Raw genomic sequence first — 55,446 nt, 5'->3', positions numbered from 1 at the left:
TAACCTGCTCCATGAGAAGATTGAACTTCAGTTGTTACAAGCGGCTAGCTTGTTATCAGATGTCATGAAACAAAGACGGCCTGAGGATGCCAAGACAGTAGCACTCAAAGAGGAATTGGCTGAGCTTCAAATGCAGCTTGAAATTGGGATCAAGAAGAGAAAAAAGGCAGCCGAATCCATGGTGGACAACGATGATGACGCTGATTTTCGTGAGATATTTCTATCACATAAAGCGAATTGCCAAGCGTTAGAAGAGCACATAGCTCAGCTTGAAAGCGAAATCATGGATAGAGAGCTATCACAAAAAACGCTGGGTCGGTTGATTCAACCTAAGGACTTGAAAAGCACAGAGCAACGACAACAATTCAATGCTCAACTGAAGGCTGTTTTACAAGAAATCAGGCTTCACTATGACGGTTTTGATCTGGCTGCTGTGTTTAAGGACATTGATGGCTCAATCGTACTTGAGCAGGCTTTTAAGCCCAAGCTGGCAGGCAGTAGCGTTAGAGATCTCAGCGGGGAGGAGTTGTTAAGGACAACCTCGGAAGAGCCCTACATTGATGCTGCGTGGGTGAAGGGCGAGATCGAGGAATATGATCTCCACCGGAAAGATGTGTCCAGCGGTCTGGATGATGAGTTCGAGGATTTGAGTTTACAAGAGTCAAAGTGAAGGCATTACAAGGGGAGTTTGGCGTGGTAGGTATCTTTGTTGGGCACCATTCACAGGGGATCATCGACCCAAGAGCATTGCTGTCACAGATACCTGGCTTCAATGGGCGTTACAGTCAGTACGTCAGGCGGGCAATCGCCAACCTCCGGCAGGTGCAGGGGCTCGACCTGCCGGAGATTCCCGAACCCGGTAATGGATTGGGGACGTGGACTCCCTTACAAGCCTTGGCTGTGTTGACCTATGGCCCCAGCTTTCACCTGAACGCAGTGTTGATAGCGGAAATCGAGCGGTTGACCGGACAATCATTACCACGAGAGGAAGGTCAGAGCCGCTATGAGGCAGCATTTTACACAGAGTACCTAGTGTCGCTGTGTGCTTATTTTGAAGAACAGCAGCCGGGTTTGCGCATCGAAGTGATCCCGCAATTCTCTTGCGGCCCCTACCGAATAGATTTCCGAGTCGATTTGCAGTGGTTCGACCTAGACGGAAAGTATTTTGACAAACCGATCCGGCAGGAGGTGTACTTGCTGGAGTTTGATGAAGCCTATCATCTGGAGCCAGCGAACCGCCAAGCAGACCACCAGCGTGATGCCTACATCGAGCAGCAGACGGGCCTCAGACCGCTCAGGATACGGCACGAGGAACAAGAGCTGTGGGCCACCATCTGTCGTGCTCAGGGATGCATCCTAAGCGTGGAGGAGTACCTGCAAGGGCTGTTGATGGCTATGGCAGAGCCGGGCGATGGCCGACATCTTGATATCACGCGAGATTCTGCCCAGAGTGCTTATACCTGCGATCCAGCCGGGTATCTACGATATCCAGCTCAGCCGGGACGAGACCTTAAAGCGATAGCAGAGCGGCTTGGCTGGCGGTTGAGTCAGAGGCATAGCGGTAATCTGGCCTATCACCGTCTAACCCCGCCGCGAGTGACGGCCAATCGACACATTTTGGGGTGATGTGTCTGGTCAATTTGAGTCTCACCGACACATCCAACAACGTGTTCATGGGCTTTTCGGCGGCATGTGTCTGGTGTGTCGCCTGTTCCAGCCCGATATAGATACCCGTTTTGTTACTCAGAGACTTATCTATTTACTGCACCGAGGGGGGAGCCTACGAGCCACCCGAAGGAGACAAATCAAGAAGATGGCAACGATCCCGCCCGGTTGATTGCCCGGCAAAAATAATCCCAAACCCCACCAGCACAAGGAAAACGAGCAGGCAACATTCAGACCCTACGCCGGTATAAGCGAGATGGAGATCTACACCATAGGAGAACCCCATGGAATACATCACATCTGGCCCCTTGTCGGGAGCCATCCAGCAAGGAGAAGGCGTATGAATGAGCAGCAAGGAAACCCGTTACTGAAAGCGTTGGAGGCGGCACTGCTGGCAGCCTTAGGCGTCCTCATCAAGGAGGCCGTCAACTCGATGCAGACACCGCCGACCCCGCCGAAGGAGCCGGACGCTCAATAGACCATGCCCGTGTGACAGACCGGAAGCCCCTCGGCAACCCCTGTCACACGGGTTGGTTTTCGAGTTTTGACACGTTTTTCTTGCAGGGTCTTGAGCCTATTGGGAGGCCATCATGGCAATCATCGGGTATGCCCGTGTCTCGACCACGGGGCAATCGCTGGAGCAGCAACTGGCAGCTCTGGCGGGGTGCGAAAAAGTCTTTAACGAGAAGGTCAGCGGTAGCAAGACGGATAGGCCGCAACTACAGGCAATGCTCGAATTCGTCCGCTCTGGAGACGTGCTAAAAGTGACAAAATTGGATCGTCTGGCCCGGAACACCCGGCACTTGCTGGAGATCACAGACCAGCTACACGCCAAAGGGGTAACATTGCAGATCCAGAATCTGGGCATCGACACGGCCACTCCGACAGGCAAGCTGATGCTGACGATGATCGGAGCTATCGCCACGTTCGAGCGGGAAATCATGCTGGAGCGTCAGGCGGAAGGGATCGCCTTGGCAAAGGCAAAAGGGGTCTACAAGGGCCGGAAGCCGACAGCTATGGAGAAGCGTGATGAAGTGCTGTATTTGGTTTCACAAGGACAACCAAAAGCTGCGATAGCTAGACGTTTAGGGATTAGCGGTTCAAGTGTGCATCGTATCGTTAAGGGCTCCATGTAGCCCTTATAGTTTGCTTTCCATAGCTTTTACATGGATATACACTTGCCCAACCATTAACTTTTTGGAACGGATACAGAATGCTGCTTGATGACTATAGTCGCTATGTGATTGATTGTGAGCTAGAAATGGGGCGGATTCCCAAAGATGCTCCAGATATGCCCCTGAGAAAATGCTTGCCATTTTTCATCAAGCTGATTGATAGCGGTAAAGCTGTATACCCGTTTAACAATGAAAAATCAGTCTTACGCATCATTAGTTATGATGTATCTGATCCGAATGCTCTTACGCTGCTTTTCCAGTTGTCTGATAGCGGTGTTTCCGACCCTGCGTTTGCAAAACTTGCTACTGGTGAATCACGAGTAGTGAAAAAAGGTGATGGTGAGGGAGTGGCAGCAACGGCACATCTCGTAATTGCTCTTGATCCAATAAATGCTTCATTTTCAGACATTTACGCCGCTGTTTTTGAGGAGGTTCCCGGAGTCACGAAGACGCTGATCGGTGCCTGTATGACATCTTTCATGGCGGATGCTGTATCACTTGAGTTTGAACGAGTTAACGGTAGTAAACGCTCTACGGTTAAATGTCGACCTAGCATTTCATTGCAGCCATTAGCAGGCCAAAGTATTTCTGATTGCTTAAAAGATGGCTGGCTGTTGGGGTTCACTGTAGTGCAAAAGTCAAAGAATGCTGTTTTGGATGATGATGGAGACTTGAGGGTCGAAGAAACTCGGCTGATGATCAAAACGCCAAAAACTCGTGCAGAAAAAGCAATGGCATTAGTGAGAAAAACAGTAGGTCATTTTCAAAATACCGAGTACACAGGGCTACGTTTGATGTACGAGGATGGTGATAAACGGAGAAAAGGAATTCAATTGGATGCGAGACGAGATGATTACCTTGCATCTAGCTTTGTGAGGACAGAGCATGTTGTTCTGTCAGAACAAATTCTGCATTGCCAAGACTCAATTCATCCAGATCTTAATCATAAGATGTTGAAAATACTTAAGAAAAGGTGATTTATGTTTGTCGTGGATAAGCTCTTAAAGCCGCTGCACTATGTGTTGATATCGAGCACCGAGAAAAGGTGGTTCGATTTTGGCTTACCGCTGATTTTTGCCGCGATGAGCATTCTGGTGATTTACGTTTTTCTGCCACAACCGATTTCATTTATCGGAAAAGACAGCATCATTTCTCTATCAAATGGGATTTTGCAGATATTATCTGGTTTTTACATTGCTTCAATGGCTGCTGTGGCAACCTTTAACCGTGAGGGCATGGATGATCTCATGGAAGGGTCTGATAGACCCAAATTGCGTGGTTTAGCTCTGAGCAGACGCAGTTTCCTGAGTTACCTATTTGGTTATCTTGCATTCATGAGCATTGCAATGTACTTCGCTGGTGGCTTGGTACAGTTAGCGTCAGGAACAATACATAGCTTCTGCATAGAGTATCCTTTTTGGAAAATGGTTCTAGCGACACTCTATCTCTTAACTCTTTGGAATATATTGTTCACGACGGTTTTAGGAATGCACTTCCTGATTGATAGGATTCATCGTTCGAAACCCGAGATGATTATTGGAGATGGTCAGAAAGACGATGAGAAACAGTAGCTTTTGAGTCTTTAGCCCGAGCCTAGCTTGGGCTTTTTTGTATCATTAATTCGGCATTTTCAACAATAATATCTCGCAGTTCTTGATCCCGTACATCACCACTTGCATTGTGTTCTCCACTTACTCTCCTCGAAGCGACCGATTCTGGCATCGGCAGGGCGGCCAGGCAACCGTCACACGGTCTGCAGATCGGCGCACCAGCGTCTTAGTCTGCCCGAGAACCAGTTAAGCAGTGCGTCTCCTTCATCCCGCCGGTGGCGGATCTGGCTGATGGCAAAGCGTGGCAGCGGGAAGAGGGTCGCTATCTCGGTCAGCTCCAGATGCTCCATCAGGGGGGCGAGCACCCGGGCTGGCGAGGTGAGCAGCAGCCCCGAGCGAGAGAGGATAAAGGGAGCCGAGAGAAAACTCTGCACGATGAGCTGGGTGTGACGTTTGAACCCCTCCCTGAGCAGGATCTCGTCGAGGACGCCCCCCTCCGAGCCACGCGGGGCAACCAGCAGGTGATCGGCGTTGGCAAAGGCCTCGTAGTCGATCCGCTGGCCCGCGCAGGGGTGCTGCCTGCTGGCGACACAGATCAGCCGGTCCTCGAGCAGGCGAATCTGCTCGAAGCGGCTGGGCACCTCATCTTGCTTGGTAATGACCATGCTCACCGTGCCCTCGTCGAGCAGGCGCTCATAATCGGCACCGAGGGGCATGATATGAAGGGTGAGGTGAGGGGCCTCCTGATGGAGCTGCTCGATGAGGCCGGGCAGGATCACGTACTCCATATAGGTGTGAGCGGCGATGCGCAGGGTACCGGTAAATTCGGTGGGCTCGGGCGGCGCCGGTGGGAGCAGGGTCTGCTCGACTGACTGCAATATCTCGCGCAGGGGTTGTCGCAGCAGCAGAGCCTTGGCGGTCGGCTCCATTCCCTGGGGGGTCCGCACCAGCAGGGGATCGTCATACATGGTGCGCAGCCGGGCCAGTGCACGACTCACGGCGGGTTGGCTCATGGCCAGTCGCTCGGCTGCCTTGGTGGTGTTGCACTCATCGAGCAGCACCTTAAGGATCACCAACAGGTTGAGGTCAAGTCCTCGTAAATTCGTTTTGTGCATAATGTAATGCTAATAAATCATTTCCTTAAGTGGGGACTCCACTTTAGTCTCTTTCACCGTCGAATGTCAGCATGGTTCCTTTGCGGCCTCTGCCGTGGAGGAGGTGTGATGGTCATCGCTCCCCAAGCGTGGTGCCGGGGAGTGGTGAGTCGACAGCCTGAACTCTTTCTCCGGGAAACCGGAGTGTTGCTTGCTTTACCCCGCCCAGTGGCGGGGTTTTTTCTGCGCTTCTCCCGGGCCCGCTGCTCGTCCCCTTTTCGATCTCTTTCACGATACCGATGCGCTATTCGTGTGCAATTGGCCGTTTTCTGGTATCAAGGAGTGGCATCACAGGTCGTGATGTTGTTCAAATGAGCTTCGATTTTAAGGAAAGGTTGAATTTTTGTGTGTTTTTCCGTTTTTTCTTTACGTATAATCGCGCCCGCAAACGGATTACAACAAGAACCCTCTGCAGTTAAGGAAAGAACATAATGGCTATCGAACGTACCTTCTCCATCGTCAAGCCGGATGCCGTCAGCAAGAACCTGATCGGTGCCATCTACAACCGTTTTGAAACCGCCGGCCTGCGTATTGTTGCCGCCAAGATGCTGCACATGACCCGTGAACAGGCCATGGGCTTCTATGCCGAGCACGAAGGTAAGCCCTTCTTCGAGGGTCTGGTCAACTTCATGACCTCCGGTCCCGTCATGGTACAGGTGCTGGAAGGCGAAGAGGCCATCCGCCGTCACCGCGAGATCATGGGTGCCACCAACCCGAAAGAGGCCCTGGCCGGCACCCTGCGCGCCTGCTTCGCCGAGAGCATCGATCGCAACGCCGTACACGGCTCCGACGCCCCGGCCTCTGCCGCTCGCGAGATCGCCTATTTCTTCGGTGACAACGAAATCTGCCCGCGCGGTTAATCCGGCGTGGTAACGAGGGGGGGAGCCTGGGCTCCCCCCCTTGCTTTTTCTCTATTCCCGGTTGTTCTGTGGGTGGAAAGGCACCACCATTATTTGTACAATGCCGCGCCCTTTTTACGGGGTCTGTCAATTTGTCTGAGGTTCTGATGAGCGAAATGAAAACCAACCTGCTGGATCTGGATCGCGATGCACTGCGCGCCTTCTTCGTCGAATTGGGCGAAAAGCCGTTTCGTGCCGATCAGGTGATGAAGTGGATCTATCACTTCGGTTGCGACGATTTCGATCAGATGACCAACGTCAACAAGGTGTTGCGCGAGCGCCTCAAGGCCATCGCCGAGATCCGCGCCCCCGAGATCAGCCGCGAGCAACGCTCCTCCGATGGCACCATCAAGTGGGCCCTGCAGGTGGGAGATCAAGAGGTCGAGACCGTCTACATTCCGGAAGAAGATCGCGCCACCCTGTGCGTCTCTTCCCAGGTGGGCTGTGCCCTCGAGTGCAAGTTCTGCTCCACCGCCCAGCAAGGGTTCAACCGCAACCTGCGGGTCTCCGAGATCATCGGTCAGGTGTGGCGTGCGGCCAAGGTCGTGGGGGGCAAGCGCCCCATCACCAACGTGGTGATGATGGGGATGGGTGAGCCCCTGCTCAACCTGGCCAACGTGGTACCGGCCATGAAGCTGATGCTCGATGACTACGGCTTTGGTCTCTCCAAGCGTCGGGTCACCCTCTCCACCTCCGGGGTGGTGCCGGCACTGGATCTGCTCGGCGAGCAGATCGACGTGGCGCTGGCCATCTCCCTGCACGCGCCCAACGACAAGCTGCGCTCCGAGATCATGCCGATCAACGATAAATACAACATTGAGGCCTTCCTCGCCGGCGTGCGCCGTTATCTGGAGAAATCCAATGCCAACCAGGGTCGCGTCACCGTGGAGTATGTGTTGCTCGATCATATCAATGATGACATGCAGCATGCCCATGAGCTGGCCCAGGCGCTCAAGGATACCCCGAGCAAGATCAACCTGATCCCCTTCAACCCTTTCCCGGGTAACCCCTATGGCAAGCCGAGCAACAGCCGGATCGATCGCTTCTCCAAGGTGCTGATGGAGTACGGTTTTACCGTGATCGTGCGAAAGACCCGGGGTGACGATATCGATGCTGCCTGCGGCCAACTGGTCGGCGATGTCATCGACCGTACCAAGCGCACCATGAAAAAGCGGATGCAAGAAGAGGGTATTTCCGTCAAAATGGTCTAATCTTCAAGCTCTTGCGTTGGGATGGACCATGGATAGTCGAATCCTGTTGATGGGGGCAGTGCTGGTGGCACTGCCCGCTTGTGTGACCGAAACCTCTTATGTCGGGCAAACCGGTACCCAGCATGAGGTGATGGGCCCCGATTACAAGGCGGCCGCCAAGACCCGTCTCGATCTCGGTCTGCAATACCTGCGCAAGGGCAATCCGGAACAAGCCAAGTTCAACCTCGACCGCGCCCTGCAATACGACGAAAACAACCCGGAAGTCTATCTGGGTTACGCCTACTTCTATCAGTCCGTGAAGGATTACACCGCCGCCGAGCGCAGCTATCGCAAGGTGCTCGAACTCGATCCCCATGCCGCCGATGCCATGAACAACTACGGTGCCTTCCTCTGTGCCCGTCAGCGCTACGATGAGGCGGATCAGATGTTCAATCGCACCGTGGTTGAGCCCGGCTACGCCAAGATCGCCGACACCTATGAAAATGCGGCGATCTGCGCGACACAAAGCGGCAAAAATGAGAAAGCGAGTGAGTACTATCGTCTGGCCTTGGGGTATAATCCGCGCAAACCGAGCCTGCTGTTGGATCTGGCCGATATCTCACTCACTCACAACAAGCCCGATGATGCCCAGGCCTATCTGACCCGATACGGGGAGGTGGCGGTGGAGAGTCCGGCCAGCTTGTGGTTGCGTCTTCGCCTCGCCCAATCTCTCGACAGGCCAGCCCAATTGCACCAGTATGGTTCGCAACTGGTTGAACAGTTTCCCAATTCGCAACAAGCCAAGCGTTACTTAGCCAATGACTACTGAACAGCAATTTGATTCCCAAGACTCCTCCCCGGTAGTTGGCCCAGGCCAGTTGCTGCGCACAGCCCGTGAAGCCATGGGTTGGAGCCGTGAGCAGGTCGCATCCCGCCTTCATCTTCGCCTTACCCTGATTGCGGCCATCGAGTCTGATACTTACGACAAACACACGTCACCCACCTTTATCCGCGGCTATCTGCGTACCTACGCCAAGCTGGTCGGTATCGAGGAGGGCAAGATCCTGGAAGCCTATGCCCATCTCGGCCTGGAGCCGGTGCAGGGCGTCAACATGCAGAGCTTCTCCAAGCGTACCCGCCGCGAGGCCAGCGACAGCCGGCTCAAGATCGTCACCTGGTTGGTGGTGCTGGCACTGGCGGGTCTGCTGGTGGCCTGGTGGTGGCAGGAGTCCAATCGCCGCGCAGCCGGTCAGGAGCAGCTCGCCGCCAGCGAGACGGCCGCCCCGGCCGAGGCCACACCCGCCGACCTGGTTCCGGCCGAAACGCCGTTGTTGCCTGCCGCCGAGCAGCCCCCGCTGAGCGATGTCAGCGAGGCCGAGGTCGCCGTCGGTGCGCCAGAGGATGGCGCAGCGAACAGTGATGCTCCGGTGGCCAGTGCGGCGACCGCTACCCAGTCCCCCGAGCCGGCCCCGGCCGACGAGCAGGGGAGTGCCGTGCCCCAGCTCAAGATGAGTTTCACTGCCGACTGCTGGCTGGATGTGAAAGATGCCAGTGGCAAGAGCCTGTTTAGCGGTCTCAAGCGCGCCAATGACGAGCTGCTGCTGGAAGGGAAGGAGCCCCTGCGCCTGCATATTGGCGCCCCCATGGCCATCCGTATTCAATACAAGGGGCAGGAGATCGACATGAGCCGTTACAACAACGGCCGTACCGCCCGTATGACCCTGCCGCAGGAGTAAGATGCCCATGTCTTCCCACGCATCTCCCATCGTTCGCCGCAAGTCCCGGCAGATCATGGTCGGCAATGTGCCGGTGGGGGGCGATGCCCCCATCACGGTGCAGACCATGACCAACACCAAGACCACGGATGTGGCCGCCACGGTCGAGCAGATCCGCCGTATCGAGCGGGTCGGTGCCGACATCGTGCGGGTCTCGGTGCCCACCATGGAGGCGGCCGAAGCGTTTCGCCTCATCAAGGAGCAGACCCGCATCCCCGTGGTCGCCGACATCCATTTCGACTACCGCATCGCCCTCAAGGTGGCCGAGTACGGTGCCGACTGCCTGCGCATCAACCCGGGCAATATCGGCAACGAGCAGCGTATCCGCGCCGTGGTCGACTGTGCGCGGGATCTCAACATCCCGATCCGTATCGGGGTCAACGGCGGATCGCTCGAGCGCGATCTGCAGGAGAAGTACGGTGAGCCGACCCCCGAGGCGCTGGTGGAGTCTGCCCTGCGCCACGTGGACTACCTCGACAAGCTGGACTTCCAGAACTTCAAGGTGAGCGTCAAGGCGTCCGATGTCTTCCTGGCGGTCGGCGCCTATCGCCTGCTGGCCCGGCAGATAGAGCAGCCCCTGCATCTGGGGATCACCGAGGCGGGCGGCTTCCGCGCCGGTGCGGTGAAGTCCTCCATCGGCCTTGGCATGTTGCTGGCCGACGGCATCGGTGACACCCTGCGCATCTCGCTCGCCGCCGATCCGGTGGAGGAGGTGAAGGTGGGCTTCGATATTCTCAAGTCCCTGCGCATCCGCTCCCGTGGCATCAACTTCATCGCCTGTCCCTCCTGCTCCCGTCAGGAGTTCGACGTCATCGGTACGGTCAACGAGCTCGAGCAGCGCCTCGAGGACATCATCACGCCCATGGATGTCTCCATCATAGGTTGTGTGGTGAACGGTCCCGGCGAGGCGCTGGTGTCGGATCTGGGGCTCGCCGGTGCGGCCAACAAGAGCGCCTTCTACGAGGGCGGACAGCGGGTCGACCGGCTCGATAACAAGGCGCTGGTGCCGGTGCTGGAGCAGCGTATCCGTGCCCGTGCCGCCATGCTGGATCCGAGCAACCAGATCCAGGTGGACGAGCGTTAATCCATGGCGGGCCACCTCGGGTGGCCCGTGCCGTTTCGAATGGTCGCTTTCTCGTCCCTCCAACCCGGTTTTACCTCGTGGGGGAAAGTCCCTATAATGCGGCCAATTTTCACGTCTTTTTCTTGAGTATCAACGTGGCAAAACAGATCCAAGCGATTCGCGGTATGAATGATTGCCTGCCGGAGCAGAGCCCGGCCTGGCAGAAAGTAGAAGAGATCCTGCGCCAGGTGATGGCCGGCTATGGCTACAGCGAGATGCGTATGCCCATCGTCGAGCAGACCCCCCTGTTCAAGCGTGCCATCGGTGAGGTGACCGACGTGGTCGAGAAGGAGATGTACACCTTCAGCGACCGTAACGACGAGAGCCTGACCCTGCGTCCGGAAGGGACCGCAGGGTGCGTGCGCGCCTGTATCGAGCACGGCCTCATCTATAACCAGGAGCGCCGGGTTTGGTACACGGGCCCCATGTTCCGCTACGAGCGTCCCCAGAAGGGTCGCTATCGCCAGTTCCACCAGTTTGGTGTCGAGGTGTTTGGCCTCAACGGCCCGGACATCGACGCCGAGCTTATCCTGCTCACCCATCGCCTGTGGCGCCTGTTTGGCATTGCCGATCATGTGACCCTGCAGCTCAACACCCTGGGCCAGAGCAGCGAGCGCGCTGCCTACCGGGATGCCCTGGTTGCCTTCCTCGAGCAGCATCAGGATCTGCTCGACGAGGACAGCCGTCGCCGCATGTACAGCAACCCTCTGCGGGTGCTCGACTCCAAGGACGAGCGGGTGCAGGCCCTGCTGGCCGACGCGCCGCGCCTGATGGATTACCTCGGTGAGGAGAGCCGTGCTCACTTCGAGGGGCTCAAGCGCCTGCTCGAGGCTGCCGGCATCGCCTATGAGGTGAACGAGCGCCTGGTGCGCGGCCTCGACTACTACAACTTGACCGTGTTCGAGTGGGTCACCAGCAGCCTGGGGGCCCAGGGCACCGTCTGTGGCGGTGGTCGCTATGATGGCCTGGTCGAGCAGCTCGGTGGCCAGGCTACTCCGGCGGTCGGTTTTGCCATGGGGATGGAGCGTCTGGTGTTGCTGCTCGAGACCCTCGAGCTCAACAAGGATGTGCGCCCCGCCGTCGACGTCTATCTCGCCATGGTGGGCGAGGGGAGCGAGACAGCCGGTTTCATGTTGGCCGAGCGCCTGCGCGATGCCCTGCCGACCCTGCGTCTGATGAACCACTGTGGTGGCGGCAACTTCAAGAAACAACTCAAGCGTGCCGACAAGAGCGGCGCGTCCATTGCCCTGATCCTCGGCGAGAGCGAGGTTCAAAATGGCGAAGTGACCATCAAGTATCTGCGTGGCCAGGCCGAGCAGGTGACCGTCAAGGTTGACGAGGCCATCGCTCTGCTGGCCGACAAAGGAGAGTAACGTGGAAGTCTATACCACCGAAGAACAACAGGTTGAGGCCATCAAGGGGTGGTGGAAGGAGAACGGCACCTCGATCGTCGCGGGTACCGTGCTGGGTCTGGCTGGCCTCTTTGGCTGGCGTTTCTACAACGATCACCAGCTCTCCAACATGCAGCAGGCCTCCGCCGAATACGGCAAGGTGACCATGGCCCTGGCCCAGGGTGACGAGAAGGCCTACGGGGAGGTCGAAGCCTTCATCAAGGCCAACCAGGGCGATGCCTATGGGGATCTCGCCGCGCTGGAGCTGGCCTCCGCCGCCGTCAAGGCGGGCAAGCTGGACCTGGCTGTCACCCAGCTGACCCCGATCGCCGACAAGAGCGATGCCGCCGTGCAGGCCATCGCCGCCGTGCGTCTGGCTCGTATCCTGGCCGAACAGGGCAAGGCCGATGAGGCCCTGGCTCGTCTGGCCAAGGTGCAGGATGAAGGATTCAAGGCCCAGGTGGCCGAGGTGCGCGGTGACATTCTGCTGGCCCAGGGCAAGCGGGAAGAGGCGCGCGATGCCTATCAAGCCGCTGCCGATGCGGGTGGCCTTCAGAGCAGCCCCGAGCTGCGCCTGAAGATGGATGATCTGGCCCTGCCGGCCCCAGCTCTGGATGAGAAGCAGGATGCGTAATCTGTTCAAGAAAGTGGTATTGGGAGCCGCCGTCTCCCTGGCCTTGCAGGGGTGCTCCCTGTTTAGCAGTGACGAAGACGTGAACCCCATGGCGCCGCTGCCGACCATAGAGTCTGCCTTCCAGGCCAAGACCGACTGGAGCAGCTCCATCGGTGGTGGTATCGGTGACTTCTACTCCCAACTGCGTCCCGCCATCAACGGGGACCGTATCTACGCCGCCTCCCGCGACGGAGACGTGACCGCCCTCGAGCGCGGTAATGGCAAAGAGGTGTGGAGCGTCGATCTGGGGGATCTCGAGATCAACGCCGACAAGCGCAGCGCCCGCCTCTCCGGCGGTCTGACCCTGGCCTATGGCAAGATCTTCCTCGGCTCCGAAAACGGGGTAGTCTATGCCCTGTCCGAGGAGAAGGGCGAGGTACTGTGGCAGGTCAATGTGCCCGGCGAAGTGGTGGCGAGCCCCGCCGTGGCCGACGGTCACGTGGTGGTGCTGACCACCTCGGGCCAGCTGATCGCCCTGGACTCCGAAGATGGCAAGCAGCTCTGGTCCCTCTCCGAAGAGCAGCCGCCCCTGACCCTGCGTAGCGCCGCGACCCCGGTGATCACCAACGGTGCCGTGCTCTACGGCCGCGCCGACGGGCGTGTCGGTATTGCCCTGCTGAGCAACGGCCAGCCGGTGCGTCAGTCCAAGGTGGCTGACCCGCGCGGTGCCACCGAGCTCGATCGCATGGTCGATGTGGACGCCACGCCCCTGGTGGCCGGTGATGAGCTCTACGCCATCGCCTACAACGGCCAGCTGGTCGCGCGCAAGCTGCTCTCCGGCGACGAGGTGTGGAAGCGCAAGTACTCTGCCTACCGCGACATGGCGGTAAGCGGCGCCGACATCTTTATCACCGATAGCCGCAGCCATCTGTTTGCGGTGGACAAGCGTAACGGTCTGGAGCTCTGGTCCAATACCAAGCTCGAGAACCGCACCGTGACCGCCCCCGTGGTACTGGGTGACTATGTGGTGGTCGGGGACGTGGAGGGTTACCTCTACTGGATCGATCGTTTCGATGGCACCATCAAGGCAATGCAAGAGCTCGACAGCAGCGGCCTCTATGCGGCGCCCCTGGTGGACGGGGATACACTCTATATCCAGAGCCGTAGCGGCAAGCTGTACGCCATCAAGCGTCCTTGACCGACCCCGAAGGTATGTTGACGGCTCCTGGTCTTCGGACCCGGAGCCTTTGTCGTCTTATCGAAGCCGCGTATGGCCCCTGGATAAGACCCGAATAATGAGGCTTTTATGACTCCTGTTGTTGCCCTGGTGGGGCGCCCCAATGTGGGGAAATCCACCCTGTTCAACCGCCTGACCCGCACTCGTGACGCCCTGGTGGCCGACTTTCCCGGTCTGACCCGGGATCGCAAATATGGCCAGGCCAAGCTGGGCGAGCTGGAATTCATCGTGGTCGATACCGGCGGTATCGACGGCTCCGAAGAGGGCATTGAACTCAAGATGGCCGAGCAGTCCCTGCAGGCTATCGAGGAGGCCGATGTGGTGCTCTTCATGGTGGATGCCCGTGCCGGTCTGACCGCTGCCGACATCGCCATCGGCGAGCACCTGCGCAAGTGCCACAAGAAGGTGTTTCTGGTGGCCAACAAGACCGACGGTATCGACGGGGACTCTGCCAGTGCCGAGTTCTATGCCCTGGCACTGGGTGACGTTTACCAGATCGCGGCGGCGCACGGCCGCGGCGTGCTGAGCCTGCTCGAGCTGGCCCTGGCCCCCCACCTGGAGGCCCTGGTGGCCGAGGGCGAGGGTGACGAGGAGCCCGAGGAGGAGTTCGACGAAGAGGCCCTGGTGCGCATGCTGGCGGAAGGGGAGTTCAACCCCTCCGACGAGGAGGAGAAGCAGGATCGCTACGCGGATCTGCCGGTCAAGTTTGCCATCGTCGGTCGTCCCAACGTGGGCAAGTCCACCCTCACCAACCGCATGCTGGGTGAAGATAGGGTCATCGTCTATGACATGCCGGGGACCACCCGCGACTCCATCTACATCCCCCTCGAGCGCGACGGCAAGAAGTATGTGGTGATCGACACCGCCGGGGTACGTCGCCGCGGCAAGGTGCACGAGACGGTGGAGAAGTTCTCCGTCATCAAGACCCTCAAGGCCATCGAGGATGCCAACGTCTGCCTGCTGGTGATCGACGCTCGCGAGACCATCACGGATCAGGATCTCAGCATCCTCGGTTTCGTGCTCAACTCCGGTCGCTCCGTGGTGCTGGTGGTGAACAAGTGGGACGGCCTGGATCAGAAGGTCAAAGACGACGTGAAGAGCGAGCTGGACCGCCGTCTGGGCTTTATCGACTTCGCCCGCGTCCACTTCATCTCCGCCCTGCACGGCAGCGGTGTGGGCCACCTGTTCGAGTCCATCGACGAGGCTTATGTGTCGGCGACCCGCCGTACCAGCACCGCCATGCTGACCCGTATCATGCAGATGGCCCAGCAGGACCACCAGCCGCCTATGGTGCGTGGCCGCCGGGTCAAGCTGAAGTATGCCCACGCCGGTGGCTATAACCCGCCGCGTATCATCATCCACGGTAACCAGGTGGACGATCTGCCGGACTCCTACAAGCGCTACCTGATGAACTACTTCCGCAAGTCCCTGAAGATCATGGGGACGCCGATCCGGATCGAGTTCCAGGAGGGGGCCAACCCGTTCGAGAACAAGAAGAACGTGCTGACCCTGAGCCAGGAGCGTCAGCGCAAGCGCCTGATGAAGCTCAAGGGCAGCAAGAAGTAATTCAGACGGCCGCCCCTCGGGGTGGCCGTTTACATTGAGGAGAAGTGACGATGAGCACGGTACAATGCCCCGGTTGCGGGGAGGGGATCGACACCCGGGGCCGGGAGGTGACCTGTGGTCACTGCCAGCGTCTGGTGCGGATCCTGCCTCTGTGCCCCGATTGTGGTGAGCCCCTGGAGCGGCTCAAGGCGTGTGGAGCGGTGGACTACTTCTGCAACCGCTGCAACAGCCTCATCTCCAAGTCGCGGGTCAGGTTTGACGCCACCCTGGCGTAAGTGGCCAGCCCCTGGCTCCTGATAGCAAAAGCCCCGGTCATCTGGCCGGGGCTTTTGCTTTGTGAGAGGGCTTACTCCTGGTAGAGCCCCAGGTTGGCCTTGGCATAGGCCTCAAAATCGGTGCAGCCACCGATGTGCACCTCGTCGAGGAAGATCTGGGGCACAGTGTTGACCGGCTTGCCGGCGCTCTTGGCCAGGTCTTCCTTGGTGATCCCCTCGGCGTGGATGTCCACGTAGCGGAAGTTGAAGTCGTCGCGTTGGGCCTTGAGGGTCTCGGCGATCTGCTCGGCGCGAACACAATAGGGGCAGCCGGGACGGCCGAAGATGACTGCAAACATGTTGATTCTCCAATTTCATCGGGCCCGCCCAGCATAGCGAGGGTAAGCCCGGTGGGGAAGTGCAAAGATCCGATGCCCTTATTCGGCGATCTGAATCGCCTGGTTCTGGTAGATGCTCTCGAGCACCCCCTTCTCGAAGGTGGTCCAGGGCCAGCGCGCCTTGCTGGCGCGATAGCGTTCGTGGGTGGCGGGATCGAGGGACAGGGAGTTTTGAAACATCACAAACGCCTTGCGCTGGCCATTGGCCGTGTCCATGAAGCCGGCCAGGTTGGAGGCCCCGGTGACGGTGCCGGTCTTGGCGTGTACCCGGTTCTTCATGAAGGGGGCGGTGACCGAGCCACGCCAGGCCAGGGTGCCGTCCACCTGGGAGGAGGGGAGCAGGCGAATGAAGTCCAGGGTGGCGTCGTTGCGCTGGATATAGGCGAGCACCTCCAGCATCTGGCGGGCGCTCACCAGATTGTGGGCAGAGAGGCCGGAGCCGTCGGCCAGGCTGGCGTTGTCCAGGTTGATCCCCACCTTGCCGAGGATGGCGCGCACCGCCTTGGTGCCGCTTCTGAAGCTGCCCGGCATGTTGTAGTAGTGGCGGCCGACGGTCTTGAGGAAGGTGTCGGCATAGAGGTTGTCGGAGCGCTTGAGCATGTGCGACAGCAGCTCAGGCAGGGCCTTGGAGCTGTGGCTGGCCAGCGTCTCGGCGCCGACCGGGGCCTGATGGGTCAGGCGCAGGGCTCCGTCGTGGCTAATGCCGGCACGATCCATGGCCCAGCGGATGTTGTCCCAGCCCCAGGCCTCGAGATCGTAGATGGCAAAACGCAGCCCCTGGGGATCCTTGCTCGGGGCGATACAGCCGCGCAGGTCGTAGTGGTTGCCGCGTGCCATCTCCACCTCGAGGGCGCAGGACTGGCGGGCCATGTCCCCGTAGGTCATCACATCCACCTCTTCTGCGCTGATGCTGATGGGCACGCCAGCCGGGCTGCTCGCGCTGGCGGGGCGGCCAATCTGGGTCGCGGTGACGGTACCGTAGGCGCAGTTCTTGTCGATGATGACGGCCCCCACAGGGGCGGTGAAGCAGAGGGATTGATCCCCCCACGACCAGCCGTTGCCGCGCTCATAGCCGTTGTAGGCGCCGGTGTTGACGTAGACGTTGCCGGTGATGCGCTTGATGCCGAGTTGTTTGAACAGGCTCAGCAGGTCCATGCGTCCCAGGGTGGGGTCACCGACGAAGTTGATCCAGAGATCCCCGTTAAGGGTATCGCCGCTCTTTGCGCCCGGCTTGGCCTGGATCTCGGTGACAAAGCGAAAGTCGGCGCCGAGCTCCAGGCGTGCCGCCAGGGCGGTGATCACCTTCATGGTGGAGGCCGGGGTCATGAGATCGTCGAGGTTGTGCTGATATTCGAGGCCGTTTGCGCCCATCACGGCGATGGCGGCATGGCCCCCCTTGGGAGGGGTCAGCGGTGCGGCCTGGACCGCGACGGAGGTGAGGGCGCAAAGCCCGATCAGAAAGCGCTGCATGAAGGATCCTTACTCGTCCCGGGCGCTGTCGGCAGTACGGTAGCGCCCCTGGTAGTCGAAAATTTTCTCTTTGATTTGCCAAAAGCGTCCCGACTGGCGAGCTATCACGAAGTCGGGATGCCGAAACTGCGGCTCGGCGGCCAGCACCGCATCGAGGGTGGCGAACTGGGGCTCCAGGCCGGGAGCGCGCCAATGATGACGCACAAAGACCTGCTGAAACAAGCGCCGCGCAGCCGGCGTGGCGAAAGAGTAGTAGTCGGTGAGGGTGGTACCGTCCTCGTCGTGGTAGGTCACCTCGAGCCTCTCCCCCTGTTTGCCCTCCCCCTTGGCAAGGGAGAGCCCGCTACAGCGGATCACCATGCACCCCTTGAGGTTGAGGGCCGCCTTGAGCTGGTCGTCCGGGTCGACCAACACCTGATCGCAGGCGTGGCAACTGCGCGCGGCGATGTCGTTTTCCGCGCCGCAGCCGGGACAAATCTTGGCGCGAAAACGGTAATCGCACTCCTCGCGCGTCCCCTCGTCATCTTCCAGAAAGCCCTGGCAGCGCCGGCCATAGTGTTCGATGACCTTGCCCTCTTCGTCGACCTTGCCCCAGAAGGTATTGGCAAAGCCGCAGGCGGGGCAGAGCACCTGCACCGGCACATTGTCCCCCTTGGGGCGTGGCTCTCCCACCTCGGGGTCGAACAGCTTGATGTTGTTGCCGGCGTAATCGACCACCAGACAATCCGTCTTGCCGGGGGCCAGGCGCAGGCCGCGTCCGACGATCTGCTGGTAGAGGGAGACCGAATCGGTGGGCCGCAGCAGGGCGATGAGATCCACGTGGGGGGCGTCAAAGCCGGTGGTGAGCACAGAGACGTTGACGAGGTATTTGAGCTCACGCGCTTTGAAGGCACTGATCAGCGCGTCGCGCTCCGGCCCCGGGGTGTCGCCGGTGACCAGGGCCACCGCCTCGCCGGCCTCGCCCAGTCGGGTGGCGATTTCGCGGGCGTGCTCCACGGTGGCGGCGAAGATCATCACCCCCTGGCGATCGGCCGCGTACTCCCGGATCTGCTCGAGGATATGGGGCGTGACCCGGGCCTGGCGTTTGAGCTCCCGGTTCACCTCGGCGTCGTCGAACAGGCCCCCCGGGCGAGCGGCCAGCTTGCTGAAGTCGTAGTGGACTATGGGGGCATCGATGAGGCGAGGCGGGGTCAGGTAGCCGTTTTTGATCATAAAGCGCAAGGGGAGCTCGAACACGCAATCCCCAAACAGACGCTCGCCACGGCTCTTGACCATGCCGTGATAGTGGCGCCGGTAGATCCACCCCAGCCCCATGCGATAGGGGGTGGCGGTGAGGCCGAGGATCTTGAGATCCGGGTTGGCCATGCGCAGGTGAGCGATCACCTGGTGGTACTGGCTCTCATCGTCCAGCGACACCCGGTGGCACTCGTCGATGATGAGCAGCGAAAACGCGCCGTCGAAGGCCTCCAGGTTGCGCGCTACCGACTGCACCGAGCCAAATACCACCTGGGCACTCGACTCCTTGCGCGAGAGCCCGGCGGCGAAAATGTCTGCCGTCACTCCCCAGGCCTCATACTTGGCGTGGTTCTGCTCCACCAGCTCCTTCACATGGGCCAGCACCAGTACCCGGCCGCGCGCCTTGCGGGCCAGCTCGGCGATCACCAGGCTCTTGCCGGCGCCGGTCGGCAGCACCACCACGGCGGGATCCTGGTGACGGCGAAAGTGGCGGATCACGGCATCGACCGCGTCTTGCTGATAGGGGCGTAGGGTAAACATGCGCACCGCTCGGGCTGGAAAACAGGGGGGGCCATTATAGGCCAAGCGGGTAGCAGGGGAAGCAGCGGCGAAGGGGTTATCGACGCGAGACAGTAGGGAAAGAGGCGGCAGACGAGAGCCTGCCGCCGAGGGGATTAATGGAAGGGGAAGATGTAATTCATCCAGCTGGCCATGCGCAGCAACACCTTGCGCATCACGGAGACGTGATGGAAGTGATGGGTATAGATGGCCGCCTGGCCGCTGGCACCGGCGATCACCTGATACTCCTGCCAGCGCGGGTCGGTGATCTTGATGCGAACCGGCAGGCGACCGGGGCGCACCGCCGAACTCTGATCCAGCAGGGCGGCATTGGCCTGCACATTACCGGCGGCGATGGCGGGAATGACCGCTTCGACCTCGCCCTTGAAGATCATGCCGGGGATGCCGTCGATGACCACCTCGGCCTCGTCACCCACCGCCAGACGCTGCATGCTGTTTTGCCAGAACCAGCCGACATAGGCGTTATCCTCCTCGTGGATGAAGGTCATCACGGGACGGTACATAAAGGGGGTTGCGATCATGCCAGGACGCAGGGCCAACTGCACCACATGGCCATTGCTGGGGGCGTAGACCACGGTCTGCTCGAGCTGGTAGTTGGCTTCGCGCAGCTGGGACTGCACATCGACCAGGGTCGCCTGCTGCTGATCGAGCTGGGCCGCCAGATCGTCGACGTTGGCCTGGCTCACGTCCAGATCCCGTTGCTTGCCGATGCCGCGGCGCATCAGTTCGCTGGCACGATCCCTGTCGAGGCGTGCCGAGCGCAGGCGTGCCTCGATGGATCGGACATGTTCCTGATTGGCGTTAACCCGGGCTTCCAGACTGGAGACCTTCTGGCGGAAGGGCTCGTCGTCGATGCGAAACAGCACGTCACCCTTCTTCACCTTCTGGTCCGGTTTGACCGCCACCTCGGTCACCCGTCCCTTGACCAGAGGGACTATGGGGGTCGAAACGTAGTAGTTACGGGCCATCTCCGAGTAGGGGTGGTTGTAGTTCATCAACATGATGAGGGTGCCGATGATGGCGATCCCCCCCAGGACGGCGGTGGGAACTGTCCACTTGTTGAGGGGGATGCGGAAGATCTTGAAGATGGCGACGCACAGGGCCGTGTAGGTAAGAACCAGTAACAGATCCATGATTATTCCCCCTTGGCCTGGTTCATGTCGTCGAGGCGGCTGCGCAGGGCGGCGACCTCCTTCTGCAGTTCGGCCAGGGTATCTTCATCCTTCTGCAGGCGTTGGCCAAAGCCCCAACCTCTGTCTTCCCGGTAGAGGGTTGCCCAGATCCAGAGGAAGGGCCACAGCACATGCAGGGTAAAGAGACTCACCCAGCCGGCCACATGGATCGCATCCTGATGGGGGTGGTTGCGGTGCTTGGCGATTTCATAAGGTATGTCGTGAATGACGATGATGCCGTAGAACATCACGATCGCCACGAAGAAAAGCAGCCCGAGGGCAAAGTAGTCCAGAGCCATCTCTGATTGTCTCCATTTCAAGCCAGGCCTGATCTCCTGTCAGGCGCTAACTTCATCATTACAGAAAGAAAATTTGACACAAGCGCTCTTAATCGGAGCTGTCTGTTTTATTGATAAATGTGATGTGAAAGGGAGAAGAGCGCGCGGGTGAGAGACCCGGCGCGCGCGTTTAGAGGGAGAAGAGGTAGGATTTCATCGCCTTCAGGCGGACGGTGGCGCCCCCTATGATGTCGATAAAACCGAGCAGTGGGTGAGGTTTGCGGGCCGATATCCAGGCCGAGCCCGTGGTGCCGATGGGCAGGGCGATCCCCTCCGGTTCGCTGAACTCCAGAATCACGGTACGACCATGACTGGATGCGTTGTTGGCCACGTGCTGGCGGACGTGTTGATCCCCCTGCATGGCACTCTGCTGAGCCTCGCCCGTGCCGGTGCGCACCGAGTGAACACGAGCGCGAAAGATGCGTCCCGGATAGGCATCCACATAGAACTCGGCAAACTGCCCCGCCTCTATGCTGCGCACGCTCTGATCCGGCACCCGAAACTCGAGAAATTTGTGCCGGGTATCGTAGAGGTGCATGTTGCCGGTGCGGGAGCCGGTGGCGATATTGACCACCGACACCTGGCCATCGAAGGGGGCCCGGATCACCTTCTCTTCATCCCGGCGAGCCTGCAGGTTTCGCTCGACCGTCAGGTTCTGGATCCTGGACTCCAGGGCGCTGACCTTGGCCACGCTGGCTGCGTATTGGGCCACGTCCGCATCGATCTGGCTGGCCAGCTGATCCCGACTCTGCTCGCTGGCATAGTCACCGAGACGTGTCAGCCGGGCCATCTCCCGTCGATTGAGCTGCAACCTGGCGTCGATGGCTTCCTGCTGGTGGCGCTCGGCGGCTATCTGAGCCCGCTCGGCGACGATCTGGTGGTCGAGGGCGCTAACCTTGCCCCGGCTCTCCCAGTTGGCCAGGGTGTAGAGGGGTTGCCCCTGGCTGACCGTCTGGTTGTGGACCACCTCTATGGTATCGATCTGATGAAACTGGGTGGTCCCCAGCAGGGGGCTCAGCACGGCATGGGGTGCCTTGATGGTGGCCGAGTCGGTGAAGTCAACCGGTGCCAGATGGCGTGAGATGGCCAGCAGGGTCAGGCCGATCAGGGCCCCCACAGTGGTACTCCAGAAGCCGGTCTTGAGGTTCCAGGGCAGGATGCCGAGTTTGACCAGCAGCCAGACCAGCAGGATATAGGGGAGCAGGATCTCTTTCATGCTTTCTCTCCCGTCGCCCGGCTCTGAAGGCCGCGCGAGATGATGTGGCTGAGTTTCTCGGAGATGAGGTCCCAGCGGCCGAAGGCGATGATGATGGCCAGCACCCACCAGGTCTTGTCGATAAAGAGGCCGCACAGGGAGAGGGCAAACACCAGGGTGATGTGGGCCGACTCGGCCAGCTTGGCCTTGTGCACCGCCACCTCATGGAGCTGCCACAGCAGGTAGAGGGTATAGAGCAGCACATAGAGGGTGATGAGGGTGATCACTCCCATGAAGAGGGGAGAGTCGAGCAGGAGCATGATGGCAGGATGCGTGCTGGCCAGGCTCTTGCCTTCGGCCGGATAGATGACGGCGCCCCGGGTGAAGAGCCCCACCAGTCCCACGGAGACCAGGAGGAGGGCGAGGCGTCGCCCCCAGGTTTTGAGTGCAGTGATCATGGCAGCGTTACTCAGAATTGGTGATTGATGCCGATGTTGACGAAGTGCAGCCGGCTATTGTCATAGCGGGTGTGCAACTCTCCATTGGGGCCGCTCAGATCGAGGGGAAGATCCCCCAGCCAGACCAGGGTGTAGCCGGCGCTGAGGCGAGTCGTCGGGGTGAGCCGGTAGTCGGCTCCCAGCCCCAGGCGCCAGGCCGCCGAGAGGGGCAGCGCTGCACTGCGATCGGCATCCTCGACGGGAGAGCTGTCGTAGGCGATGCCGGTGCTCAGCTGCAGCGCCTCTGTGGCCTGGAACTGGGTACCCAGGCTCAGGTGCCAGGTGTCCTTGTAGTTCAGATCCCGGGTCTGTTGCACCCGGCCGTTGAGCAGGGCCACATCCACTTCCCCGAAGCGTGACCACTGCTGCCAGTTGGTGCTGGCCAGCAGGGCCCAGCGATCGTTTACCTGCTGATAGAGGCTCAAGGTCAGGGTCTGGGGCATGGCCAGAGTGACCCCCAGTTGATTGAGGCCCCTATCCGGTTGCCATGGGCTGGAAGGGGTGAGGCTGGCTTCCCCTTGCAGGTTCCACTCAAGCTCAGAGGTATAGCTCAGACCCAGGCGGCTGGTCTGGCTTGGCTCATAGAGAACCCCAAGCATATAGCCATAGGCCCAATCACCCTCTTCATAGGTGAGTTGGCCGTCGCCACCTAGCAGACGGACGGCCTTGGCCGCCTCGACGGTGCCGTGAGAGGCGAGCAGGCTGGCGCCGACCGACCACTGCTCATCGATGCGGTAGGAGAGGGCGGCGGTGGCCATGATACCGGTGAGGGTACCCTCCTGGCTTTGGTAGCGCCCCTGCCAGTTGGGTGCGTACTCGAGCCCAAGGCCATGGCTGCCGAAGAGGCCAACGCCCCCATGCCAGCGCTCATCGAACTCATGGGTCAGATAGAGGCTGCCGAGGGGAGCTGTCTGTACCGCATTGCCGCCGTCGGCGGCCTCCAGATGGCCCTGAACCCAGCCACCGTTGACCTGGATCTGGGTGCCCTCGAGGCGACTCATACCGGCCGGGTTGCTGGCCAGGGTCGAGGCGTCCTGGGCGCGGGCCGCCGCGCCGGCGTTGGCCAGCCCCATATTCTGGGGGCCGGTCTCGTAGAGGGAGAGGCCCCCTGCCAGGGCCGGGGTGGTACTCAGGCAGAGCAGCAGGAAGGAGGATCTTGTCATCATGATTGACTCACAGTCGAAAGAGCCCGCCCTGGCGGGCGGGCTCAATGGGATTAACGGTTGATGGGAGAGACGCCGGTCTCGCTCAGACCGTGGCTGTGGCCCTTGTGATCGTTGGGGGTGACGATGTTGAACCAGAACTCGAAGCTGTCGAGGTAACCGCCGAGCTTGCGCAGCTTCTGCTCGTCACCCACCAGGGTGAGGCGCCCCTGCTCATGCAGGCTCTTGAGGCTGGCTTTTTGCAGCATGAACTCGGTCAGGTCTGCCCGCTTGAGAGTGAGGTTGACGTCTGCCTTGTCATCACGATAGCCCTTGATGTGGCTGAAGTTACCGTTCTGCACCCGGATCTGGTACTCCTCCTTGGTGTCGGAGAGCACTAGGTTGGCGCTCAGGGTATAGCCCTCTTTGGCCACCCGGTTGCCATCCATGCGCACCGCCACATAGTCGAGGAAGTCGGAGATGGGCATGGCGGCAATCATGTCGGCACTGGCCCCCTTGGTGGCGACCCCTTGCGGCACGCCGTTGCGCAGCTCGAAGGCCCCCATCAGGAAGCTGTTACGCTCGCCGGCCGATTCGCTCTGATAACCCAGTTGCTCGAGGCAGTTGGCCTGCTGCTGACGGGCCTTGGCGTTGGTCGGCTCGGCGAAGACCGCGTGGTTGACCACCTCGGCACACCAGCGGTATTCCCCTTTATCGAAGGCGCGTTTGCCCTCGGCCACCACCTTGTCGATACCACCCATGGCGGCTACATAGCGTACGGCGGCCTCTTTGGGGGGCAGGGGCAGCAGCTTGGCCGGGTTCATGTCCGAGTAACCGAGGTAGCGGTTAACCACCGCCTTGGCGTTGCGATGATAGCTGCCGTGATAGCCGCGGTTGTACCACTCCTTGGAGAGGGCATCGGGCACCTTGAACTCGTCCTGGATCTCGTCGATGGTTACCCCGTGGTTGGCCAGACGCAGAGCCTCGTTGTGGATGAAGCCGTACATGTCACGCTGCTTCTCGAGGAAGCTGACGATCTGGGCGTTGCCCCAGCGTGGCCAGGTGTGGGAGGCCATCAGCACCTCGGCCTGGTTGCCGAACATATGCAAAGACTGGTTGATGTAGCTGCTCCACCCCTTGGCATCGCGCACCGGGGCACCGCGCAGGGTATAGATGTTGTGCAGGCCGCCGACGGTGTTCTCGGCCGCCCAGTAGGTCTTGAACTGGGGTAGCCAGGTGTTCATCTCCACCGGCGCCTCTGTGCCCGGTGTGCTTTGCATCACCATGGTGATGCCATCGACGGTGATCTCCTCGATGCCGGCACCAATCTCTTTGGTCGGCTTGATCAGGGTCAGCTCACCCAGGGCGACGCTCTTGCCGATGGCCGCATCCACCTGGCCGGTGGCGCTCTTGGGCAGCACGTTGCCGTACTGATAGGTGGCTCGCCGCGCCATGGCGTTGCCAGCCAGCACGTTCTCGCTGATGGCATGCTCGGTAAAGCCTTCCGGTGCGATCACCTGGACCTTGCCGGCGTCTACCTCTTGCTGGCTGATGACGCCCTTGACCCCGCCAAAGTGATCCGCATGGGGGTGGCTGTAGATGACGGCCACCACCGGGCGCTCGCCCAGATGCTTGTTGACCAGCGCCAATGCCGCACGGGAAGTCTCGGGGACGGTCAGGGGATCGAAGACTATCCAGCCACTCTTGCCGCGCACGAAGGTGATGTTGGCGAGATCATAGCCACGCACCTGATAGATGCCATCGGTGACTTCATAGAGGCCGTGGTTGAGGTTGAGGGTCGCCTGACGTTGCAGACTGGGGTGGACGGAGGCGATGGGGCCCGCTTTCTTCAGGAAGTCATAGGAGCCGAGTTCCCAGACCACCTTGCCGTCGGCATTCTTGATGAGCAGGTCCTTCTCCTGGGCGATCAGTCCCTTGGTCGCATAGTCGAAATCGTCAATCTTGTCGTTGGGGAGTGTCTTGCCAACCGATGCCAAAAACTGGGCGGTATGAGGAGTGGCAGAGCCCGGGGTGGCAGGGGCAGCCACGGCGTGGCCAATAGAGAGGGTCAGCAGGGTGAGGGCCAGGGGGGACAACTTCATGGGGTATCTCCAGACTTGGTTGTTTTGAGCCCAGTCTAGGGAGAGGGGAAGGCGGGATCATTCGGGTGAACGATAAACAACCATTAAGTGTGGATTAAATTGTGCTCAATGAGTCCCTGTCTTTTTTGTGGGTTTTCATCAGGGAAACTGAATCGCCCGGCACTGCTGGCGGATCTGTGTTTGCAGCCAGTTGAGGCCCGGGTCCTGGTCCTGGGATTGGTGCCAGCACATATAGAGGGGGCAGTCGTCGCTCGGCCAGGGGATGGGGAATCCCTTGAGCGCGAGGGCGTCGCTGACCAGGGCCAGGTGCCAGCTGCTGGTGATGGTCAACCAGTCGGTCTGGCCGACCATGACCAGGGCCGAAATGAGGGCGTTGCTCTCGTAGGCGATATTGCGCGGTGGCAGCTCTACATGGGCCAGGGTGCGAACGACCCAGTCATCCCGGCGCCGCACGTCCCACACCACATGTTCTTCGGTAAAAAAGTCCGCCATCTCGAGGTGATCACCAATCCTAGGATGATCCCGACGGCACACCACCCGGGTGGGATACTCGAGCAGCAGTTCGCTGCAAAATCCCTTCTCCTCATGGGGCGTGCTGCTGAGCACCAGATCGATATTGTGCAGACGCAACGCCTGCAGCCGGGAGGGCTCATCGAGCAGGCTGGCGACCGACTCGAGGCGACAGCGCGGTGCCTGCTCGGTCAGTGTCCTGAGCAGGGGGGGGAGCAACATCATGTCGAGATCGGGGTGGCTCGCGATACGAAAGTAGCGCTGGCTGGTGGCCGGAATGAACTGCTCGCTCTGGCGAATGGCCCGCTCCATGGTATGCAGGGAGTCGGACGTTTCCCGGTGCAGGCTGAGGGCGCGGGCGGTGGGAGTGATACCGCGCCCCAGCCTGACGAAGAGAGGCTCGCCGATCTGGTTACTCAGTCGGGTGATGGCCTGGCTGATGGCGGCAGGGGTCATCTCCAGCTGCTCTGCCGCCGCCGAGACACCACCGGATGTCATGACCGCATTGAAGACCCGAAACAGGTTGAGATCGAAATGGGCTCCTGACATCCGTTTGCTCCTTAGTCGTGATACTGCTCGCAGGCTTCGAGGGTGTTCTCGATGAGAGAGGCCACCGTCATGGGACCGACGCCGCCGGGGACGGGGGTGATGAAGCTGGCGTGGCTGCGGGCGGTTTCAAACTCCACATCGCCGACCAGGGTGCCATCGGCCAGACGGTTGATCCCCACATCGATCACCACGGCGCCCGGTTTGACCCACTCGCCGGGAATAAAGTTGGGCTTGCCAACGGCCACCACCAAGAGATCGGCGCGGCGTACATGGGCCTCGAGATCCTGGGTGAAGCGGTGGCAGGTGGTGGTGGTGCAGCCGGCCAGCAGCAGCTCGAGGGTCATGGGACGACCGACGATGTTGGAGGCACCCACCACCACGGCGTGCAGTCCATGGGTCTTGATGCCGGTGGTCTCGATCAGCGTCATGATCCCCTTGGGGGTGCAGGGACGCAGGGCCGGGATGCGCTGGGCCAGACGACCCACATTATAAGGATGGAAGCCGTCCACATCCTTGTCGGGGTGAATGCGCTCGATCACCAGAGTGGTGTCCATGTGGGCGGGGAGGGGCAACTGCACCAGGATTCCGTCCACCTCGCCGTCGTTGTTGAGGCGATCGATCAGATCCAGCAACTCTTCTTGAGTGGCGTCGGCACTGAGGTCGTAGGAGCGGGAGACAAAGCCCACCTCTTCACAGGCACGCCGCTTGCTGCCGACATAGACCTGGGAGGCGGGATCGCTTCCCACCAGGATGACGGCCAGTCCCGGGGCACGCTTGCCGTGTAACACCCGCTCCTTGACCCGGGCCGCCACCTGGCTGCGAATCGTTTGCGCCACCAGTTTTCCATCAATCATCTTGGCTGACATAATCCTCAACTCACCGTCATTTGAAGGGCGGCGCATTGTCGCATTTTTTGTCATCCGCTGACAGATGCTTTGTTCGCGCGAAGGCCCGGCGCGTAAGAAGTAGCCACTTGAATTTACTGGCAGAAAAAGTCATTGACGCTGGCTTTCACGCTTGGGTATTATGCCGGCCCGTTGCCTGATACGACCTTGGTCGGTATGCTGGCAAGCGGCATCGGTGATTAGCGCAGTCCGGTAGCGCATCTGGTTTGGGACCAGAGGGTCAGAGGTTCGAATCCTCTATCACCGACCACTTTATACAGGTGGAATGCCTGATACGATGAAGACAGTGCGCCCTTAGCTCAGTTGGATAGAGCAACGGCCTTCTAAGCCGTGGGTCACAGGTTCGAATCCTGTAGGGCGTGCCATTTTTCATTGCTGTGGTGGCTGTAGCTCAGTTGGTAGAGTCCCGGATTGTGATTCCGGTTGTCGTGGGTTCGAGTCCCATCAGCCACCCCACCCTCTTTATGCAAGATGCCCTGGCCTCTTGCAGCCCTTCTCGGCGGAAGTGGCGAAATTGGTAGACGCACCAGATTTAGGTTCTGGCGCCTTAGGCGTGTGGGTTCAAGTCCCTCCTTCCGCACCATGTTTGAAATGAAAGAACCGGATCACTGTCTGTGATCCGGTTTTTTTTATCTCTGTTCTCAGCCACAGACTCCTCGCGAGCTCGTTTTGGCGAGCGAGACAAACAACCCGGCTTGATGCCGGGTTGCTGCGCTGGGTCATTCATCGTCCGGTTCGGCCAGATCGACGATGTCGAGTCGTACCACCTGGGTGTCGCTCTCTTCGTCAGGGGTGGGGGTGGTCGAAGGGGGGTTGGTCATCTAGCTTGCCTCGTCATCGTGGATAAGCAAGCCGGCGGGGTGGATTCCTGCCACCGAGTCACGTCCCTGGGAGCCAGCTCCGGCGTGAGAGCGCGCACATTATCGGGATGACCATGCAGAGTCAAGTGGTTCTGCCTAAAAAATCACCTGGTCAGAGGAGCAGGTAAAAGCAAAAGGCCCTCTCTTTCGAGAGGGCCTTTCGGGGGAATGATGGTCGGCGTGAGAGGATTTGAACCTCCGACCCCTGACACCCCATGACAGTGCGCTACCTGGCTGCGCTACACGCCGACGTGGTCAGCCTTGCTGACGGGGACGAACTCTAAAGGACTCCCTTCTCGAGCGCAAGTCCTTTTTTATCAAGGTCATGCCGTTTGCTTCTTTCTTGTTCAAGGCGCTCAAAACTTGGGTTGTCGAGCCGCTTTTGCCATAATCCCGCGACTCAATCACAGAGCCTGAACCACGAGATGAACGAGAGAGAAGAGTGCCGCGACGAGCGGTGGATGCGTCACGCCATGATGCTGGCCACCCGCGCCGAGGCGATAGGTGAGGTCCCCGTCGGGGCCGTGGTGGTGCTTGGGGAGGAGGTGATAGGGGAAGGGTGGAACCGCTCCATCACCACTCACGATGCCTGTGCCCACGCAGAGGTGATGGCCCTGCGCGCCGCCGGGGAGAAGATGGGCAACTATCGCCTGGTGGGGGCCGAGCTCTTTGTCACCCTGGAGCCCTGCTGCATGTGCGCCGGTGCCCTCATCCATAGCCGGGTTGCCCGGGTGGTCTACGGGGCCTGCGATCCCAAGACCGGAGCCGATACCTCGGTGTTTAATCTGCTGGCCGACCCGCGTCACAATCACCGGCTGACGGTCAGCCGTGGTGTGCTGGGGCAAGCGTGCGCCGCCCAGATCTCCGCCTTCTTTCAGCGTCGTCGCAGCGAGCAGAAAGCGGCGAAGGCGAAGGCCCGCGCTGCGGCACCCTCTGACGAGCAGGGGCTGTGAGCCTTGGCCCCGCATTTTTTGTGCTCTTTATCAGACAATAGGGTCGAGTCGAGGCGGCTTTGGCGCTAAAATCAGGCCTTTTACGCTGTCTGGATCCCGTTTCGTGTCACGCCTCTCCCCCCTGCAATACGATATCCTGACGACCCTGCTGGTTCGCCGTCCCCTCTCCACCACCCGTCTGGTCGCCCTCTTTCCTGCCTGTACCCAGGCGTTGGAGGCCCTGGTCCTCGAGGATCTGGTACGCGAGCGGGGGGAGGGGGTATGGGCCATCTCTGCCCTCGGTACCCTGACGCTGTTGCTGGCTATCCGGGAGGGCGCCGCGCCGGCTCCTCTCTGGCCCGAATCCCTGGGATGGATTGCCGCCCTGCTCGATGGCAAGGCCACTCCTCCCGCCAAATTGCCCCACGCCCTGTTTGAGATGCTCGATGAGAGCGATGCCCTGAGCCTGCTCGAGGGGGCCTCTCCCGCCTGGCAGCAACTGATGATCGACTATTGGTCGGCGCAGGCCCTGCTGGAGGCTCGCCCCATCGAACTGGATGGTCGACGCCTTGGCAAGGGGGCGCAGAGCAGGCTGTCGCTCTGGCTGGAGGAGGAGTCCTGGTGGCTGGCCGACGGTCAGTATCTGCCCCATTGGCCGGATCTGGCCCAGGGCTGGCAGCAGGAGCTCGATCAGGGAGCCTGGGTCCAGCTCGGTGCCCAGCGTCCCCGCGAGCCCCTCTTCTCGGCCCTGGTGTGGCTCGGTGTGCTGCAGCAGCACGATCCGGCCCTGGCCGCCAGCGAGCGCAAGAGCGTGCTGCGTCAGTGTGGCCATCAGGCGGCCCTGCAAGATGCCCTGCGTCAGTGGGATGGCGAGCGCCACTCGGTGGGCTTGTTCGAGATGCTGCAACTGCCCCCCGACGAAGTCTTCTGGGGGCATCTGTGGATCGATCTCTGCGCCATGAGTCGTCATGGGGAGAGTGGCTCTGCCCTGCAGGCCCTGCGCAAGTGGTCCCTCGACGAGCTGCTGGCGGCCTCGCCCCGTCATCGACTGATGGGATTGTGCCAGGATCTGCTGCGCCTGCTCACCGGTCGCCCTGTGGTCGCGGGCCCCCTGGTCGGCATCGACACCTGGCAGGAGGAGGCTGAGCCGCTCAAGCCGGCTGGCTGGCTCAACTGGCTGCAGGGGCTGGGACGCAGTGCCGGTGCCAGCAAGGTCAAGGAGCGGCTGGTGTGGAACCTGCTGCTGGAGGGGCCCACCCTGGAGTGCCGGGTGCAGAAGCTGGGTGTCAAGGGGGAGTGGACCGCCGGGCGGCGGGTCGAGCTGGCGCTGGTCTCTTCCCAATACCCCGCCCTGTTGGGGGAGGAGGACTGGGCCCTGCTGCGCCAGTATGGCAAGGAGGAGCGTCACTGGTCCCACGACTTCTGGACGCTGCTGGCGGCCCATCCTCACCTCTACAACGCCCAGGGGCAACGCCTGCAACTGGCCCTGACCCAGCCCCTCATCTATCTGACTGCTACCGGCCAGGCCCGGCTCTTCCCCGAGGTGGGCAGCGGTGCCAGCATAGTGCCCCTGGCCGGGGATCTGTGGCAGGTGGTGCGCCAACCCGAGTCTCTGCGCGAGTTGCTTCCCGCCGAGCGTCGCTGGCCTGTGGAGCAACTGCCCCGGGTGGCCGAGGCCCTCGGACAGCTCGAGGGGCTGCACTGGTGCTGTGAGGACGCGGCCCTTGGCGGCAATGCCAGGCTGATTCCCTGGCCCGGTGAGGCCGGAGTGCAACTGGACTGGCGCAAGGGGGTGCTGCACCTGGCCTTCGTCACCCAGGGGGAGCAGACCCCGGCGTTGCCACTGGCCCACGGAGATGCGGTGGTACGCAGCGATGTGCGAGGCAATGACTACTGGCAGCGGGATCTGGTGGCCGAGCGCGAGGCATGGCGTGAACTGTGCCAGCGCCTGGCCCTCGATATGCCGCGCCTGAACTGGCAGCTTGAGGAGGAGGCCGCCATCGAGTTTCTCGCCGCTCTCCCCGAGTGGGTGGCCGGTGGCGTGCGAATCTTCTGGCACGAGGAGAGTCAGCGACTGCGCTCCCTCGATGAGACCACCCTGAGCCTGCGGATCGAGCAGCGTCAGGAGTGGTTTTCCCTGGAGGGGAGCCTGGCCCTCGACGAACATCAGGTGCTCGATCTGCGGCTGCTGTTGCGTCAGTTCCGCCCGGGCCAGAAGAGCATCATGCTCGACGAGCAGACCAGCGTCATCATCAGCGACAAGCTCTCGGAGCGGCTCACCCTGCTTGGCGCCATGCTCGATGATGAGCAGAGGGTCAGCCGCCGCCTCGCCTATCCCCTGATGCGCCTGCTCTCGGCGGTCTCGACCCAGGGGGACGAGGCGTGGAATCAACTGCAGGATGAGTGGGCCCAGCCGGCCGAGTGCCCGGATGAGCTGCTCACCCCGCTGCGGGACTATCAACGAGAGGGGGTGCAGTGGATGGCCTCCCTCGCCAGCCACGGTTTTGGCGCCTGCCTCGCCGATGACATGGGCCTTGGCAAGACCCTGCAGGCCCTTACCGTATTGCGACTGCGTGCCAGCGCGGGACCGGCCCTGGTGGTGGTGCCCAAGTCGGTGCTCACCAACTGGCAGGAAGAAGCCGCCCGGTTTGCTCCCGAGCTTGAGATAGTGACCCTGGATCAATCCTGGGGGGGGGCCCATCTGGTGCAGGGGGCCCATGCCGGCCAGGTGGTATTGATCAACTACGGCCTGTTGCCGAGCCTGGGGGATGCCCTGGAGCGGGTGAGCTGGGCCTCTCTGGTGATCGATGAGGCGCAGCAGATCAAGAATGCCGGCACCCAGCGTGCCAAGATCCTGACCCGGCTCGAGGGGGCGTTTCGTCTCGCCCTCTCGGGCACCCCGGTGGAGAACCACCTGGGGGAGCTGTGGAGTCTGTTTGCCTTCATCAACCCGGGCTTGCTTGGCAGCCAGCGTGATTTCAAACGCCGCTTCGGTCGTGCCAGCCGGGATCCCCAGCACATGGCCCTGCTGCGATCGGTCATTCATCCCTTCGTGCTGCGCCGCCTCAAGCAGGAGGTGCTCGCCGAGCTGCCCGAGAAGACCGAGATAGTCCACCACATCACCCTCTCCCAGGCCGAGCGTGAGCTCTATGAGGCGACCCGGCGCGAGGTGGTGCAGCAGATCCAGAGCAGCGACGGGCGAACCCTGATGCATGTGCTCAGCGGATTGACCCGACTGCGCCGCCTCTGTTGTTCGCCGAGCCTGCTACTGCCCGAGTGGCAGGAGGCCAACAGCAAGCTCGACGAGGCGATGGCCCTGCTCGAGGAGGCGATCGACGGGGGCCACAGGGTGTTGGTGTTCAGCCAGTTTGTGGATCTGCTCACCCTGCTGCGTCGCCGGCTGGAGGCGCGGGGTTGGGAGTATTGCTACCTCGATGGGGCCTGCTCCATGAAGGAGCGTCAGCACGCCATCGAACGTTTCAGAAGCGAGTCGGTACCCCTGTTTCTCATCAGCCTCAAGGCGGGGGGCACCGGACTTAACCTGACCCAGGCCGATACCGTGCTGCACCTGGACCCCTGGTGGAATCCGGCGGTAGAGGATCAGGCGAGCGATCGGGCCCACCGCATGGGACAGACTCAGCCGGTGACCGTCTACCGTTTGGTGTGCGAGCAGACGGTCGAGGAGAAAATTGTGGCCCTGCACAGCGAGAAGCGTGCCCTGGCCGACAGCCTGCTGAGCGGCCAGTCCCAGGCCGGGCCACTGGATCTCGAGAGTTTGCGTAATCTGCTGCTGGGGTAGGTCGCCTATTCACTTCCCCGGGAGCGGCTCGTCGCGCACATAGAGGTGCAGTCGCTCTATCAGCAGCCGCTCAGCCCCGCGTCGGTCGTTGCGGGGCTGGCGTGGCTTGTTGGGGTAGTCTCCCAGCGGCTTGGCCTTGAGGGGGGCGTCACTGCAGACGATGAGTGGCAGGCTCGCCTTGACCTGCTGCTTGGCGCTCTCCCTGTCACCCCAACGCAGGTTGGCCATGGGGTGGGTCTTGACCGGACGACGAATGCGCAGCTCGGCCCCCGGGGGGAGGCGCTTTACATCCACTATCTCCCGCTCGACCCGTCCTATCCACTCCTCCTTGCCGATGATGGCCGGCACATATCCCTTGCTGCGCTCGAGCATGGCGATCACCTCCTGACGACCCAGCTTGCGGATAGCCTGCTTGTCGGCCCAGGTAAAACCGATGGTGAGCAGTTCACCACAGTAGAGCGGTAACTGGCGATAGACCTGCAGGGTGATGGTGCCCGGCAGCGCCTGATGGACCAGCTGAAACTTGTCATCCCGCTCTCCCGCCTGCTGCACTTCCTCCTGAAACAACCCCTTGAGGCAGTTGATCCGCTCGATAAGCGGTGCCAGGGTGACGGCCGCCGCGGCCGGGTAGTGGAGCAGGCCCGGCAGCCGCAAGGTGGACTTGGTGGAGCAGCCCGGACGCAGGGTATGCTCGCCAAAGGCGGCGATGGCGGCCGCCCTGGCCTCTTCTCCCTCCAGGGTGGCCACTTCGATGCGCACGATGGGATCTTCTTCTCCCCCCTCCGGTACCGGAGGAAGCGGGTGTACCCTGGCCATTTTCAAGGGGGCCTGGGTAAGCGCCTGGCCGAGCTCGACCAGAGCGCCCTCCAGCTCGTGCATCAGGTGGCGCAGACGGGCGACGGGGGTAAAGGTGACGGGCAGATTGACCGCCTCACCTGTTAAAAAAAGATCGTTTTCCTTTCTTTTCATTAACATGTCTCTGTGGCGCCGCACTCGGGCCGGGAGGGCCGACAGGGAGGGTGGTGCATGCTTCCTGTCATCGAATGCATAGTTAACCACCAAGGTGCCAGCATAAAATGCTGACAGGGTCGTCCTGGCGGCATTGAATAATTAAAGTTCTTTTATATCAATTAATTGCGACCATTTCGAGGGGTGTCATTTGCATTAGTTTTACTAATGGATTGTATTAAAATTCGTCAATTGAGACAGATGAGCCCCTCTCCTAGACTTTGCCGCAACAACACCGAGGAGAATCATCATGGCTGACATCACCTATATCGAAGCCGGTTACGAGCACAAGGGCGAGCAGTCCGTGGTCGCCCGCATCAAACACACCTTGCTGACCTGGCTCGAGCGCAGCCGCAGTCGCCGCCAGCTGGCCGAAATGCCGGAATACCTGCTGCGTGACATCGGCCTGTGCGAGTCCGATCGTTATCAGGAGAGCACCAAGCCGTTCTGGCGTGGTTGATGGTCGGGGCACGGATGCCTCGTCGTTTCATTACTGTTTGATATTCTTGAATAAGTTGTGATGCCTCTGCGCCTGGCCCTATAATCGGCCAAGTTGCGTACAGTGAGGTAAGCATGATCCCCGATCACGACTTTCTGGCCCTGAGCCGCGCCAATGAGTGGCAGCTTGAGCCCTTCTCCTTCTCCCTGCCCCATGGTGACCGCGTCGAAGTGTGGGACACGGGAGTGCTCTGCCTCGAGCCAGCCTCCCCGGGCGCCAAGGCTCTGATCCTCTCCAGCGGCATCCACGGTAACGAGACGGCCCCCATCGAGATCTGCAACGATCTGCTGCGGCGCCTCCTCTCGGGTGAGCTGCGTGCTCGCCACCGTACCCTCTTTCTCTTTGGTAATCCGGCGGCGATGAACCTCGGGGTGCGTGAGGTGGAAGAGAACATGAACCGCCTCTTCTCGGGCGCCCACAGCCGGGGGCCGGGTCTGTGCAACCGTGAGCGGATACGCGCCAAGCGCCTCGAGCAATATGTGGCCCGCTTCTACGAAGGGGCAGGGGAGGTGCGTTGCCACTACGATCTGCACACCGCCATCCGGGGCTCCCGTCACGAAAAGTTTGCCGTCTACCCCTTCCTCGGGGAGGGCCGCGAGTACAGCCAGGAGCAGGTGCGTTTCCTCGGTGCCTGCGGTGTGCGTACCTTTCTTCTCTCCGAGAGTCCCACTACCACCTTCAGCTACTTCAGTGCGCGGGAATTTGGGGCCCATGGCTTCACCGTCGAGCTGGGCAAGGTGCGCCCCTTCGGGGAGAACGACATGACCCGCTTTATCGAGGCCAAGTTGGCCCTCGAGGCGTTGGTGACCCGTGACCAGGTTCCCCTCGAACCCTGGCGTGCCGACGATTTTCTCTTCTTTCGTATCAGCCGGGTCATTAACAAACGCAGCGAGGCGTTTCGTTTTCTGTTTGCCGACGATGTGGAGAACTTTACCGAGTTCCCCCGCGGTTTTCTGCTGGCCGAGGATGGCGAGTTGCGCCACCAGGTCGAGGCCGAGCGTGAGGCGGTGGTCTTCCCCAACGCCAAGGTAGCGGTGGGCCAGCGTACCGTATTGATGGTGGTGCCGACCCGGCTGTGGCCATAAGCCTTCCCTTGTCGAGCGCCTGAGGGCGCTCTTTTTATGGGCGTGTCCCGGGCTTAAGTCGCACCATTTGCGGTATTGACGTGCCAAGATTGATAAAAATTCATTAACTTCACTTTTTTTAAGAACTTTCTACTGGTCTTACCTGGTCGAATCCCTTTGCTTTGTTGTTAACAAGGTATTTACATTCAAGGGGTCATCAGAATCGGTGACGATTTGAACGGCAAGGAGCCAGTTATGACCCATGTCGAGATACCCCTCCTGCGTTACCTCGATGAGGAGGGGCGCCCGGTGGCCGATCTGCCCACCTGGCTGGACAAGGCGTTGGCGCACACCTTCTACCGCAACATGGTGGCGGTGCGCAGCTATGACAAGAAAGCGATCGCTCTGCAGCGAACCGGCAAACTCGGTACCTTCCCCTCCCACCTGGGGGCGGAAGCGGTCGGGATTGGGGTCGGTCTCGCCATGGGGGAGCAGGATGTCTATGTTCCCTACTACCGTGACATGCCCACCCTCTATGTGCGCGGGGTGGGGATGGAGAAGAACCTGCAGTACTGGGGGGGGGATGAGCGTGGCAGCTATTTCACCAAGCGCGACGGTACGCCCTCCGAAGACCTGCCCATCTGTGTTCCCATCGCGACCCAGATCACCCACGCCTGTGGGGTGGCCTCTGCCTTCAAGTTAAGGGGAGAGCCCAGGGTCGCCGTGGTCACCATAGGGGATGGGGGGACCTCCAAGGGGGACTTCCTCGAAGGGCTCAATTGTGCCGGTGTCTGGCACCTGCCCATGGTCATCATCATCAACAACAACCAGTGGGCCATCTCGGTGCCGCGCAAGCTGCAATCGGCCGCGCCCACTCTTGCCCAGAAGGGGATCGGGGCCGGTGTGCACAGCCTGCAGGTGGACGGCAACGACGTAGTGGCCGTCTATGATGCGGTCAAACGGGCACTGGAGCGGGCCCGTACCGGCAAGGGACCGACCCTGATCGAGGCCATCAGCTATCGCCTCGGGGATCACACCACCGCCGACGACGCCACCCGCTATCGGGATGCCCAGGATGTTGAGGCCGCCTGGAACAAGGAGCCGGTCAAGCGGCTGCGCCAGTTCATGGCCGAGCGGGGCTGGTGGAACGAAGAGGCGGAGCAGGCCCTGCTGGCTGAGGCCGGTGCCGAAGTAGAGCAGGCTGTCGCCCGCTACGAGGCGCTGCAGGCCCAGCCGCCCGAGGCCATGCTCGACTACCACTACGCCGAGCTGCCGGCCGAGCTGCTGCCACAGCGTGAGCGCATTATTGCCAAGGCCATACGGATGGAGGCGGGTCATGAGTGAGGTGAGTCTTCTCGAGGCCATCAACATGGCCCTGCATCACGAGATGGAGCATGACCCGGATGTGGTGGTGCTGGGTGAGGATGTGGGGGTCAATGGCGGGGTCTTTCGCGCTACCGTCGGTCTTCGCGACAAGTTCGGCTTCAAACGGGTTATCGACACCCCGCTGGCCGAGGGGTTGATCGCCGGGGTGGCGGTCGGCATGGCCACCCAGGGGCTCAAGCCCGTGGCCGAGTTTCAGTTCCAGGGCTTCATCTTTCCGGGCATGGAGCAGATCATCTGCCAGGCGGCGCGCATGCGCAACCGCACCCGCGGACGCCTGAGCTGCCCCATCGTCTATCGCTCTCCCTACGGGGCCGGCATCCATTCGCCGGAGCACCACAGCGAGAGCATCGAGGCCCTGTTTGCCCACATCCCCGGGCTGCGGGTGGTGATCCCGTCGAGCCCAAGACGGGCCTATGGCCTGCTCCTGTCTGCTATTCGCTGCCCGGATCCCGTGCTCTTCTTCGAGCCCGACCGCATCTATCGTTCGGTCAAGTCACGGGTGGAGGATGACGGAGCCGGTTTGCCGCTGGATGTCTGTTATACCTTGCGCCCGGGGCGTGACATCACGGTCGTGGGATGGGGGGCCTGCCTGCAGGAGATCCAGCGTGCCGCCACCGTGCTGGCCGAGCAGGATATCCAGTGCGAGGTGATCGATCTGGCCACCATCAAGCCGCTGGACATGGCTACCATCCTCGCCTCGGTGCGCAAGACCGGGCGCCTGCTGGTGGTGCACGAGGCATGCGGCAGCTTCGGCGTGGGGGCCGAGATCGTCGCCCGGGTCTGTGAAGAGGCCGCGACCGTCCTCAAGGCCCCCCCCAAGCGCCTGACCGGGGTGGATGCCGCCGTGCCCTACTATCGCAATGAAGCCTATTACCTCATCGACGAGCAGGACATCGTCGATGCGGCGCGCAATCTCATGGAGAGCTGGACATGAAATTCTTCAAGTTACCGGATCTGGGGGAAGGGCTGGCCGAAGCCGAGATCGTCGAGTGGAAAGTCAAGGCCGGGGAACGGGTCGAGGTGGATCAGGTGCTGCTCTCGGTCGAGACGGCCAAGGCGCTGGTAGATGTGCCCTCACCGGTGAGCGGCGTCATCGCCAACCTCTGTGCAAATGAGGGTGACATACTGCACATTGGTGCCCCTCTGGTCGAGTTTGAGGGGGGGGAAGACGATGGCACCGTGGTTGGCAAGGTGCACGGTAGTAGCCAGGTGCTGGAGGATCACTTCGTGGTCGGTGCCGTGGCTGCCGGTGGCAGCCTGACCCAGGCCATGCCGGCGGTGCGCCGGCTCGCCTTGCAGCTGGGGGTCGATGTGGAGCGCCTCAAGGGCAGCGGCCCGGCAGGCCTGGTCACCGAGGCGGATGTACAGCAGGCGTTCGAGGCCCAGGGGGGAAGCCACAACGAGATCCTCAAGGGTGCGCGCCGGGCCATGGCCAAGGCGATGACCCTTTCCCATCAGAGTGTGGTTCCCGTCACCATCACCGATGAGGTGGACTTGCGCGCCTGGCGCAGCGACGAGGATGTCACAGTGCGTCTCATCAGGGGGATCGGGGTGGCATGCCGCGCCGAGCCGTCGATGAATGCCTGGTTCGACGGTGAGACCCTGACCCGCCGCCTGTTTGATGAGGTGAACGTCGCCATTGCCGTCGACTCCCGACACGGTCTCTATGTGCCCGTGATGGAGAACGTGGCCGATCGCGCCGGCGCGGATCTGCGCGGTGGGCTCGATCGCATGATTGCGGACGTGAAGGCGCGCGCCGTGCCGCGAGAGATGTTGCAGGGAGCGACCATCACCCTCACCAACTTCGGTGCCATCGCCGGTCGCTACGCCAGCCCCATCGTGACGCCACCCCAGGTGACCATAGTCGGTGCCGGCAAGTTATTTGAGAAGGTGGTGTTCGTCAACGGTGAGGCGCGCCCGGTGCGAGCGTTACCCCTTTCGGTCACCTTCGATCACCGTGCTTGCACCGGTGGCGAAGCGGCCCGTTTCCTGCGTGCGCTGGTCAATGCGCTCGAGTCGGCAAACGGTTAAATGCTGCCCCGCATTTAAGCGGGGCAGAATTCGTTTGCTAATTGGCCAAGGCCACGTATAATCAACCGAGCTTGAAAAAGGCGTCATTTATGTCAATGAGTTCGATGTTCTGCATCTCTTCCTGTTGTTCATAAGTCACTCCCGTTTCGAAGCTTTGTCCGCCGAAAGGCACGAGTTATTTTTGAATACAGGTTTAAAAGATATGTCTAACATGATCACCGGTACCGTTAAGTTCTTCAACGAAACCAAGGGCTTCGGCTTCATCCAGCAAGAAAACGGCCCGGACGTGTTCGTACACTTCAGCGCCATCCAAGGCAACGGTTTCCGTACCCTGGCTGAAGGCCAGCGTGTACAGTTCTCCGTGACCCAAGGCCAGAAAGGCCCGCAGGCTGAGAACGTAACTGCTCTGTAATTGCACAGAATTTAAAAAAGCCGCTGCCTGGCAGCGGCTTTTTGTTTGTCCTCTTTCGGGGGAAAAGAGAGAGGGGGTCGCATTGCGACCCCCTCTTTTATTCGTTTTCAGGCCCCTTTCAAGGCGGCCAGCAGATGCTGAAGGTGTTCGAGTTGGGTGCGGCCGAAGGGGGTGAGATAGCCGCCATCGGGAGAGGCGATCAGGCCACGATCGTAGAGTCGGCGCGCCGCATCATGCAGTCCCTGGGGGCTCTCCTTGTGCAGTTTGACCCCTTGATCCAGATTGGCCGGGTCGTAGCAGGCGAGCACTTTGAGCTCATCGACCAGTTCGTGGGAGATGTGGTTAATGCCAAGCATGGCGTTACTCCTTAAATGGGATCCTGTGGGCACCTTAGCACCCCGAGCGCGGGTGGAATGAGGGCTGCCTCAAACTATTGCAGATGTCCGGTGCGATCGCTGCTTTATTGACCCGTCGCGGGCCGGGTGTGCGGGCTTTCATGCTATGATGCCCCCCTCGACGAATTCCGGAGTCTTCCATGCCTCGTATCGTGCTGGTTTCCCTCTTGCATCAGCTCTCCCCCCGTTTTCCCCACTACGCCAATTCGCGGCTGATCAAGCAGCTGGACATTCATGGCGGCCGCCTCTGGCTTCCCCCCCTCGGGAGCGCCGATGTGAGGGCGTTGCGCCAGGGGGCCGGTGCGCGCACGGTGAACGAACTGCCGGATCTCAAGGGGGGGTGGAGCTCCGTTACCCCGGTGGCCAAGAGCCGGGACGAGGGAGTGGTGGCGCTCGCCCAGTACGATGAGGAGCTGCTCGGTAACCTCGACATCTATTGGCAGTCACCGGAGAAGATCAATCGCCCCATCACCGACAACCTGTTCGAGCTGCGTCGTGAGCTGGTGGATGAGGCCATGCCCATGCTGAAGAAGGGGTGGCAGCTGGGGCTCGAGGCCCGTCTCAAAGGGATTCTGAGCGCGGCTCGGGGCGGCGAGGATCAGTTGGTGTTTGCCGAGGTGGAGTGTGCTTACTGGTTGCGCAGCCGTCTCTGTGAAGAGGCTGGCATCGAGCTGGTATGGCCCGAGATCGCCGGCTGATCTGGACAAGGGGACGGGGTCGTGTGACCATAGCGCCCCGATTTTCTCCTCCTTAAACGGATGGCCACCATGAGCTACACCCTGACCGATACCGAGCGCAATGCGGCGCTCAGCCTCAACGCCGACTATCGCTACGATCACTTCATCACCAAGCTGGTGGAGCACGGTGAGCTCTACGTGCTGACCGATGAGCACGGCGTCATGATGCTGACCACCGAGGATGAGGACTGCATTCCGGTGTGGCCGCACCCCGAATACGCCGAGGCGTGGGCCGACGGCGAATGGGCGGATTGCAAGCCCCAGGCCATCACCCTCAAGGTGTGGATGGATCGCTGGATCGCCGGCATGGAAGAGGACGAGCTGTGCGTGGCCGTGTTCCCGACCGTCGATCAGGAAGGGATCGTGGTCGAGCCGGGCGAAGTGGCCGATGCCATCGAGAAGAAGCAGGCCAAGCGCACCAAGTAAGCGTCACCGCCCATCAAATGCCCCGCATCGCGGGGCTTTTTTGTGCTCGTCACTTGTGGCGATAGGTCTCGTCGACCCGGGTGACTGGCTCGAAGGCTCTGCCCTCCTTGATGGCGGCACGGGTCTCCTCCTTGACTCTGGGGTCGATCCAGAACAGCCCCCCGTAACTATATCCTGAGCTGGCGCCGTCAAGGGGCCAGTAGAGAGTATCGGATTGGGGCGTACCCGGGACCTTGGGCAGGCGTACCCAGCGCCAGGCTCCCTCTCGGGTGTAGGGTACCTGATAGGCGGGGACGAAGCTGGCAAGCTCATAGAGGCGTGCCTGGATCTGGCGGGAGAGCTCGGCCTTCCTGGCAAAGTCGAACTCCTTGTCGTAGCGCTCCACCAGGGCCGTCATGGTCTCGTCGTCGATATTCATGATGTTGTTGGTCTGGCTCTGGTGGGCATTCACCTTGTGGAAGAACTCCCAATAGGCCGGATAGCGGCTACCCGACCAGGCCATCCAGGCACTCTGGTGCTTCTTCTCGCGCATCGCCTTGAAGCCGGCGGAGGCATCCATCAGGTTGAGTTCGATGCCGAGCCCGGCCTTCTTGGCCTCTTCCCGCAGCAGGGTCAGGCGCTGGGTGTGCTCGCCGGTGGTGTAGGTGACGGTGAGAGTCAGCGGTGTGCCGGCGGCGTTGCGCAGTATGCCGTCTGGCCCCGGCCGGTCGAAGCCTGCCTTGGCAAACTCGGCGCGCGCCAGCTTGGGATCGAACGGGCGGGCCCTGAGGTCTGTGTTGGTGAAAAGGCCCTGGCCACTGCCGTAGCTGTTGAGGCGCTGGTAGTCGCCGCGCAGCAGCTGATTCAACATCTTGTCGACATTGAGGGCGTAGTGGATGCCGGTGCGTACATGGATATTGCCCAGCAGGGGATCGTCATTGTTGAGGTAGAGTCCCATGGGGGATTGGGGTGTCTGGTTATAGAGCCAGGTGCGCTCTATGTACCCCTTCCTGAACTCGGCAGTCTTGCTCTTGTCGTGCCACCAGGCCGGGATCACCATGGTGAAGGTATCGATATCCCCGCGCAGAAAGTGCTGCCAGGCGATGTTGATGTCGCGCAGCACCAACACCCGCACCTGATCGACATTGAAGCGGTGCTGGAAGTAGCGCTCATTCTGCCCCCACCAGTTTTTCACCTTGCTGAAGGTGATCGATTTTCCCTTCTTCACCTCGCTGATGCGATAGGCACCGCTCACCGGCAGCACGGTCCAGTTGGTCTTCTTCACCCAATCCGGGGTGAGGGTGATGGCATGGCTCGGCTCCGGCGAGAAGGGGAGTGAGTCGAGCAGATCTTCACGGCTCTTCTCGGTGCCGCTGGTGATGGAGAGGGTGCGATCGTCAAACTTGGTCACGTCCACTATCTGGGTCGAGTAGTAGTTGTTGTACCAGGGATCACCAATCTCCTTGCCGCGCAGCATCTTCAGGGTAAACAGGAAGTCGTCGGCGGTGATGGGCTCGCCGTCGGACCAGGTCGCCTTGGGGTTGATGCGAAAATACATGGTCTTGTGATCGCTGCCAAATGCCCACTGGCTGGCGATCATCGGTATTGGCTTGCCGCTGACGGGATGGCTCGCCAGCAGTGGCAGCCGACCGTCGCGCAGGAAGGCGGCGAAGCCGCCGTTGGCATCCGGTCCATAGTTACGAAAGGTCAGGGGAAAGCTGGTCATGAAGGTGGTGAAGACCCCGCCCGGGATGGCGGCCGGATCGGCGAAGGTGGTGTCGTTGTCGTTAGTCTCCCAGACCAGATCGGGGGGGAGGGTGGCGCTCCAGCCGAGGCTGGCCCAGCAGAGGGCCAGAGCGGCAGTCAAACGGGGAAGAGAGAGAGGCATATCCATTGCTCACTGGTGAAAACGAGTCCCCATGATGAGCAGTCGACGGGCCCCGGTCAATCAAGCTGACTCAGGCGGTGACCAGAGAGAGGATGGTGCCCTGCGCCGCGAGTTCATGACGCATGGCCTGGGGGAGGGCATCGTCGGTGACTACTCTGGCGATGGGACCTGCATCGAGGCGGTATGGCTGGATCGCCCCAAATTTGCTGCTGTCGGTGATAACGATGTTCTCGACCCCCTTGGCCAGAACGGCATTGACCACTTCACAGCGCATGGCGTCGCGGCTGGTGAAGCCACTCTCCCGTTGAAACCCGTCCACACCGACGAAGGCCCTGGCGAAGTGCACCTGCTCGATGCAGACCCGGGTGAGGGGGCCGACCACGCTCTCGCTTTCGTGCTGATAGAGGCCGCCGAGCAGGATCACCTGGGCGTCCGTCTCCTTGAGCAGGTGGGCGATATAGCTGCTTACCGTGATGATGGTGACCCGCTTGCGCCTGGCCAGATGGCGGGCCAGCAGGGCGTTGGCGCTCCCCCCTTCGATAAAGACGGTTTCTCCCTCTTCCACCAGCTGAGCCGCGCGTTCGGCGAGGCGCTCCTTGAGGGGGTAGTTGATGCTGATGCGGGCGTCCAGGGCATCGGTCTCGGTTGCGACGGCAAAGCCGTGTACCCGCCTGAGCAGGCCCAGCTTCTCGAGGGCATTGAGATCGCCCCGTATGGTTACCTCAGAGACGCCGGTATGGCGTGCCAATTCGGCCACGCTCATCTTGCGGGCCTGATGGACCAGGGTGAGGATCTGTTGATGGCGTGGATTCATAGGGTCACTCGGTTTAGGGCTCCCATACCGTCATGGCGGCCGTGGCCGCCATGAAGACCCGACCTTGGGTCTAGAGGGTATGCTCGGTGCGGGCGATGATATCATCCTGCGCCTCGGGCGATAAGGCGGTAAAGAAGGCCGAGTAGCCGGCTACCCGCACCACCAGATCCCGATAGCGATCCGGATCTGCCTTGGCCGCCAGCAGGGTGTCTCGCGAGACGATGTTGTATTGCACGTGCCACCCCCGGTGCACCTCGAAGAAGGTGCGCAGTAGCGCCATCAGCTTCTGTTTGTCGGTCTCATGGGCCAGGCTGGCGGGGCTCAGCTTCTGGTTGAGCAGCACGCCACCGAGGATGGCGCCGGTCGGCAGCTTGCCCACCGAGTTGAACACCGCCGTCGGCCCCAGTCGGTCAGAACCTGACGCAGGGCTCGCCCCCTCGGCCAGGGGAGTGCCGGCGTGACGCCCGTCCGGGGTGGCGGGGGTGGCGGCGCCGAAGGGCACGTTGGCCGAGATGGAGGAGGTGCCGGCATAGTAGGTGCCGCCGATCGGGCCACGTCCGAAGCGGGTGTTGTGCAGCCCCGCCAGCTCATCCAGGTAGCTCTGGTAGGCGCGCACCAGCAGGGGGTCGACCCCGTCGTCGTCGTTGCCGTACTTGGGGGCCCCGTGTTGCAGTCGCTGGCGCAGCAGCTCTCCGTCGGGGCCGGCAAAGTCCTGCTCGAGGGCGGTGGCGAGGGCCTGCTGGCTCACGCTCTCCTGCTCGAACACCAGGCGCCGGATTGCCGCCAGGCTGTTGCCGAGATTGGCGATCCCCACCTGCAGCCCCGATACCCAGTCGTAGACGGCGCCCCCCTGCTTGATGGTCTTGCCCCGCTCGATGCAGTCGTCCACCAGGGCCGAGCAGAGGATGTCGTGGGCCTGCTGCTCGAGCACGGTGTCGACCACACAGTCGATTTCCACCGACTTGCGGGCGAAGTAGCGCACCTGGCGATCCCAGCTTGCCATCACCTCGTCAAACGAGGCGAAGCTCCCCTCACTCAGGCGCCGCGCCTCGGGCAAGAAGACCCGCTTGGTATTGGCATCGCGTCCACCATCCAGGGCCGCGAGCAGGATGCGGGCGAAGTTGATAAAACTCATGCCGGTGCAGCGATAGCCCCACCTGCCCGGCACCGCCGTCTCGATGCAGCCGATGGCCGCATAGTGGTGGGCATCCTCTTCACTCACCCCGAGACGAATAAACTCCGGGATCACCCGCTCGTCGTTGTTGAAGGCCGGCATGCCGAAGCCACAGCGGATCACCTGCAGGCAGGCCTCCAGGAAGTCGTCGCTCATGCCGGCGTGGTAGCGCACCGAGAGGTTGGGCTGGGTCGAACGCAGCCGGCCGCAGGACTCGAGGATGGCGTAGGAGAGGCCATTGACGGCATCAAGGGCCTGCCCATTGACCCAGTTCTGGCCGCCGATGGTGACGTTTTGGTAAAGGGGGCTGCCGGCGGAGGCCTTGGAGTGGGAGCCGGAGCGGATCTTGTTGACCTCGAGCAGCTTGAGCCAGCAACTCTGCAGCAGCTCCAGGGCGTGCTCCCGGGGGAGGGTCTTACCGAGCTCAACCTCGCGGCGGTACCAGGGGTAGAGGTATTGATCCATGCGGCCGAAGGAGACCGAGTGTCCGTTGGACTCTATCTGTAGCAGCAACTGGATGAAGTAACAGAGCTGCAGCGCCTGCCAGAAGGTTTCGGGAGGGCGGTGGGCAATGTGGGCGCAGTTGGCGGCGATCTGGCGCAGCTCGCCCTGTCGCCAGGGGCGCGTCTCGGTGCTGGCCATCTCGGCGGCGAGGCGGGCGTAGCGTTTTATCTGCTCGCTCACCGCCGTCAGGGTAATGGCCACCGCCTGCAAGAACTGCTCGCGTTCGAGATCGCCCTGATCGCTTAAATCCAGCCGGGTGCGGCGCGCGGCGATCTTGTCGGCGAGGCCATCGACTCCCAGGGTGAGCAGGGTCGGGTAGTCGACCGCCAGGTGGGCATCCCCCGAGGTCATGTTGCCCTCGGCCTTGATGATGCCGCTCTCCAGCAGCGCTTTTTGCTCGTCGGTGAAGATGCCGAGGCAGCGATCCTGTACGGTGCGGCCACGCCAGAAGGGGATGAGGGCGTGGATCGTCAGCTTGTCCGCCTCGCTCACGGCGAAACCGGCGCCGGGACGGTCGGCCAACTCGTCGATCTCCTTTTCAATCCAGCCCACCGTGTATTCGGGAAAGAGCGGCGCGGCGCGCACCTGGCTTGCCTGGTTACCGACGATGAGCTCATCGTGGTCGATCCACAGGGTTCGCTCGCGCAGGTGGTGGGCCAGGGCCAGAGCTCGGCGCACCGGCAACGGGCGTGCGGCGTGGGTCTGGTAGGCCTCGGTATAGTGGCGGGCGCGCTCGGTGCAGAGCGGCGGGCGAGTGATGTGGACGAGGCGCGCCTTGTGGGTACGAATGCGGTCACTGAGGGTGGTGAGATCGAGCTGGGTCATGGTCTTATCCTCGCAAGACAGGGGTGAGGTGGTGGCGTTTGGCCTCGGCCTCGGCGAAGGCAAGCAGGGCCGGATCATCGAGGGGGGTGAGCGGGGCCCGGTAGGGGAGGCCGAGCTGGGCGTATTTGCCCATGCCCAGGATGTGGTAGGGGAGAAAGTGGATCTCGCGTACCGTGCCGAGCCGGGCTGCGGCGGCGACGATGGCACTCACACTGGCACGGTCGGCATTGAAGCCCGGGATCAGGGGTACCCGGATCTGCATCGGCACCCCCTCGGCGGCCAGGCGTGCCAGGTTGTCGAGCACCCGGCTGGCATGGCCGCCGGTCCACTGGTGAAAAGCGGGCTCCTCTACGTGCTTGAGGTCGGCCAGCAGCAGATCCAGGTAAGGCAGACTGGGGGCAATGTGGGACCAGGGAATGTGCAGGCAGCTCTCTACCGCCGTGTGGATCCCCGCCTCCTTGCAGGCGGCGAGCAGGTCGCGGCAGAGGATATGCTGCAGGAAGGGGTCGCCTCCGGAGAGGGTGACGCCCCCGCCGCTGCGCTCGAAGAAGGGGCGGTCACGCAGCACCCTGGCCAGCAAGGTTGCCACCGGTTGACGCTCACCGCAGACGCGCAGCGCTTCGCTCGGACAGAGGCCACGCAGGCGCTCGGCTGCCTCCTGGCCGGGTCGAGTGAGTCTGCGTGGGCCCTCGCTGTCACGCACGATTGCCTCGGGGCAAGCGTCGGCGCAACGCCGGCAGCCCTCGATGCAGCGTTCCGGCTCGAGTAGGATGTCGGGGCCGGGCGCGCGGCTCTCCGGGTTTTGACACCAGCGACAGGCGAGGGGGCACCCCTTGAAGAAGACGAGCGTACGGATCCCGGGGCCGTCGTGGGTCGAATAGCGTTGCAGGTCGAAGATCATGGGGCCTCCTTGTGTCTTTATCTTCATCTTTCGTTCGAAAGCTGGCTTGATCTAGATCATTAAAATGTGCGATGCCTTGGGCCAAGATGTGCCCGGTTGTTTCGCTTCTGAAGGGAGAAAAAGATGGAGCTCTATCTCGATACTGCCGACCTGGCCGCCGTGCGCCGCTGGGCCCGCATCCTGCCGCTGGCCGGCGTTACGACCAACCCGTCCATCGTGGCGCGTGCCGGTTTGCCGCTGCGCGAGTTGCTGCCGGCCCTGCGCGATCTGCTGGGGCCCAAGGCGCGACTGTTTGCCCAGGTGATGGAAAAAGGGGAGACAGAGATGGTGCGCGAGGCCTTTGCCTTGCGCGAGCTGGACCCGGACCTGGTCATCAAGGTGCCGGTGTGCGAGGAGGGACTGGCGGCGATCAAATGTCTGGCCGGCAATGGGGTGCCGACCCTGGGCACTGCCGTCTACACCCCGCAGCAGGGGTGGCTGGCGGCGCTGGCCGGCGCTCACTACGTCGCACCTTACGTCAATCGCCTCGACGCCCAGGGTGGGGATGGTCTCAAGACGGTCGATGAGCTGCAGCGCTTGCTGGCCCTGCACGTGCCGGGCAGCAAGGTGCTTGCCGCTTCGTTCAGAACGCCGCGTCAGGCTCTCGATTGCCTGCTGGTGGGGTGTCAGTCCATCACACTGCCGGTCGATGTGGCCGAACAACTGCTGGCCGTGCCGGCAGTGGAGGAGGCCATCGCCCGTTTCGATGCCGACTGGCGGGGAGCGTTTGGAGGCTGATCTCCCTTTGTGATACGCCCCTCGTCGGGGGGGCGTATCAACGGCTAATCTTGAGGAAGAGCAACCTCAAGGAGGCCGGTATGAGCGAGCATACTCTACTTCCCCATGGGGAAGACTTGCGACGGGCCGTGCGTTGGCTCAATGAACAGCACCGCTACGACGGGCATGCCATCGAGGAGGCGAGTCAGCGTTTCTGCCTCTCGCCTCTGGATGAGGAGTTTTTGTTGCAACACTGGCTGCAACCCGGCGCCGATGCCGGGCGCTGAGCTCAGGAGATAAATTTCTCGAGAGAGATGCCGTAGTCACGGGGCTCTACTACCGCCTCTATGGTCTCGGTCGAGCGGGTCAGATCGAGCAGTTTCACATCCAGATAGTGGCGCGCGGTAGCGTGGTAGATCACCTTGACCAGAGGCTTCAGGGGCTCTTCGTCATTACGCTCCATGACGATGGCCAGCCTCTGGTTGGAGAGCAGAACCAGAGTACCGACCGGATAGACGCCCAGGCACTTGATAAACTTCTGTACCAGCTCGGTATCGAAGTGGGTTCCCGCCCCCTTGAGCAGGATGCGAAAAGCCTGGGTGGGCTGCATCCCTGCCTTGTAGACGCGATCCGCCGTCAAGGCATCGTAGACATCGACAATGCCGCTCATGCGGCTATGCAGTGACAGGGCTTCCCCCTTGAGCCCCAGCGGGTAACCGCTTCCATCCAGCCGCTCATGATGGTTGCCTGCCACCTCCAGCATGACGGGGGTGATCCCCGGTGTTTCACTCAAAATCTCGCGACTGTGTACCACGTGCTGGCGCATGATCGCGAACTCTTCGTCGGTCAGCTTGCCCGGCTTGTTGAGGATGGCGTCCGGAGTCATGATCTTGCCCACGTCGTGCAGCAGTCCACCTAGGGTCAGCTCCTGCAGGGTTGTGCGCTCAAGTCCGAGATAGCGCCCGAAGTTGGCCAGCAGGATGGCCACGTTCATGGAGTGCTCCATGAGATAGGCATCCTTGGCACGGATGCGGGCGAGGCAGAGCATGGCATCCCCATGGGTGAACATGGTATCGACCATCTCCTCGGCCACTTGCGCAAGGGGGGCTATGTCGATGGGCTCCCCTTGTTTGAGCTGGCTGAGCAGCTTCACTTGCAGGGTGCGAGCCTCTTTGTAGAGACGCCGGATCCGCAGTGCCCCGGCCTCACGACTGCGCTCGTTGCGCTCGGTGGTGGCTTCGTTTTCTGCGGGAAGGGGGTTTTGCTCTTCCAGGCGACTGCGGGAGAGATCGACCGTGACCTCGAGAACCCCAGAGTTGATCAACGCCGTGATCTGATGGGGGGTGCGCACAAATCCTCTGCTGGAGATCGCCTTGCTACCACTTTGCCGGACGATTTCAACGACATACATGCCGGGACGCAGCGTGGAGACGGGAAGGGTAATGAGTGAATTCGCACGGGTCATGAATGGTGTCGCAGGTTGCGCCGTTAAGTGAGATCACTGTGAAGAAGTTTAACATGATGCGACTGGTAAACCGCATTTATCCATCGCTGGAGTTGTCGTGGTCACGCCGTATAATGTCGGACCTTTTATATAGCGACAGGATCACGGGGAAGCTGATGCGTCTCGATAAATTTATCTGTGATTGTTCAGATTTGACGCGCTCCCAGGCGGGCAAGGTCATTCGTCAGGGGGAGGTCAAGGTCGATGGCGAGGTGATCAAGCAGCCCGCCTTCCATATCGATGAGCAGAGTCTCATCGAGTTCGATGGCATCGAGCTCACCCTCTGCCAGCGTCAGCGCTACTTCATGCTGCACAAGCCCGAGGGCTATGTTTGCTCCAACGACGATCCGGATCACCCCACGGTTTTCTTCCTGATGGATGAACCCTCCATGGGCAAGTTGCACGTGGTGGGCCGACTCGACCTCGATACCACCGGGCTGGTGCTCATCACGGATGATGGCCAGTGGTCGCACCGCATCACCTCACCGCGCCACGAGTGTGCCAAGACCTATCACGTCTGGCTGGCCGATCCGATCGCGCCGGGAACTACCGAGCAGTTTGCACAAGGTATCCTGCTGCGCTCGGAGAAAGAGAAGACCCGCCCCGCCCGGCTCGAGATCCTTGGGGAGTGTGAGGCTCGCCTGACCATCCACGAAGGCAAGTACCACCAGGTCAAGCGGATGTTCGCCGCGGTCGGCAACAAGGTGGTCGGTCTGCACCGCGAACAGATCGGGGCGCTGCGTCTGGATGACGATCTGGCACCCGGCGAATATCGTGAGCTGACGGCTGACGAGATTGCCGTCTTTTGATGGCCAGGGCCCCGCACTGCGGGGCCCTTTCGTATTCAGGCGCCGAGCACCAGGGCGATGCCGCCCGAGGTGAGCAGGGCGCCCAGCCAGGCGGGCAGAGCCGGACGCTGGCCGGTGTGCCACCAGAGCAGGGGCAGTAGTACCACCGGGGTGGTGGAGGAGAGGATGGAGACCATGCCCACGTCTCCATAGCGCAGGGCGACCAGGATCAGGGTCATACCCAGAGCCATGGCCAGAAAACCGTTGAGGCTGATAAGGCCGAGGATTTCCCGGTTGAGGGGGCGCAGCGGCATGGTCAATGGAATGCGTAGCCATCGCAGCAGGCTGTGGGCCATGAGGGCTGCCGACATCCGGGCCAGGGAGGCGGTAATGGGGTCTATGGTCGGATCGCTCATCACTGGCTTGGCGATGACGGCACTGCTGCTCTGGCACAGGGCCGCCAGCAGGCCGAGCCCGACGCCGGTCAGCAGAGAGCCGCGAACCGTCTCCCACTCATGGCCCTGACCGCGCCGCCCGAAGGTGATGGCGAGCCAGACGCCGCAGAGCACCAGCGCGGCTCCCCAAAGACGAGGGCCGGCCAGTGTCTCGCTAAACAACCAGACCCCGAGCAGGGCCGAGAAGAGGGCGTGGCAGGAGAAGAGCAGACCGCTGCGGCGTGGCCCCAGGCGGTTCATGCAGGCAAACAGGGCTGTGTCGCCGATGAAGATGCCGATAAGGCCGGAGAGAGCCAGGGTGGGCCAGGCGCCGAGTGGCAGGCTCTGCCAGCCACCGGTTAGCAGGCTGCCAAACCCCAGCATCAGCGTCACCATCAACATGCGCCAGCGGCTGTAGGCGAACGCGCCCAGATGGCGGGCCGGCTTGACCGAGATGAGGGCGGCGATGGCCCACAGGGTGGCTGCTGCCAGGGCGCACCACTCGTAACCCATAAAAAAACTCCTGAAATATGCCCGAAGGACTCCCTCTTCGGCGCGAGCCCGCTACAATACGGCCCCGCCGTTGGTAGAACAAGCGCCATCGTGGTGGTTGATGGGATTCAGTGATGTGGTGAGAGGTAGTAAGGTGCGAATTTCCGGACTCTATGGCGTGGTATTGCTGGTGGCTGGCCAGTTGCTGGCGGCCGAGTCGGCGACAACACCCATCCCCCAACCGGAGCTGCAGGTTCTGGTCAGAGGGAATGGGGCAGAGCCGGACTCGCTTGATCCGGCGCAGATGCGCAGCGGTTTTGCCGCCGAGGCGATCCTGACGGATCTGTTCGAGGGGCTGGTGAGAGAGAGTGGCGAGGGGGGGATAGCGCCTGCTCAGGCCCTGCGTTGGGAACAGAGTGACGATGGTCTGGTATGGCGTTTCTTCTTGCGACCCGGTTTGCGCTGGTCCAATGGAGAGCCCTTGGGGGCGTCGGACTTTGTCTATGCCTGGCGCCGTCTCATCGACCCGGCCACGGCCTCGGCGTCAGCTTCCCTGATGTTGGCGACAGGCATCAACAATGCGGCGGCCATTTATGGGGGGGGCACTGGCACCGACGGATCTCGGCGTTGAGGCCGAGAGTGAGCAGGTGTTGCGGGTCACCCTGGAGCGACCCGTGCCTTATCTTTTGCATCTGTTGAGTCAGCGCGCGTTTGTGCCCCTTCCGGGCGCGGTGATCGGTCGTTTTGGCAGAGCCTGGACCCAGCCAGCCCACATGGTGAGCAACGGCGCTTACCGCCTGAGTGCCTGGATACCCAATGAACGGATCGAACTCACCCGTAACCCCCATTATTGGGATCCGGCCAGTGGTCGCATCGGGCAGGTGAACTATTTGCCCCTCTCTTCCCTCAACGAAGAGCGGCTGGGCTACGAGGCGGGCCGCATTCAAATGACGCACCGGGTGCAACCCGAGTATTACCAGCAGATCTTGCAAGCGGCCCCCGAGCGCATCTGGCGGCTCCCCCTCTTTGGCACCTACCTCTACAGTTTCAACCTGCAGCGCCCCGAATTGGCCCGCATCGAGGTTCGACGAGCGCTCTCCCTGGCCATCGACCGGGAGGTGCTGACCCAATACGTGACGGGGCAGGGGGAGCAGATCGCCTGGTCTCTGCTGCCGCCCATGCCGGGTTATGTGGCCGCCGCCAGAGAGGAGGCGGACTTGCCCCGTGCCGAGCGGCTCAGGCAGGCGGCAGCGCTGCTCAAGCGGGCAGGGATCGGGCCCGATCACCCCTTGCATCTCTCATTGACCTACAACCACTCTGAGCTTCAGAAAAAAATGGCGCTTGCCGTTGCCGCCATGTGGAAACCGCTGGGAGTCGAGCTGGCCTTGCGTGACAGGGAGTGGGATGCCTATCAGGAGGCCAAGGATAGCGGGGACTTCACCATAGCCCGCTCCTTTGCCTTTGGTGATTATGTAGAGCCTTCGGCGCTGCTCAATCTCTTTCGCTGTGGTGATCCGCAAAACGAGAGCGGTTACTGTAACCCCGGCTACGATGCGTTGCTGGATCAGGCATCGAACACCCTGGATGAGGCCGGGCGGACCCGTCTCTATCAGGAGGCAGAGCGGCGCTTGCTGGCGGATCAGCCGATTATCCCCATCTATCACTATCACCAGATGCGGCTGGTGGATCCCGCCCTGCGGGGGCTGCCGACTCAAAATCTCAAGGGAGAGGTCGCCTCCAAGGATCTCTATTTCATCAAGCAGTGAGGTAATGATGATGAAGATTGCCCTGTTAGCCGACATACACGGTTGCTTGCCGGCACTGGCGCGCGTGTTGGCCCATCTTGAGCGGCGGGCGCCGGACCATATTGTCCTGCTCGGCGACCTGCTCAATCATGGACCCCGCAACCCGGTTCCCGAGGGGTATCAGCCTGCTGCCGTGGCCGACCGCCTCAACGAGCGGGCCGAGCAGATGATCGCGGTGCGCGGTAACTGCGATTCCGAGGTCGATCAGATGCTGCTGCGTTTTCCCTGCACCGCCCCCTATAACCAGATGCTGGTAGACGGGCGGCGCTGGTTTGTGACCCACGGCCATCTCTATCGCCCCGATGAGGTTTCGTTGCCTGATGGCTCACTCTATATCAGTGGTCATACCCATGTTCCCCAATTGGAATCGCAAGGAACTCGAGTACGGCTCAATCCGGGATCGATCACCTTCCCCCGTGGGGAGTGGCCGGCCAGTTTCGGTTGGTATGAGGAGGGGAGAATGCAGATCCTCGAGGTCGCGTCGGGAGATGTTCTCGCCGAGCTGGTGTTGTGAGGATCAGGCTTTGATACCGCGGGTACGAGTGCCCGCGTGGGTATTACCCTTGGCGTCGTAGGTGAGACTGCTGCGATCTTTGAGCTGGGTGAGCAAGCCTGCGAGACGGCGGTTGGCAGTGATGTTGAGCTCGAGCAGCTTGCCGTTGATGTCATTTTGTTCCTGACAGGCTTGTAACTGCGTGGTCAAACTGTTGATCTCGGTCTGAAAATGGCTCAACACCGTCTTGATGTCGGGTTGTGCGGCAATCAGGTGGTCGATGGCCTGGATCTGGTTGGCCAGCTCCTGCTTGCGTTTGAGGAGATCGGGGAGAGAGAGTGCCTGACGCTGCTCGAGGAGGGCGTGTTCCTCTTTGAGCAGCGTCAGCATATCCGCAAGATGGGTACTTTGAAGCGTCAGCAGAGAAGGAAGGTCGTTCATCCGAGCAACTTGTCCAGTTGTCCCTCGAAGGAGGCCATCTTCTTGGCTACCCGCTGGCTGTCGACCTGATATTCACCCGAGGCGATCGCCTTCTTGAGGCTCTCGACACGGCTTTCGTTGCCACTGGCCCCGCTGGAGAGTGTCTTTTGCATCTGCTGTAATTGCTGTGCTTCGCTGGTCAGAGAGACCGAATCCTGGCGTGTTGCGCTGGTACGGCTATCGCTTGCAACGCCGTTTCCTGCCTTGTTGGCGGCAGACTGGCCAGTGCCGCTGCTTTGCAGGCGACTGTTAGCCAAGTTGTTGATGTTGTTGATAGCCATAATCTAATCCTTCGTCTGCTGAGTCTTGCTTACCCAGTATATCGGCGTTCGGCGAGCAACCTTTAGCAAAATTAATGCAGTACGATTACGGCCTGGCCGACGGCGATCACCTTGGCCTTGACCTCGCGACCTGAGTGAAGGTTGGTGACACGGATCATGTCTCCGAAGCTTCCATCTTGCAAGGCACTGACCATTGATTTTATTTGTAAATTTTCCGTTTGAGCAACCAGGGTGATCTGGTCGCCTTTACAGATGACACAGAGTTGGCTGGTCCGCACCGGTTGTCCCGGTCGCAGCTCTCGCTTGCTACGCGCCCCATAGAGGCGCTCCGGCTCGAGGGCGTAGTCACCGCGCAGCATCTGCTCATCCTGATAGGTGATGGTCAACTTGTCGGCGGTCAATAGCTCTCCCTTGCCGACCACTTCGGTGACGGTCACAAAGGGCTTCTGAACCGACACTCTGACGGGAAGGTAGAGATCCCACGTCGGCTGCTCTTCGCATTTCAGGTAGACCGTCGTGTTGCGGCGGATCGTCATGTTGCCGGGCAGGGTAACCGACAGATGCTCACTGCATTCGCTCAAGGGCAGCCGGTTATCGATGGGGCCAGCCTTGACATCAATCCTGGCAGTGGGGGCGCTCTCTATGTTGGCCAGCACGAAGCCTTCGGCCGCACTCTGCAGTCTGCTGATGGTGGATTCTGCCACCTGCGCCACGGCACAGGCCGGAATCAAGAGTAAGAACAAAAGCTTGCTAATCATTTGAAACAGCTGGCCGATAAAGAAATTGTTAACCCACATCAGATCAATTAACTATGCTTGCTCAAAGACGGGTAACTGAACTTTGACGCCAAGCAGTCTCAAATGCCCATGCATGAATGGTGCCAATGCTTTGTTAAGGGAGCTTCCTATGGCCAGTATTCTGGACTCGGTCAACCAGAGAACCCAGTTGGTGGGTCAGAACCGACTGGAGTTGCTGCTGTTTCGGCTTAATGGTCGTCAACGGTTCGGAATTAACGTCTTCAAGGTTCGCGAGGTACTGCAATGTCCGCCGCTCACCGTGATGCCAAAAATCCATCACTGTATTCGTGGTGTTGC

At 61.1% G+C, this 55,446-nt stretch carries 54 protein-coding genes, 5 tRNA genes and 1 pseudogene (2 of these 60 only partly in view); 36 read left to right on the top strand and 24 right to left on the bottom strand.

The window, feature by feature from the left end:
• From AB5Y48_RS05820 to AB5Y48_RS05795, 6 genes are all read left to right on the top strand, one after another.
• A protein-coding gene (locus tag AB5Y48_RS05820; RefSeq protein WP_368163979.1) for a recombinase family protein crosses the window boundary here: on the top strand, positions 1-670 show its 3' end. The gene continues 1,034 nt to the left of window position 1, outside the view; 670 of the gene's 1,704 nt are visible here — the last part of the coding sequence; its start codon lies off the left edge, out of view; its stop codon occupies positions 668-670.
• On the top strand, positions 667-1,626 hold the full coding sequence (locus tag AB5Y48_RS05815) for a hypothetical protein (protein ID WP_368163978.1): 960 nt from the start codon (positions 667-669) through the stop codon (positions 1,624-1,626). Before AB5Y48_RS05820 ends, AB5Y48_RS05815 begins: the two co-directional genes overlap by 4 nt.
• Positions 1,627-2,005: 379 nt before the next feature.
• Entirely contained in the window at positions 2,006-2,143 is a 138-nt protein-coding gene (locus tag AB5Y48_RS05810) for a hypothetical protein (RefSeq protein ID WP_219263743.1), read from the top strand.
• Positions 2,144-2,255: 112 nt separating this feature from the next.
• On the top strand, positions 2,256-2,801 hold the full coding sequence (locus tag AB5Y48_RS05805) for a recombinase family protein (protein ID WP_368163977.1): 546 nt from the start codon (positions 2,256-2,258) through the stop codon (positions 2,799-2,801).
• A 77-nt stretch (positions 2,802-2,878) separates the two neighbouring features.
• Positions 2,879-3,817, top strand: coding sequence for a hypothetical protein (locus AB5Y48_RS05800; RefSeq protein ID WP_134984411.1), 939 nt, complete (start codon positions 2,879-2,881; stop codon positions 3,815-3,817).
• Positions 3,818-3,820: 3 nt separating this feature from the next.
• Positions 3,821-4,411, top strand: coding sequence for a hypothetical protein (locus AB5Y48_RS05795; protein ID WP_179903533.1), 591 nt, complete (start codon positions 3,821-3,823; stop codon positions 4,409-4,411).
• Positions 4,412-4,584: 173 nt separating this feature from the next.
• Here the strand turns inward: AB5Y48_RS05795 and AB5Y48_RS05790 are convergent, their stop codons facing one another.
• Complete coding sequence (locus tag AB5Y48_RS05790) at positions 4,585-5,505, bottom strand: LysR family transcriptional regulator (RefSeq protein ID WP_368163976.1); 921 nt, start codon at positions 5,503-5,505, stop codon at positions 4,585-4,587.
• 470 nt (positions 5,506-5,975) lie between these two features.
• Between AB5Y48_RS05790 and ndk the strand changes: the two genes are divergently transcribed.
• The 10 genes from ndk to AB5Y48_RS05740 all read left to right on the top strand — a co-directional run bounded on the left by ndk (position 5,976) and on the right by AB5Y48_RS05740 (position 15,613).
• Complete coding sequence (gene ndk / locus AB5Y48_RS05785) at positions 5,976-6,404, top strand: nucleoside-diphosphate kinase (RefSeq protein ID WP_050664638.1); 429 nt, start codon at positions 5,976-5,978, stop codon at positions 6,402-6,404.
• Positions 6,405-6,550: 146 nt separating this feature from the next.
• Positions 6,551-7,654, top strand: coding sequence for a bifunctional tRNA (adenosine(37)-C2)-methyltransferase TrmG/ribosomal RNA large subunit methyltransferase RlmN (locus tag AB5Y48_RS05780; RefSeq protein ID WP_050664639.1), 1,104 nt, complete (start codon positions 6,551-6,553; stop codon positions 7,652-7,654).
• 28 nt (positions 7,655-7,682) lie between these two features.
• Entirely contained in the window at positions 7,683-8,462 is a 780-nt protein-coding gene (gene pilW, locus AB5Y48_RS05775; protein ID WP_050664640.1) for a type IV pilus biogenesis/stability protein PilW, read from the top strand.
• Complete coding sequence (locus AB5Y48_RS05770) at positions 8,452-9,369, top strand: RodZ domain-containing protein (protein ID WP_368163975.1); 918 nt, start codon at positions 8,452-8,454, stop codon at positions 9,367-9,369. The genes pilW and AB5Y48_RS05770 overlap by 11 nt, the downstream gene beginning before the upstream one ends.
• A gap of 7 nt (positions 9,370-9,376) precedes the next feature.
• Positions 9,377-10,492, top strand: a complete 1,116-nt coding sequence (gene ispG / locus AB5Y48_RS05765) for a flavodoxin-dependent (E)-4-hydroxy-3-methylbut-2-enyl-diphosphate synthase (RefSeq protein WP_050664716.1) — start codon at positions 9,377-9,379, stop codon at positions 10,490-10,492.
• Between the two features lie 134 nt (positions 10,493-10,626).
• A complete protein-coding gene (gene hisS / locus AB5Y48_RS05760) occupies positions 10,627-11,904 on the top strand; it encodes a histidine--tRNA ligase (RefSeq protein ID WP_368163974.1) in 1,278 nt (425 codons plus the stop codon).
• A 1-nt stretch (position 11,905) separates the two neighbouring features.
• Entirely contained in the window at positions 11,906-12,556 is a 651-nt protein-coding gene (locus AB5Y48_RS05755; RefSeq protein WP_136613843.1) for a tetratricopeptide repeat protein, read from the top strand.
• Complete coding sequence (gene bamB, locus AB5Y48_RS05750; RefSeq protein ID WP_050664643.1) at positions 12,549-13,733, top strand: outer membrane protein assembly factor BamB; 1,185 nt, start codon at positions 12,549-12,551, stop codon at positions 13,731-13,733. The genes AB5Y48_RS05755 and bamB overlap by 8 nt, the downstream gene beginning before the upstream one ends.
• A 108-nt stretch (positions 13,734-13,841) precedes the next feature.
• Positions 13,842-15,338, top strand: a complete 1,497-nt coding sequence (der, locus tag AB5Y48_RS05745; RefSeq protein WP_368163973.1) for a ribosome biogenesis GTPase Der — start codon at positions 13,842-13,844, stop codon at positions 15,336-15,338.
• Positions 15,339-15,388: 50 nt separating this feature from the next.
• Positions 15,389-15,613, top strand: a complete 225-nt coding sequence (locus tag AB5Y48_RS05740) for a zinc ribbon domain-containing protein (protein ID WP_050664645.1) — start codon at positions 15,389-15,391, stop codon at positions 15,611-15,613.
• A 71-nt stretch (positions 15,614-15,684) separates the two neighbouring features.
• On the opposite strand, the gene AB5Y48_RS05735 is transcribed toward AB5Y48_RS05740, so the two are convergent.
• From AB5Y48_RS05735 to folD, 11 genes are all read right to left on the bottom strand, one after another.
• Positions 15,685-15,951 carry a GrxA family glutaredoxin gene (locus AB5Y48_RS05735; RefSeq protein WP_005356030.1) on the bottom strand — a complete coding sequence of 89 codons (267 nt, stop codon included), beginning with the start codon at positions 15,949-15,951 and terminating at the stop codon, positions 15,685-15,687.
• A gap of 78 nt (positions 15,952-16,029) precedes the next feature.
• A complete protein-coding gene (gene dacB, locus AB5Y48_RS05730) occupies positions 16,030-17,460 on the bottom strand; it encodes a D-alanyl-D-alanine carboxypeptidase/D-alanyl-D-alanine-endopeptidase (protein ID WP_050664646.1) in 1,431 nt (476 codons plus the stop codon).
• 9 nt (positions 17,461-17,469) lie between these two features.
• Positions 17,470-19,236 (bottom strand): DEAD/DEAH box helicase, encoded by a 1,767-nt coding sequence (locus tag AB5Y48_RS05725; protein ID WP_368163972.1) that lies wholly within the window; start codon positions 19,234-19,236, stop codon positions 17,470-17,472.
• A 134-nt stretch (positions 19,237-19,370) separates the two neighbouring features.
• Positions 19,371-20,408: an HlyD family secretion protein gene (locus AB5Y48_RS05720; RefSeq protein ID WP_050664648.1), complete on the bottom strand. Its 1,038-nt coding sequence runs from the start codon at positions 20,406-20,408 to the stop codon at positions 19,371-19,373.
• Between the two features lie 2 nt (positions 20,409-20,410).
• Entirely contained in the window at positions 20,411-20,746 is a 336-nt protein-coding gene (locus AB5Y48_RS05715) for a DUF3302 domain-containing protein (protein ID WP_050664649.1), read from the bottom strand.
• 169 nt (positions 20,747-20,915) lie between these two features.
• Positions 20,916-22,001 carry an HlyD family secretion protein gene (locus AB5Y48_RS05710; protein WP_368163971.1) on the bottom strand — a complete coding sequence of 362 codons (1,086 nt, stop codon included), beginning with the start codon at positions 21,999-22,001 and terminating at the stop codon, positions 20,916-20,918.
• Positions 21,998-22,438: a hypothetical protein gene (locus tag AB5Y48_RS05705; RefSeq protein ID WP_050664651.1), complete on the bottom strand. Its 441-nt coding sequence runs from the start codon at positions 22,436-22,438 to the stop codon at positions 21,998-22,000. The genes AB5Y48_RS05710 and AB5Y48_RS05705 overlap by 4 nt, the downstream gene beginning before the upstream one ends.
• Positions 22,439-22,449: 11 nt before the next feature.
• The gene (locus AB5Y48_RS05700) at positions 22,450-23,643 is read right to left on the bottom strand and encodes an OmpP1/FadL family transporter (RefSeq protein ID WP_368163970.1); all 1,194 of its coding nucleotides are present in this window, start codon (positions 23,641-23,643) and stop codon (positions 22,450-22,452) included.
• Positions 23,644-23,693: 50 nt separating this feature from the next.
• Positions 23,694-25,721, bottom strand: a complete 2,028-nt coding sequence (locus AB5Y48_RS05695) for an alkyl/aryl-sulfatase (RefSeq protein WP_368163969.1) — start codon at positions 25,719-25,721, stop codon at positions 23,694-23,696.
• 138 nt (positions 25,722-25,859) lie between these two features.
• Complete coding sequence (locus AB5Y48_RS05690; RefSeq protein ID WP_224159867.1) at positions 25,860-26,780, bottom strand: LysR substrate-binding domain-containing protein; 921 nt, start codon at positions 26,778-26,780, stop codon at positions 25,860-25,862.
• 11 nt (positions 26,781-26,791) lie between these two features.
• On the bottom strand, positions 26,792-27,646 hold the full coding sequence (gene folD / locus AB5Y48_RS05685) for a bifunctional methylenetetrahydrofolate dehydrogenase/methenyltetrahydrofolate cyclohydrolase FolD (RefSeq protein WP_050664655.1): 855 nt from the start codon (positions 27,644-27,646) through the stop codon (positions 26,792-26,794).
• Between the two features lie 212 nt (positions 27,647-27,858).
• On the opposite strand from folD, the gene AB5Y48_RS05680 reads away from it, so the two are divergent.
• The 4 genes from AB5Y48_RS05680 (at position 27,859) to AB5Y48_RS05665 (ending at position 28,268) form a co-directional block, all read left to right on the top strand.
• Positions 27,859-27,935, top strand: a tRNA-Pro gene (locus AB5Y48_RS05680).
• Between the two features lie 38 nt (positions 27,936-27,973).
• Positions 27,974-28,050 (top strand) — tRNA-Arg (locus tag AB5Y48_RS05675).
• Between the two features lie 15 nt (positions 28,051-28,065).
• A tRNA-His gene (locus AB5Y48_RS05670) sits at positions 28,066-28,141 on the top strand.
• Positions 28,142-28,184: 43 nt separating this feature from the next.
• Positions 28,185-28,268 (top strand) — tRNA-Leu (locus AB5Y48_RS05665).
• A gap of 449 nt (positions 28,269-28,717) precedes the next feature.
• Here AB5Y48_RS05665 and AB5Y48_RS05660 read toward each other — a convergent pair.
• Positions 28,718-28,794, bottom strand: a tRNA-Pro gene (locus tag AB5Y48_RS05660).
• A 176-nt stretch (positions 28,795-28,970) separates the two neighbouring features.
• Here AB5Y48_RS05660 and tadA point away from each other — a divergent pair.
• On the top strand, positions 28,971-29,498 hold the full coding sequence (gene tadA, locus AB5Y48_RS05655; RefSeq protein WP_224159868.1) for a tRNA adenosine(34) deaminase TadA: 528 nt from the start codon (positions 28,971-28,973) through the stop codon (positions 29,496-29,498).
• A 103-nt stretch (positions 29,499-29,601) separates the two neighbouring features.
• Positions 29,602-33,276, top strand: coding sequence for an SNF2-related protein (locus tag AB5Y48_RS05650; RefSeq protein ID WP_368163968.1), 3,675 nt, complete (start codon positions 29,602-29,604; stop codon positions 33,274-33,276).
• Between the two features lie 9 nt (positions 33,277-33,285).
• Here AB5Y48_RS05650 and AB5Y48_RS05645 read toward each other — a convergent pair whose 3' ends face one another.
• Entirely contained in the window at positions 33,286-34,245 is a 960-nt protein-coding gene (locus AB5Y48_RS05645; RefSeq protein ID WP_368163967.1) for a DNA replication terminus site-binding protein, read from the bottom strand.
• A gap of 289 nt (positions 34,246-34,534) precedes the next feature.
• Here AB5Y48_RS05645 and AB5Y48_RS05640 point away from each other — a divergent pair, with 289 nt between their 5' ends.
• From AB5Y48_RS05640 to AB5Y48_RS05615, 6 genes are all read left to right on the top strand, one after another.
• Entirely contained in the window at positions 34,535-34,744 is a 210-nt protein-coding gene (locus tag AB5Y48_RS05640; RefSeq protein WP_050664659.1) for a DUF1127 domain-containing protein, read from the top strand.
• Positions 34,745-34,857: 113 nt separating this feature from the next.
• Entirely contained in the window at positions 34,858-35,868 is a 1,011-nt protein-coding gene (astE, locus tag AB5Y48_RS05635) for a succinylglutamate desuccinylase (protein ID WP_368163966.1), read from the top strand.
• 234 nt (positions 35,869-36,102) lie between these two features.
• Positions 36,103-37,191, top strand: coding sequence for a pyruvate dehydrogenase (acetyl-transferring) E1 component subunit alpha (gene pdhA, locus AB5Y48_RS05630; protein ID WP_368163965.1), 1,089 nt, complete (start codon positions 36,103-36,105; stop codon positions 37,189-37,191).
• Entirely contained in the window at positions 37,184-38,167 is a 984-nt protein-coding gene (locus AB5Y48_RS05625) for an alpha-ketoacid dehydrogenase subunit beta (RefSeq protein ID WP_050664662.1), read from the top strand. Before pdhA ends, AB5Y48_RS05625 begins: the two co-directional genes overlap by 8 nt.
• Positions 38,164-39,264 (top strand): dihydrolipoamide acetyltransferase family protein, encoded by a 1,101-nt coding sequence (locus AB5Y48_RS05620; RefSeq protein WP_224159871.1) that lies wholly within the window; start codon positions 38,164-38,166, stop codon positions 39,262-39,264. Before AB5Y48_RS05625 ends, AB5Y48_RS05620 begins: the two co-directional genes overlap by 4 nt.
• Before the next feature lie 202 nt (positions 39,265-39,466).
• Positions 39,467-39,676 carry a cold-shock protein gene (locus tag AB5Y48_RS05615; protein ID WP_005302803.1) on the top strand — a complete coding sequence of 70 codons (210 nt, stop codon included), beginning with the start codon at positions 39,467-39,469 and terminating at the stop codon, positions 39,674-39,676.
• Positions 39,677-39,783: 107 nt separating this feature from the next.
• On the opposite strand, the gene AB5Y48_RS05610 is transcribed toward AB5Y48_RS05615, so the two are convergent.
• Entirely contained in the window at positions 39,784-40,032 is a 249-nt protein-coding gene (locus AB5Y48_RS05610) for a TIGR02647 family protein (RefSeq protein WP_050664664.1), read from the bottom strand.
• 179 nt (positions 40,033-40,211) lie between these two features.
• On the opposite strand from AB5Y48_RS05610, the gene AB5Y48_RS05605 reads away from it, so the two are divergent.
• Both AB5Y48_RS05605 and AB5Y48_RS05600 read left to right on the top strand, forming a co-directional pair.
• Entirely contained in the window at positions 40,212-40,769 is a 558-nt protein-coding gene (locus AB5Y48_RS05605; protein WP_050664665.1) for a hypothetical protein, read from the top strand.
• A gap of 69 nt (positions 40,770-40,838) precedes the next feature.
• Entirely contained in the window at positions 40,839-41,234 is a 396-nt protein-coding gene (locus AB5Y48_RS05600; protein ID WP_136613830.1) for a DUF2750 domain-containing protein, read from the top strand.
• A gap of 49 nt (positions 41,235-41,283) precedes the next feature.
• Here AB5Y48_RS05600 and AB5Y48_RS05595 read toward each other — a convergent pair whose 3' ends face one another.
• From AB5Y48_RS05595 to AB5Y48_RS05580, 4 genes are all read right to left on the bottom strand, one after another.
• Entirely contained in the window at positions 41,284-43,101 is a 1,818-nt protein-coding gene (locus tag AB5Y48_RS05595) for an extracellular solute-binding protein (protein ID WP_368163964.1), read from the bottom strand.
• Positions 43,102-43,171: 70 nt separating this feature from the next.
• Entirely contained in the window at positions 43,172-43,915 is a 744-nt protein-coding gene (locus AB5Y48_RS05590; RefSeq protein WP_050664667.1) for a DNA-binding transcriptional regulator YciT, read from the bottom strand.
• A gap of 70 nt (positions 43,916-43,985) precedes the next feature.
• On the bottom strand, positions 43,986-46,418 hold the full coding sequence (locus tag AB5Y48_RS05585) for a formate C-acetyltransferase/glycerol dehydratase family glycyl radical enzyme (protein WP_368163963.1): 2,433 nt from the start codon (positions 46,416-46,418) through the stop codon (positions 43,986-43,988).
• 4 nt (positions 46,419-46,422) lie between these two features.
• Positions 46,423-47,319, bottom strand: a complete 897-nt coding sequence (locus AB5Y48_RS05580) for a glycyl-radical enzyme activating protein (RefSeq protein ID WP_368163962.1) — start codon at positions 47,317-47,319, stop codon at positions 46,423-46,425.
• A gap of 123 nt (positions 47,320-47,442) precedes the next feature.
• Here AB5Y48_RS05580 and fsa point away from each other — a divergent pair, with 123 nt between their 5' ends.
• Both fsa and AB5Y48_RS05570 read left to right on the top strand, forming a co-directional pair.
• Positions 47,443-48,096 carry a fructose-6-phosphate aldolase gene (fsa, locus tag AB5Y48_RS05575; protein WP_368163961.1) on the top strand — a complete coding sequence of 218 codons (654 nt, stop codon included), beginning with the start codon at positions 47,443-47,445 and terminating at the stop codon, positions 48,094-48,096.
• An 80-nt stretch (positions 48,097-48,176) separates the two neighbouring features.
• On the top strand, positions 48,177-48,362 hold the full coding sequence (locus AB5Y48_RS05570) for a hypothetical protein (RefSeq protein ID WP_050664671.1): 186 nt from the start codon (positions 48,177-48,179) through the stop codon (positions 48,360-48,362).
• A 2-nt stretch (positions 48,363-48,364) separates the two neighbouring features.
• Here AB5Y48_RS05570 and AB5Y48_RS05565 read toward each other — a convergent pair whose 3' ends face one another.
• Positions 48,365-49,540 (bottom strand): HD-GYP domain-containing protein, encoded by a 1,176-nt coding sequence (locus AB5Y48_RS05565; RefSeq protein ID WP_368163960.1) that lies wholly within the window; start codon positions 49,538-49,540, stop codon positions 48,365-48,367.
• Positions 49,541-49,695: 155 nt separating this feature from the next.
• On the opposite strand from AB5Y48_RS05565, the gene rsuA reads away from it, so the two are divergent.
• Complete coding sequence (gene rsuA / locus AB5Y48_RS05560) at positions 49,696-50,388, top strand: 16S rRNA pseudouridine(516) synthase RsuA (RefSeq protein WP_060585399.1); 693 nt, start codon at positions 49,696-49,698, stop codon at positions 50,386-50,388.
• A 35-nt stretch (positions 50,389-50,423) separates the two neighbouring features.
• On the opposite strand, the gene AB5Y48_RS05555 is transcribed toward rsuA, so the two are convergent.
• Entirely contained in the window at positions 50,424-51,314 is an 891-nt protein-coding gene (locus AB5Y48_RS05555) for a DMT family transporter (RefSeq protein WP_368163959.1), read from the bottom strand.
• A 169-nt stretch (positions 51,315-51,483) separates the two neighbouring features.
• Here AB5Y48_RS05555 and AB5Y48_RS05550 point away from each other — a divergent pair.
• Positions 51,484-53,059, top strand: a pseudogene (locus AB5Y48_RS05550) (peptide ABC transporter substrate-binding protein).
• Positions 53,060-53,069: 10 nt separating this feature from the next.
• Positions 53,070-53,612, top strand: coding sequence for a phosphodiesterase (gene yfcE, locus AB5Y48_RS05545; RefSeq protein WP_136614662.1), 543 nt, complete (start codon positions 53,070-53,072; stop codon positions 53,610-53,612).
• A 3-nt stretch (positions 53,613-53,615) separates the two neighbouring features.
• On the opposite strand, the gene flgN is transcribed toward yfcE, so the two are convergent.
• The 3 genes from flgN to flgA form a co-directional block, all read right to left on the bottom strand.
• Complete coding sequence (gene flgN / locus AB5Y48_RS05540; RefSeq protein WP_368163958.1) at positions 53,616-54,032, bottom strand: flagellar export chaperone FlgN; 417 nt, start codon at positions 54,030-54,032, stop codon at positions 53,616-53,618.
• Positions 54,029-54,352, bottom strand: a complete 324-nt coding sequence (flgM, locus tag AB5Y48_RS05535; RefSeq protein ID WP_060585408.1) for a flagellar biosynthesis anti-sigma factor FlgM — start codon at positions 54,350-54,352, stop codon at positions 54,029-54,031. Before flgM ends, flgN begins: the two co-directional genes overlap by 4 nt.
• A 71-nt stretch (positions 54,353-54,423) precedes the next feature.
• Positions 54,424-55,095 (bottom strand): flagellar basal body P-ring formation chaperone FlgA, encoded by a 672-nt coding sequence (gene flgA / locus AB5Y48_RS05530; protein ID WP_235513078.1) that lies wholly within the window; start codon positions 55,093-55,095, stop codon positions 54,424-54,426.
• Positions 55,096-55,258: 163 nt separating this feature from the next.
• On the opposite strand from flgA, the gene AB5Y48_RS05525 reads away from it, so the two are divergent.
• Positions 55,259-55,446 carry the 5' end (the start) of a chemotaxis protein CheV gene (locus AB5Y48_RS05525; RefSeq protein ID WP_050664678.1) on the top strand. 724 nt of this gene lie beyond the right edge of the window, so 188 of the gene's 912 nt are visible here — the first part of the coding sequence; the start codon lies at positions 55,259-55,261; the stop codon falls past the right edge of the window.

The organism is Aeromonas sp. R6-2, assembly GCF_040908155.1.
Taxonomy (GTDB): Bacteria; Pseudomonadota; Gammaproteobacteria; order Enterobacterales; family Aeromonadaceae; genus Aeromonas; species Aeromonas schubertii.
Note: the sequence above shows the minus strand (reverse complement) of the source record. Positions and strands in the feature narration are given on the sequence as shown.

Coding starts and splice junctions, on each gene's coding strand:
- AB5Y48_RS05810 (WP_219263743.1), top strand. CDS start 2,006: ATGAATGAGCAGCAAGGAAACCCGTTACTGAAAGCGTTGGAGGCGGCA.
- AB5Y48_RS05805 (WP_368163977.1), top strand. CDS start 2,256: ATGGCAATCATCGGGTATGCCCGTGTCTCGACCACGGGGCAATCGCTG.
- AB5Y48_RS05800 (WP_134984411.1), top strand. CDS start 2,879: ATGCTGCTTGATGACTATAGTCGCTATGTGATTGATTGTGAGCTAGAA.
- AB5Y48_RS05795 (WP_179903533.1), top strand. CDS start 3,821: ATGTTTGTCGTGGATAAGCTCTTAAAGCCGCTGCACTATGTGTTGATA.
- AB5Y48_RS05790 (WP_368163976.1), bottom strand. CDS start 5,505: ATGCACAAAACGAATTTACGAGGACTTGACCTCAACCTGTTGGTGATC.
- ndk (WP_050664638.1), top strand. CDS start 5,976: ATGGCTATCGAACGTACCTTCTCCATCGTCAAGCCGGATGCCGTCAGC.
- AB5Y48_RS05780 (WP_050664639.1), top strand. CDS start 6,551: ATGAGCGAAATGAAAACCAACCTGCTGGATCTGGATCGCGATGCACTG.
- pilW (WP_050664640.1), top strand. CDS start 7,683: ATGGATAGTCGAATCCTGTTGATGGGGGCAGTGCTGGTGGCACTGCCC.
- AB5Y48_RS05770 (WP_368163975.1), top strand. CDS start 8,452: ATGACTACTGAACAGCAATTTGATTCCCAAGACTCCTCCCCGGTAGTT.
- ispG (WP_050664716.1), top strand. CDS start 9,377: ATGTCTTCCCACGCATCTCCCATCGTTCGCCGCAAGTCCCGGCAGATC.
- bamB (WP_050664643.1), top strand. CDS start 12,549: ATGCGTAATCTGTTCAAGAAAGTGGTATTGGGAGCCGCCGTCTCCCTG.
- der (WP_368163973.1), top strand. CDS start 13,842: ATGACTCCTGTTGTTGCCCTGGTGGGGCGCCCCAATGTGGGGAAATCC.
- AB5Y48_RS05740 (WP_050664645.1), top strand. CDS start 15,389: ATGAGCACGGTACAATGCCCCGGTTGCGGGGAGGGGATCGACACCCGG.
- AB5Y48_RS05735 (WP_005356030.1), bottom strand. CDS start 15,951: ATGTTTGCAGTCATCTTCGGCCGTCCCGGCTGCCCCTATTGTGTTCGC.
- dacB (WP_050664646.1), bottom strand. CDS start 17,460: ATGCAGCGCTTTCTGATCGGGCTTTGCGCCCTCACCTCCGTCGCGGTC.
- AB5Y48_RS05725 (WP_368163972.1), bottom strand. CDS start 19,236: ATGTTTACCCTACGCCCCTATCAGCAAGACGCGGTCGATGCCGTGATC.
- AB5Y48_RS05720 (WP_050664648.1), bottom strand. CDS start 20,408: ATGGATCTGTTACTGGTTCTTACCTACACGGCCCTGTGCGTCGCCATC.
- AB5Y48_RS05715 (WP_050664649.1), bottom strand. CDS start 20,746: ATGGCTCTGGACTACTTTGCCCTCGGGCTGCTTTTCTTCGTGGCGATC.
- AB5Y48_RS05710 (WP_368163971.1), bottom strand. CDS start 22,001: ATGAAAGAGATCCTGCTCCCCTATATCCTGCTGGTCTGGCTGCTGGTC.
- AB5Y48_RS05705 (WP_050664651.1), bottom strand. CDS start 22,438: ATGATCACTGCACTCAAAACCTGGGGGCGACGCCTCGCCCTCCTCCTG.
- AB5Y48_RS05700 (WP_368163970.1), bottom strand. CDS start 23,643: ATGATGACAAGATCCTCCTTCCTGCTGCTCTGCCTGAGTACCACCCCG.
- AB5Y48_RS05695 (WP_368163969.1), bottom strand. CDS start 25,721: ATGAAGTTGTCCCCCCTGGCCCTCACCCTGCTGACCCTCTCTATTGGC.
- AB5Y48_RS05690 (WP_224159867.1), bottom strand. CDS start 26,780: ATGTCAGGAGCCCATTTCGATCTCAACCTGTTTCGGGTCTTCAATGCG.
- folD (WP_050664655.1), bottom strand. CDS start 27,646: ATGTCAGCCAAGATGATTGATGGAAAACTGGTGGCGCAAACGATTCGC.
- tadA (WP_224159868.1), top strand. CDS start 28,971: ATGAACGAGAGAGAAGAGTGCCGCGACGAGCGGTGGATGCGTCACGCC.
- AB5Y48_RS05645 (WP_368163967.1), bottom strand. CDS start 34,245: ATGAAAAGAAAGGAAAACGATCTTTTTTTAACAGGTGAGGCGGTCAAT.
- AB5Y48_RS05640 (WP_050664659.1), top strand. CDS start 34,535: ATGGCTGACATCACCTATATCGAAGCCGGTTACGAGCACAAGGGCGAG.
- astE (WP_368163966.1), top strand. CDS start 34,858: ATGATCCCCGATCACGACTTTCTGGCCCTGAGCCGCGCCAATGAGTGG.
- pdhA (WP_368163965.1), top strand. CDS start 36,103: ATGACCCATGTCGAGATACCCCTCCTGCGTTACCTCGATGAGGAGGGG.
- AB5Y48_RS05625 (WP_050664662.1), top strand. CDS start 37,184: ATGAGTGAGGTGAGTCTTCTCGAGGCCATCAACATGGCCCTGCATCAC.
- AB5Y48_RS05620 (WP_224159871.1), top strand. CDS start 38,164: ATGAAATTCTTCAAGTTACCGGATCTGGGGGAAGGGCTGGCCGAAGCC.
- AB5Y48_RS05615 (WP_005302803.1), top strand. CDS start 39,467: ATGTCTAACATGATCACCGGTACCGTTAAGTTCTTCAACGAAACCAAG.
- AB5Y48_RS05610 (WP_050664664.1), bottom strand. CDS start 40,032: ATGCTTGGCATTAACCACATCTCCCACGAACTGGTCGATGAGCTCAAA.
- AB5Y48_RS05605 (WP_050664665.1), top strand. CDS start 40,212: ATGCCTCGTATCGTGCTGGTTTCCCTCTTGCATCAGCTCTCCCCCCGT.
- AB5Y48_RS05600 (WP_136613830.1), top strand. CDS start 40,839: ATGAGCTACACCCTGACCGATACCGAGCGCAATGCGGCGCTCAGCCTC.
- AB5Y48_RS05595 (WP_368163964.1), bottom strand. CDS start 43,101: ATGCCTCTCTCTCTTCCCCGTTTGACTGCCGCTCTGGCCCTCTGCTGG.
- AB5Y48_RS05590 (WP_050664667.1), bottom strand. CDS start 43,915: ATGAATCCACGCCATCAACAGATCCTCACCCTGGTCCATCAGGCCCGC.
- AB5Y48_RS05585 (WP_368163963.1), bottom strand. CDS start 46,418: ATGACCCAGCTCGATCTCACCACCCTCAGTGACCGCATTCGTACCCAC.
- AB5Y48_RS05580 (WP_368163962.1), bottom strand. CDS start 47,319: ATGATCTTCGACCTGCAACGCTATTCGACCCACGACGGCCCCGGGATC.
- fsa (WP_368163961.1), top strand. CDS start 47,443: ATGGAGCTCTATCTCGATACTGCCGACCTGGCCGCCGTGCGCCGCTGG.
- AB5Y48_RS05570 (WP_050664671.1), top strand. CDS start 48,177: ATGAGCGAGCATACTCTACTTCCCCATGGGGAAGACTTGCGACGGGCC.
- AB5Y48_RS05565 (WP_368163960.1), bottom strand. CDS start 49,540: ATGACCCGTGCGAATTCACTCATTACCCTTCCCGTCTCCACGCTGCGT.
- rsuA (WP_060585399.1), top strand. CDS start 49,696: ATGCGTCTCGATAAATTTATCTGTGATTGTTCAGATTTGACGCGCTCC.
- AB5Y48_RS05555 (WP_368163959.1), bottom strand. CDS start 51,314: ATGGGTTACGAGTGGTGCGCCCTGGCAGCAGCCACCCTGTGGGCCATC.
- yfcE (WP_136614662.1), top strand. CDS start 53,070: ATGAAGATTGCCCTGTTAGCCGACATACACGGTTGCTTGCCGGCACTG.
- flgN (WP_368163958.1), bottom strand. CDS start 54,032: ATGAACGACCTTCCTTCTCTGCTGACGCTTCAAAGTACCCATCTTGCG.
- flgM (WP_060585408.1), bottom strand. CDS start 54,352: ATGGCTATCAACAACATCAACAACTTGGCTAACAGTCGCCTGCAAAGC.